49 protein-coding genes and 2 tRNA genes (1 of these 51 running past the window's edge) are annotated in these 53040 nt (G+C 59.7%); 31 read left to right on the forward strand and 20 right to left on the reverse strand.

The annotated features are described in order from the left end of the window. The 6 genes from mdoH to F3J08_RS09160 form a co-directional block, all read right to left on the reverse strand. A protein-coding gene (mdoH, locus tag F3J08_RS09135) for a glucans biosynthesis glucosyltransferase MdoH (RefSeq protein WP_166929431.1) crosses the window boundary here: on the reverse strand, positions 1-878 show its 5' end (the start). 1300 nt of this gene lie to the left of the window's left edge; the window shows 878 of its 2178 coding nt (coding positions 1-878); the start codon lies at positions 876-878; the stop codon falls past the left edge of the window. Further along, complete coding sequence (locus F3J08_RS09140; RefSeq protein WP_035444360.1) at positions 854-2377, reverse strand: glucan biosynthesis protein; 1524 nt, start codon at positions 2375-2377, stop codon at positions 854-856. Before F3J08_RS09140 ends, mdoH begins: the two co-directional genes overlap by 25 nt. A 135-nt stretch (positions 2378-2512) precedes the next feature. Beyond that, positions 2513-3976 (reverse strand): mannitol dehydrogenase family protein, encoded by a 1464-nt coding sequence (locus tag F3J08_RS09145; protein ID WP_166929432.1) that lies wholly within the window; start codon positions 3974-3976, stop codon positions 2513-2515. Between the two features lie 177 nt (positions 3977-4153). Beyond that, positions 4154-5209, reverse strand: coding sequence for an aromatic acid exporter family protein (locus F3J08_RS09150; RefSeq protein WP_166929434.1), 1056 nt, complete (start codon positions 5207-5209; stop codon positions 4154-4156). Positions 5210-5212: 3 nt separating this feature from the next. Beyond that, the gene (locus tag F3J08_RS09155) at positions 5213-6751 is read right to left on the reverse strand and encodes a Do family serine endopeptidase (protein WP_166929436.1); all 1539 of its coding nucleotides are present in this window, start codon (positions 6749-6751) and stop codon (positions 5213-5215) included. A gap of 19 nt (positions 6752-6770) precedes the next feature. Beyond that, a complete protein-coding gene (locus F3J08_RS09160) occupies positions 6771-7970 on the reverse strand; it encodes an OpgC family protein (RefSeq protein WP_240149234.1) in 1200 nt (399 codons plus the stop codon). 143 nt (positions 7971-8113) lie between these two features. Here F3J08_RS09160 and F3J08_RS09165 point away from each other — a divergent pair, with 143 nt between their 5' ends. Beyond that, complete coding sequence (locus F3J08_RS09165; protein WP_062165534.1) at positions 8114-9259, forward strand: Mrp/NBP35 family ATP-binding protein; 1146 nt, start codon at positions 8114-8116, stop codon at positions 9257-9259. Continuing rightward, positions 9256-9426, forward strand: a complete 171-nt coding sequence (locus tag F3J08_RS09170) for a hypothetical protein (RefSeq protein ID WP_166929440.1) — start codon at positions 9256-9258, stop codon at positions 9424-9426. Before F3J08_RS09165 ends, F3J08_RS09170 begins: the two co-directional genes overlap by 4 nt. 136 nt (positions 9427-9562) lie before the next feature. Here the strand turns inward: F3J08_RS09170 and F3J08_RS09175 are convergent, their stop codons facing one another. Continuing rightward, positions 9563-10201, reverse strand: coding sequence for a hypothetical protein (locus tag F3J08_RS09175; protein ID WP_035444365.1), 639 nt, complete (start codon positions 10199-10201; stop codon positions 9563-9565). A 340-nt stretch (positions 10202-10541) separates the two neighbouring features. Between F3J08_RS09175 and F3J08_RS09180 the strand changes: the two genes are divergently transcribed. Next, entirely contained in the window at positions 10542-12683 is a 2142-nt protein-coding gene (locus tag F3J08_RS09180; protein ID WP_240149235.1) for a TonB-dependent siderophore receptor, read from the forward strand. 924 nt (positions 12684-13607) lie between these two features. On the opposite strand, the gene F3J08_RS09185 is transcribed toward F3J08_RS09180, so the two are convergent. From F3J08_RS09185 to F3J08_RS09195, 3 genes are all read right to left on the reverse strand, one after another. Next, the gene (locus tag F3J08_RS09185) at positions 13608-15143 is read right to left on the reverse strand and encodes a hypothetical protein (RefSeq protein WP_166929442.1); all 1536 of its coding nucleotides are present in this window, start codon (positions 15141-15143) and stop codon (positions 13608-13610) included. Positions 15144-16384: 1241 nt separating this feature from the next. Beyond that, positions 16385-17746, reverse strand: a complete 1362-nt coding sequence (locus tag F3J08_RS09190) for a hypothetical protein (RefSeq protein ID WP_166929444.1) — start codon at positions 17744-17746, stop codon at positions 16385-16387. A gap of 1095 nt (positions 17747-18841) precedes the next feature. After that, on the reverse strand, positions 18842-19855 hold the full coding sequence (locus tag F3J08_RS09195) for a 1-acyl-sn-glycerol-3-phosphate acyltransferase (protein WP_166929446.1): 1014 nt from the start codon (positions 19853-19855) through the stop codon (positions 18842-18844). A 264-nt stretch (positions 19856-20119) separates the two neighbouring features. On the opposite strand from F3J08_RS09195, the gene F3J08_RS09200 reads away from it, so the two are divergent. Then, positions 20120-20794, forward strand: coding sequence for an HdeD family acid-resistance protein (locus F3J08_RS09200; protein ID WP_240149236.1), 675 nt, complete (start codon positions 20120-20122; stop codon positions 20792-20794). 91 nt (positions 20795-20885) lie between these two features. On the opposite strand, the gene trpA is transcribed toward F3J08_RS09200, so the two are convergent. After that, positions 20886-21701, reverse strand: coding sequence for a tryptophan synthase subunit alpha (trpA, locus tag F3J08_RS09205; RefSeq protein WP_122038324.1), 816 nt, complete (start codon positions 21699-21701; stop codon positions 20886-20888). Continuing rightward, positions 21698-22924, reverse strand: a complete 1227-nt coding sequence (trpB, locus tag F3J08_RS09210) for a tryptophan synthase subunit beta (protein ID WP_122048545.1) — start codon at positions 22922-22924, stop codon at positions 21698-21700. Before trpB ends, trpA begins: the two co-directional genes overlap by 4 nt. A 124-nt stretch (positions 22925-23048) precedes the next feature. Between trpB and F3J08_RS09215 the strand changes: the two genes are divergently transcribed. The 3 genes from F3J08_RS09215 to rho all read left to right on the forward strand — a co-directional run bounded on the left by F3J08_RS09215 (position 23049) and on the right by rho (position 26116). After that, complete coding sequence (locus tag F3J08_RS09215; protein WP_023978879.1) at positions 23049-24035, forward strand: magnesium transporter CorA family protein; 987 nt, start codon at positions 23049-23051, stop codon at positions 24033-24035. Continuing rightward, on the forward strand, positions 24032-24598 hold the full coding sequence (locus F3J08_RS09220; RefSeq protein ID WP_166929448.1) for a hypothetical protein: 567 nt from the start codon (positions 24032-24034) through the stop codon (positions 24596-24598). Before F3J08_RS09215 ends, F3J08_RS09220 begins: the two co-directional genes overlap by 4 nt. Before the next feature lie 222 nt (positions 24599-24820). Then, on the forward strand, positions 24821-26116 hold the full coding sequence (rho, locus tag F3J08_RS09225) for a transcription termination factor Rho (RefSeq protein WP_023978877.1): 1296 nt from the start codon (positions 24821-24823) through the stop codon (positions 26114-26116). A 260-nt stretch (positions 26117-26376) separates the two neighbouring features. Here the strand turns inward: rho and F3J08_RS09230 are convergent, their stop codons facing one another. After that, complete coding sequence (locus tag F3J08_RS09230) at positions 26377-26823, reverse strand: methylated-DNA--[protein]-cysteine S-methyltransferase (protein WP_122038321.1); 447 nt, start codon at positions 26821-26823, stop codon at positions 26377-26379. Positions 26824-26836: 13 nt separating this feature from the next. On the opposite strand from F3J08_RS09230, the gene mnmE reads away from it, so the two are divergent. The 7 genes from mnmE (at position 26837) to F3J08_RS09265 (ending at position 33885) form a co-directional block, all read left to right on the forward strand. Continuing rightward, positions 26837-28141, forward strand: coding sequence for a tRNA uridine-5-carboxymethylaminomethyl(34) synthesis GTPase MnmE (mnmE, locus tag F3J08_RS09235; RefSeq protein WP_166929450.1), 1305 nt, complete (start codon positions 26837-26839; stop codon positions 28139-28141). A gap of 7 nt (positions 28142-28148) precedes the next feature. Beyond that, on the forward strand, positions 28149-30005 hold the full coding sequence (gene mnmG, locus F3J08_RS09240; RefSeq protein ID WP_166929452.1) for a tRNA uridine-5-carboxymethylaminomethyl(34) synthesis enzyme MnmG: 1857 nt from the start codon (positions 28149-28151) through the stop codon (positions 30003-30005). Then, positions 30002-30583, forward strand: a complete 582-nt coding sequence (rsmG, locus tag F3J08_RS09245; protein WP_166929454.1) for a 16S rRNA (guanine(527)-N(7))-methyltransferase RsmG — start codon at positions 30002-30004, stop codon at positions 30581-30583. Before mnmG ends, rsmG begins: the two co-directional genes overlap by 4 nt. Positions 30584-30587: 4 nt before the next feature. Further along, the gene (locus F3J08_RS09250) at positions 30588-31385 is read left to right on the forward strand and encodes a ParA family protein (protein ID WP_122038317.1); all 798 of its coding nucleotides are present in this window, start codon (positions 30588-30590) and stop codon (positions 31383-31385) included. Next, a complete protein-coding gene (locus tag F3J08_RS09255) occupies positions 31382-32263 on the forward strand; it encodes a ParB/RepB/Spo0J family partition protein (protein WP_166929456.1) in 882 nt (293 codons plus the stop codon). Before F3J08_RS09250 ends, F3J08_RS09255 begins: the two co-directional genes overlap by 4 nt. Before the next feature lie 91 nt (positions 32264-32354). Continuing rightward, positions 32355-32430: transfer RNA gene (locus tag F3J08_RS09260), tRNA-Lys, on the forward strand. A gap of 321 nt (positions 32431-32751) precedes the next feature. Further along, complete coding sequence (locus F3J08_RS09265) at positions 32752-33885, forward strand: DUF563 domain-containing protein (RefSeq protein ID WP_166929458.1); 1134 nt, start codon at positions 32752-32754, stop codon at positions 33883-33885. A 41-nt stretch (positions 33886-33926) separates the two neighbouring features. On the opposite strand, the gene F3J08_RS09270 is transcribed toward F3J08_RS09265, so the two are convergent. From F3J08_RS09270 to F3J08_RS09290, 5 genes are all read right to left on the reverse strand, one after another. After that, positions 33927-34001, reverse strand: a tRNA-Gln gene (locus tag F3J08_RS09270). A gap of 46 nt (positions 34002-34047) precedes the next feature. After that, entirely contained in the window at positions 34048-34677 is a 630-nt protein-coding gene (locus F3J08_RS09275) for a TetR family transcriptional regulator (RefSeq protein ID WP_370458702.1), read from the reverse strand. Positions 34678-34818: 141 nt separating this feature from the next. Then, on the reverse strand, positions 34819-35613 hold the full coding sequence (proC, locus tag F3J08_RS09280) for a pyrroline-5-carboxylate reductase (protein WP_370458698.1): 795 nt from the start codon (positions 35611-35613) through the stop codon (positions 34819-34821). Then, complete coding sequence (locus F3J08_RS09285) at positions 35610-36116, reverse strand: YbjN domain-containing protein (protein ID WP_023978867.1); 507 nt, start codon at positions 36114-36116, stop codon at positions 35610-35612. Before F3J08_RS09285 ends, proC begins: the two co-directional genes overlap by 4 nt. Positions 36117-36275: 159 nt before the next feature. Further along, positions 36276-36560: an accessory factor UbiK family protein gene (locus tag F3J08_RS09290; RefSeq protein ID WP_122038313.1), complete on the reverse strand. Its 285-nt coding sequence runs from the start codon at positions 36558-36560 to the stop codon at positions 36276-36278. Between the two features lie 204 nt (positions 36561-36764). Between F3J08_RS09290 and rfaD the strand changes: the two genes are divergently transcribed. The 14 genes from rfaD (at position 36765) to F3J08_RS09360 (ending at position 49002) form a co-directional block, all read left to right on the forward strand. Then, positions 36765-37745 carry an ADP-glyceromanno-heptose 6-epimerase gene (rfaD, locus tag F3J08_RS09295; RefSeq protein ID WP_023978865.1) on the forward strand — a complete coding sequence of 327 codons (981 nt, stop codon included), beginning with the start codon at positions 36765-36767 and terminating at the stop codon, positions 37743-37745. An 8-nt stretch (positions 37746-37753) separates the two neighbouring features. Further along, complete coding sequence (gene lgt, locus F3J08_RS09300; protein ID WP_166929461.1) at positions 37754-38587, forward strand: prolipoprotein diacylglyceryl transferase; 834 nt, start codon at positions 37754-37756, stop codon at positions 38585-38587. Next, positions 38580-39386: a polyphenol oxidase family protein gene (locus tag F3J08_RS09305; RefSeq protein ID WP_166929463.1), complete on the forward strand. Its 807-nt coding sequence runs from the start codon at positions 38580-38582 to the stop codon at positions 39384-39386. The genes lgt and F3J08_RS09305 overlap by 8 nt, the downstream gene beginning before the upstream one ends. Next, positions 39383-40345 carry a hypothetical protein gene (locus tag F3J08_RS09310; RefSeq protein ID WP_240149237.1) on the forward strand — a complete coding sequence of 321 codons (963 nt, stop codon included), beginning with the start codon at positions 39383-39385 and terminating at the stop codon, positions 40343-40345. The genes F3J08_RS09305 and F3J08_RS09310 overlap by 4 nt, the downstream gene beginning before the upstream one ends. A 174-nt stretch (positions 40346-40519) precedes the next feature. Continuing rightward, positions 40520-41452, forward strand: a complete 933-nt coding sequence (locus tag F3J08_RS09315) for a ribose-phosphate pyrophosphokinase (RefSeq protein ID WP_023978857.1) — start codon at positions 40520-40522, stop codon at positions 41450-41452. Between the two features lie 12 nt (positions 41453-41464). Further along, positions 41465-42049, forward strand: a complete 585-nt coding sequence (locus F3J08_RS09320) for a histidine phosphatase family protein (RefSeq protein ID WP_166929464.1) — start codon at positions 41465-41467, stop codon at positions 42047-42049. Between the two features lie 382 nt (positions 42050-42431). Then, positions 42432-43070: a 50S ribosomal protein L25/general stress protein Ctc gene (locus tag F3J08_RS09325; protein ID WP_023978855.1), complete on the forward strand. Its 639-nt coding sequence runs from the start codon at positions 42432-42434 to the stop codon at positions 43068-43070. Between the two features lie 20 nt (positions 43071-43090). Next, the gene (gene pth / locus F3J08_RS09330; protein ID WP_023978854.1) at positions 43091-43669 is read left to right on the forward strand and encodes an aminoacyl-tRNA hydrolase; all 579 of its coding nucleotides are present in this window, start codon (positions 43091-43093) and stop codon (positions 43667-43669) included. Continuing rightward, positions 43669-44763, forward strand: a complete 1095-nt coding sequence (gene ychF, locus F3J08_RS09335; protein ID WP_166929465.1) for a redox-regulated ATPase YchF — start codon at positions 43669-43671, stop codon at positions 44761-44763. Before pth ends, ychF begins: the two co-directional genes overlap by 1 nt. Positions 44764-44842: 79 nt before the next feature. Then, positions 44843-45997: a glycerate kinase gene (locus F3J08_RS09340; protein ID WP_166929467.1), complete on the forward strand. Its 1155-nt coding sequence runs from the start codon at positions 44843-44845 to the stop codon at positions 45995-45997. 77 nt (positions 45998-46074) lie between these two features. Then, complete coding sequence (locus F3J08_RS09345; RefSeq protein WP_370458703.1) at positions 46075-47331, forward strand: glutamate-5-semialdehyde dehydrogenase; 1257 nt, start codon at positions 46075-46077, stop codon at positions 47329-47331. Next, on the forward strand, positions 47297-47953 hold the full coding sequence (locus F3J08_RS09350; protein ID WP_062165514.1) for a nicotinate-nucleotide adenylyltransferase: 657 nt from the start codon (positions 47297-47299) through the stop codon (positions 47951-47953). The genes F3J08_RS09345 and F3J08_RS09350 overlap by 35 nt, the downstream gene beginning before the upstream one ends. 128 nt (positions 47954-48081) lie before the next feature. Further along, positions 48082-48537, forward strand: a complete 456-nt coding sequence (gene rsfS, locus F3J08_RS09355; RefSeq protein ID WP_062165513.1) for a ribosome silencing factor — start codon at positions 48082-48084, stop codon at positions 48535-48537. A 9-nt stretch (positions 48538-48546) separates the two neighbouring features. Then, entirely contained in the window at positions 48547-49002 is a 456-nt protein-coding gene (locus F3J08_RS09360) for a 23S rRNA (pseudouridine(1915)-N(3))-methyltransferase RlmH (RefSeq protein ID WP_370458704.1), read from the forward strand. Positions 49003-49125: 123 nt separating this feature from the next. Here F3J08_RS09360 and F3J08_RS09365 read toward each other — a convergent pair whose 3' ends face one another. Then, entirely contained in the window at positions 49126-49902 is a 777-nt protein-coding gene (locus F3J08_RS09365; protein WP_370458705.1) for a CHAP domain-containing protein, read from the reverse strand. 149 nt (positions 49903-50051) lie between these two features. Beyond that, positions 50052-50402, reverse strand: coding sequence for a RidA family protein (locus F3J08_RS09370; RefSeq protein ID WP_122038303.1), 351 nt, complete (start codon positions 50400-50402; stop codon positions 50052-50054). Positions 50403-50510: 108 nt separating this feature from the next. On the opposite strand from F3J08_RS09370, the gene F3J08_RS09375 reads away from it, so the two are divergent. From F3J08_RS09375 to F3J08_RS09385, 3 genes are read left to right on the forward strand one after another with little or no spacing between them, the layout of a single operon-like run. Then, positions 50511-51296, forward strand: a complete 786-nt coding sequence (locus F3J08_RS09375; protein WP_240149239.1) for an MBL fold metallo-hydrolase — start codon at positions 50511-50513, stop codon at positions 51294-51296. Positions 51297-51314: 18 nt separating this feature from the next. Next, positions 51315-51842 (forward strand): DUF192 domain-containing protein, encoded by a 528-nt coding sequence (locus F3J08_RS09380; RefSeq protein WP_166929472.1) that lies wholly within the window; start codon positions 51315-51317, stop codon positions 51840-51842. A 5-nt stretch (positions 51843-51847) separates the two neighbouring features. Next, positions 51848-52825 carry an NAD-dependent epimerase/dehydratase family protein gene (locus F3J08_RS09385; RefSeq protein WP_166929474.1) on the forward strand — a complete coding sequence of 326 codons (978 nt, stop codon included), beginning with the start codon at positions 51848-51850 and terminating at the stop codon, positions 52823-52825. Positions 52826-53040 lie beyond the last annotated feature (215 nt).

The raw sequence follows: 53040 nt of genomic DNA on the forward strand, positions 1-53040 counted from the left end.
CCGTAAACACGCCCGGCAAATTGCTGCATGCGCGCAAAGAGTGTCTTGCCACCGATGATGACCGGCAGGGTCTGGATGAGGGCCACGTTCTCGTGGCGCTCCATGGCCGAAACCGTACGCACGATCAGGCCGCCATCCATTACTGAATCGGCATCAAGGGTGAGCATCTGCTGATAGGCACCGCCGAAGCGTTTGACCCATTCTTCCAGATTGCCGGATTTACGATCGATGTTCTTGGGGCGGCGGCGATAGAAAATGCGCCCCTGCCCGTTCACCGCCTGCACAAAGGCAAGATAGGCGCGCTCCTCGCGAACCCAGACATCAGGGTCTGTCGTGTCGGAGAGGATGAAGAAATCGAAGGCGTCGATACGGCCTGTCGCCACCAGGCTGTCATGGATCGCACGCAGGCCTACGAGGACACGGTCCGGGTCCTCGTTATAGGTGGGCATGAGCACTGCGGTACGGGTCATCAGCGCGGGCAGAGGGGTATCGCGCGAGATACCGAGGCCCAGACCCCCGTGTCGCAGCACCGAGACAAAGCCGGCCAGCGAGGAGGTGAAGGAAAGTGAGATCCAGGCGCCGAGCACCACGAACAGCGCCAGAACGATGATGCCCAGCGTCGAGACGCCCATGCTGTTGAGCACGCGGTTCATCTCGAACGCACCCCAGCCTGTCAGGGCAATGGCACCGCCAATGACCAGCAGGCGGCGCAACCACAGCAAGGAGGGTGTGGTGGGGGGATGACGGTCACGCCCGAAAGTCTCGGGACGCTGACGCAGGTTCTGCGTCGGCATCTCGAGGGGCGATTCCGCCGGAAGCACGTCGAAGGGGGTGAAAGAGGTGGGAAGGGTGCTCACGGCGTCCAACGATACATCCATTTTTCGGAAATCGGCCCCTGCTCATTGGCAAGCTGGCACGTCAGTTCGGCCAGCTTGGCGCTGCCCGGATAGAATTCGAACGTCGTACGCCATCCCTTGATATTCGGATTGGGCTCGACCACCACGTTCTTGATGGTCCCGGTCGAGGCCTGCGGTACGAGGTGGAAGGCTGCATTGGCAGGCAGGTTCTCGAACGGCTTGCCGGTGAAATCGATCACGAACATGCGGCCATCGGCATGATCGGTCACGGCGCCGACGCGTGTTGCGCCAATGCGGGCCAGATCGGTTGGCCAGGGCGTGTCCCAGCCCCAGTACATGCGATAGGTGTAGCCGTATTCGTGCCCGGCCTGCATGGGCTGCTTGGGGCGCCAGAACGACACGATATTGTCGTTCACCTCGTTGGGTGTCGGAATCTCGACCAGATCGACAGCGCCTTCGCCCCAGTCACCGATGGGTTCGATCCAGAGCGAGGGACGCTTTTCGTAGTTCAGCGCGAGATCTTCGAAATCATGGAACGCGCGGCGGCGCTGCATAAGGCCAAAGCCATGCGGGCTCGCATCCTGGAAGGCCGAGAACTGGAGATCGACGGGATTGTTCAGCGGGCGATAGAGCTGCCCACCCGTGCCGGTCCACATCTGGAGCGCTTCGCTGTCATGGGCGCCGGGGCGCCAGTCATCGACATGATTGCGGTTATTGGCATCGAAATAGAACATGCCGGTCAGGGCTGCCACGCCGCCTTCGGTGATGTCGGTGCGCGGATAGAAGCTCGACTGCACATCAAAGACCGTTGTGGCGCCCGGACGAATGGTGAAGCGGAAAGCACCAACAACGGAGGGGCTGTCCATCAGGGCATGAATAACGACCGAGTCGACGCCGGGCTTGGGCTTTTCGAGCCAGAATTCACGGAAGAGGGCGAATTCCTCGCCCTTCGGGTCGCCCGTGCCATTGGCAAAACCGCGGGCGGACAGGCCGTAATTCTGCCCCTTCGCCACAGCGCGGAAATAGGATGCGCCGAGAAACACGGCACATTCTTCCATCACATTGGGGGTGTTGATGGCATTGCGCAGACGCAGGCCGGAAAAGCCGAGATCATCGGTCACGCGCAGCATCGGGTCGGGATAGCTGAACATGTCAGGGTCATAGACGATCGGGCTCGACTGTCCGTCCACAACCTCATTCATGTTGATACGCGGGCGATACAGGAAGCCACGCGGGAAGAACTCGACGTCAAAGGCAAGGTTCTGGCCGTGCCAGAGCGCGCGCTCTTCCTTGTAGGTAATGCCGCGGAACTGATCGAAGTTCAGATTGTCGATGGCGCTGGGGAGAGTTTGCTGCGGCGCCTTGTAGGCGGATTTCGACAGGTTCTGCGCGATCTGCCGTACCGTGTTGTTGTCGAACGGGGTCGGCTTCGGAGCAGCAGCAGGCGCTGCCCGGGCAATTTTGCTGGCCCCCAGTATCGAGAGGCCAGCACCGATTTTAACAAGATCGCGACGCAGCACTATGACTATCTCCGGCAGACCCGGCTAAATGCCGGGGGATGTCTGATTTTCCTAACGCCCATAAGTTACTTTGGGACACAGGAAAACTCGCCTGCCTTAGAAATCTGTCACGAGTGCGGCTTTCGCGCATCCTTTTCAGACGGAGAGAGCGGCCTTTACGCCTTTTTCCCTGATAACCTTACGTAGTTCGGTCACTTTTTCGTCAAGCGCGGCGTGGTCAAGCTTGCGCCAGCCATCGAAGGCCGGGAGGGCAAACCCGGCTTCGTAATCGTCGCTCTTGGCGATTTTCCATGTGTCATCGGTGAAAGTCGGTTCGATCGGCTCGAATGTGCCGCCCTTCTCGTTCTTGCCGCGAAGCATTTCAAGATAGGCAGCCAGACCATAGGCAACACGATCGAGATCGCGCTTGTCCTTCAGGAGGTTCTGGATGGTGGCCGTCCAGAACACCTGCACCTTCGATGCGCCATCACTGCCGATACGCAGGTTCTGGTCTGCCATGGCCGGGTTGGAGAAGCGCGAGATGACCGATTCCTTATACTTCTCAAGGTCTTCACCCGGCGCGGCCTTCAGGGTCGGGATGACATCCGTGTCGAGGTAGGTCTCGACCAGCTTGCGCAGCTCGGGGTCATTGATCGACTCGTCGATATGATCATAGCCGAGGAGCAGACCGGAGAAGGCCAGGAAGATGTGCGATGCGTTGAGCATACGGATCTTCATGAACTCATAATCGGTCACGTCATCGACCATCTGCACGCCGACCTTTTCAAGGGCGGGACGTCCATCGGCAAATTCATCCTCGATCACCCACTGGGTGAAGTCTTCCGCCACCAGCGGCAGAAGATCATCCAGACCGCTCTCCTTGTTCAGGCGGGCAGCGATGTCTGCCGAGACGGTCGGTGTGATGCGATCAACCATGGCGTTGGGGAAGGTGGCGTTGGCCTCGATCCAGCTTGCGAACTCCGGGTCACGGGCGCGGGCATAACCAAGAAAGGCCTTGCGTGCCACGTTGCCGTTATGACGCAGGTTATCGCAGGACATGATGGTGAAGGCGCGATTGCCCGCATCGCGACGGCGGCGCAGACCCTCGACCACATAACCAAAGATCGTGGACGGCGTTTCCGGATTGGCCAGATCGCGCTGGACGGCCTCGTTGTCGAGCGCGAATTCACCCGAGTGCTCGTCGATGTTGTAGCCACCCTCGGTGATCGTCATCGACACGATCTTGATGGCCGGATCGGCGAGATATTCCAGAACGGCTTCCTGCTTTTCAGGAGCAAGGAGATAGTCGCGCAGGGCGCCAATAACGGTGCGCTTGCTCTCGCCCGAGGGGGCCGTTTCGGTCAGGGAGAACAGGCAGTCCTGCTGCTTGAAATCCTCGGCCTTCTTCTTGGAACGGTCGCCCGAGGTCAGGCCGACGCCGATAATGCCCCAGCCCTGCTGACCGGGCAGAGCGAGCGCCTTGTCGACATAATAGGCCTCATGGGCGCGGAAGAAATTGCCGACACCAAAATGCAGGATTCCGGGCTTGATGTCCTTGAGATCGTAAGACGGAGCGGCCACGCCTGCCGGCAGGTGCTTCAGGGTCTCGCGGGTGATCATAAGCTTAAATCCCTTTTTGTTGCTTCAGGAGCGCCATTTCTGAACGACACAAAAAGACCAGATTCAGCCCTGCACGTCAAAAAGCGCAGGGTACAACCCGGCCCAAATCACCCCAAGCAACGTTACAGGGGGAGCACAAGTTCAACGCGATCTGTGCAGGCGCTCCCTGTCTGGGGCTTACTTGCCGATCATGTCTCTCAGGTCTTTCGCCCGGCTTTCGGGCGTGCTCATCAGCACGTCTGTGGCACGGCGCATATCCTGGCGCAGCAGGGCGATGACGAAGTGCATTTCGGGCAGCGCATCCTGCCCCAGCGTCGGCAGCGCGCTCAGAACGTCTTCCCGTCCCGGGCGATAGGGTTTCTCATGGGCCTTGCCCGCAGCATGGATTTCGCAGCGCCGGGCGAGAGAGCGATAGGCATGGCTCAGACCGGTATGCAGCCCGGCCACGCCTGAAAAGCCGCCCCTGTCCTTGCCCGCATTGATGGCACGGGCCACCAGCATGGTATCACTGAGCATACGGCGCATCAGGGCGGGCAGAACGGTCAGGATCGGGTGGCGTTTTTCGAGCAGCCCCCAGTTTTCGCGATAGGCTTCTGCCACACATTCATTGATCACCAGCAGATTGCGAGCGCAATGGTCATTGCGGGCCTCGAGTTCGCTCCACATTTCCTGCCGTCGCAGGGCCGCCTGAAGCAGTTCGTCCATCTCGCGGAACATGCGCCCTGCGGTGAGGAAACCGCGCCGCCGCGCACTGGCATGAAGCACCACGAAACTCACAACCAGCGCGACGATCACACCAAGGAAAATGGCAGTCAGTCGCTCGGTCAGCGGCCAGTACGGGTTCGCGCCATGCGAGGGCAGAAGATAGACGATCATCAGCGTCACCCCGGCAAAGCGCAACGAGGGGCGAACCGCTGCCATATAGGCCAGCGGTAACAGGGCGATGCAGAAGATAGGCCAGTAGAAACCCAGAATAAGCCGCGCAGTGATGGCCAGCGTGCCAACAACGGCACCGACCAGCGTGCCGATAATCTGGTCGCGCGCCGTGGAAAACGTCTGGTCTATGCTCGACTGGGTGACGATCAGCGCCGTGATCAGGGCCCAGATCGTCTCGTCCAGCCCGGTGGCTTCACCGATGACCCAGCACAGGGCCACCGCAACGAGGGTTCTGACCATCTGCCGCCACGGGGCCTCACCATCCTCGCGCGCCCGGAGCAGTGAGGCAAAGGGCATAGATCAGTCTCCGGATAGCGGCAGCGGCACCCAGCGCAGCCCGTCCTGACCCTGAACGAGCAGGAGCACGGTATGTTTCTTCTGCTGGCGTGCGCGTGCCAGTTCCTTTGACAGGGCGTCCGGTGAATTCACCGCCACCTGCTGCACTTCCGTCACCACGTCACCCGGCTGAAGGCCACGCGTATCGGCAGCACCATCGCGTGTCACATCGGTTACCACCACGCCCCGCTGTGAATCCGAAAGGCTGTATTTGCCGCGTGTCTCGTCATCGATGGCAGAGAAGGTGACACCCAGATCGGCAAGGGCGAGCTTGCTGGGGCCTTTCACCTTGGCATCGCTTGGCGGCATGTCCGGCGCCTCGGGTGAGGGTTTGACCACCAGGGTGACATCCATCGTCTTGCCCTTGCGCCAGATGCCGAACACCGTCTTGGTGCCGGGCGCAATTTCGGCCACGAGGCGTGGCAGGGCGTGGCCATCAATGGGCTTGCCATTGAGCGCGGTAATCACATCGCCTGTCTGCAGCTTTGCCGCAGAAGCCGGGCCCTTGGGGTCGATACCGGCAATCATCGCGCCCTTTTCGGGCTTGAGGCCGATGCTGTCGGCAATTTCGTGCGTCACGTTCTGCACGCGTACGCCAATCCAGCCGCGCGACACATGGCCATCACGGCGCAACTGATCGATCACGCCACGGGCATCATTGGCCGGGATGGCAAAGCCGATACCGATGGAGCCGCCACTGGAGCTGTAGATGGCCGTGTTGATGCCGATCACCTGCCCATCGAGATTGAAGAGCGGACCGCCGGAATTGCCCCGGTTGATGGAGGCATCGGTCTGGATATAGTCGTCATACAGCCCGTGATTGATGTCTCGACCACGCGATGAAACGATGCCGCTGGTAACCGTGCCGGACAGGCCGAACGGATTGCCGATGGCCAGAACGCGGTCGCCGACGCGGGCCTTGTCGCTATCGCCGAAGGGTACTGTCGGGAAGGGCGTCTTGCTCTCGATCTTGATCACGGCCAGATCGGTCCGGCTGTCGCGCCCCACGATCTTTGCAGGAAGCACCGTGCCATCCTGAAGGGTGACGGAAACCTTGTCCGCATCCTTGATGACATGGTTGTTCGTGACGATGAATCCATCGGGCGAGATGATGAAGCCCGAGCCCAGCGCCTGCATCTTGCGTGGCGGATCGGAAGGCGAGGGGGAGCGATTCATGTAATCGTGAAAGAACTTCTCCATCGGCGAGCCGGGGGGAAATTGCGGCACCTGCGGCCCGTCATCGGGGCTGGCGTCCGGGCCGTCATCATCGTCATCATCCTCACCCGGCTTCAGCGTGGCTGAAATCGAGATGTTTACCACCGCTGGCAGCAGACTGGCTGCCAGATCGGCCAGGGAGTCCGGCGCCGCATGAACGCTGCGCGCAAGAGCCGCCGGCGCAGCTGCTGCGGGTGCGGCCGGTGCCGGCGCAGGGTCGGCAAAGGCGGAGGAGGCGGCGGAAACCCAGCCGCCCATCAGGGCGGCAAGAACGAGGCGATGTTTCATGGCGCTAGGCTAACGCAAATCAGGGGTTTGCGTCACCTATCTCCGCGCTGCGATCTTTCTTCTCTTCCGCCCGGGCTTCCTTGCGTGTTTCGCCCGCCATCAGAGCGGCCTGACGGCGATGGCGATCAAGCCAGACCGACAATCCATAGACCCCAAGGAAGCCAAGCACATTGACCAGAATCTGGATGACCCAGCCATCGCCAAAACTGTTCATCACCAATCGGGCAAACAGGTCGAGAATCGTGCCGAAGCTGAACACCTCAAGCGAATGACGCCCCAGCAGCGCGAGACCCTGCCCGATGCGTGTTTCCGAAAGGCGCGTGGCCGTTACGGAGGACTGGACAAGCAGCAGAATGGCCAGAGCGTCGGTCCAGCGCCAGATGGCCAGATCGGACTTGTCGGCCTGCGGCACGACGGCGAGCGGCCTCAGGCTGGGCAGGTTCCAGCTTTCATAGGGGAAGCATTCAAGCGCGCCGAACAGAAGATAGGCCCCGGCAAGGCATTTGGCCCAGAGGGGGCCCGGCAGATTACCCTCGCGCTTGCCCGCCATGATGGCGGCCAGCATGCCAAGAGTGAAAATGAACTGCCAGGCCAGCGGGTTGAAATACCAGCCATCGGGGTCAAGCCAGTTGGGCAGGTTGAGCGTGGGGTCACTATTGATCAGCCCCCAGAGCGCAAGGCTGACCCCGCCCAGCAGCCATGGCGAGATCTTCCACAGAAAGACCAGCAGCGGAAAGGCCAGAAGCAGCACGATATAGAGCGGCAGGATATTCAGATTGTTCGGCAGGGCCTGGAGGCTGAGGACGCTCCAGATCCATTCATGGCCATGGGCCAGTTCGGGCTCCAGAAAATCCACGGGCACAGGGTAATAATGCCGCCACTGGCGTATGGTGAAAACCGACACCAGCAACATGACCATCTGGAACAGATAGAGGCGCCAGCATCGGCGCACGATGCGCTCGATACCCATGACCCATCCACCTGTTGGCGGGCCGCGCAGGATCAGGCGGCCATAGGCCAGCCACGAGGCATAGCCCGCCAGCAGCACAAAGATCTCGGCTGCGTCGGCGAAGCCGAAATTGCGCAATGTGAAGCGGTTGAGCACATCCTGTGGCGCATGATCGGCCAGCATCATCAACAGCGCGATGCCGCGCAGGGCATCAATGCGATGGTCGCGCTTCTTGCGTTTAGGGGTGGCGTCGGTTGTGGCCTCGCTCATTCCTGTCATGCTCTCCTGCCCGGACGACCCGGGTGCATCTGCCCCGGTATTGACCTGCTCATACGCGCAGATGGTTGCGCGATCCACTTCCCGCCATGTTAAACGGGAGGGATAAGGCCCGGCCCCGTCGCCAGAGGACAACCATGACCGATTTTGAAAAACCCGCCAACGAGGAAGACCAGCGCAGGATTCTCGAGACCCTGCGCCTGGTTCAGGATGAGGCCGGCACATCCAATGTCCTGAGCTTTGCCTCGCTTGAAGGTGTGGCGGTGCGTGATGGACACGCCCATGTCTCTCTCGCCACGTCGCGCGAAGATGCGGCGCGTATCGAACCCCTGCGTCCCCGTGCTGAAGCCGCTCTTGCACGTCTCCCCGGTATCTCGCGCGCAACGATCATCCTGACGGCCCATCGTGCACCGGGCAAGGCTGCGCCCCAGCCTCAGGGGCACCGCCCCTTCCAGCTCGAGCAGCCCGCCAACAGCCCCGGCCATCCTCAGCCCATGCGTCCCGATGGCAAGGCCCTGCCCCAGGTGCGCGCCATTATCGCCGTTGCCTCCGGCAAGGGCGGCGTGGGTAAATCGACCACTGCCGTCAACCTTGCGGCCGGTCTGGCCAAGCTAGGGCTGCGTACCGGCATGCTGGATGCCGATATCTATGGTCCCTCCCTGCCACGCATGCTTGGTCATTCCGCCAAGCCTGCGCTGGAAAATGGCAAGATCATTCCTGTTGAAGCCTGGGGCATGCACGCCATGTCCATCGGGTTTCTGGTGGATGAACAGCAGGCCATGATCTGGCGCGGCCCGATGGTCATGGGGGCCATCGGCCAGTTTCTGGGCGACGTGGCGTGGCCCGCCCTCGATGTGCTCGTGATCGACATGCCGCCGGGTACAGGTGACGCCCAGCTGACCATCGCCCAGAAGCTCAGCCTGCGCGGTGCCGTGATCGTTTCCACCCCTCAGGACATTGCCTTGCTGGATGCCCGCCGCGGGCTGACCATGTTCGAGCGCATGAATGTGCCGCTGCTCGGTGTGGTCGAGAACATGTCCTATTTCTGCTGCCCCAACTGTAACCATCGCACCGAGCTGTTCGGTCATGGAGGTGCGCGGGCCGAAGCCGAAAAGGCCAATGTACCGTTCCTTGGCGAAATTCCGCTGCTGGCTGATATTCGCATGAGCGCCGATGCCGGCACGCCGATCATCCTCTCCTCGCCCGACAGCGAGGCCGCGCAGGCCTATACCCGATTGGCCCGTGCCGTGGCGGATAGTCTGCGTCTGGAGCCTGGCGCTTGAGGCGTCTGTCTCTCGCCCTGCTGGTCGGCAGTCTGGTGCTTGTGGGGTGCGGCCCCCGCAAGGTGGCCCATCATGGCTATGCCGCCGATGGCTATGGGGTGATTGATAATTCCCCTCATCTGCCGCCGCCAGATACGCTCTGGCAGCCGGCCAGGCCTGCACAGTAAGCGGATGTATGGGGCGCTGCCCCATGCCTCGCCAAAGGACGGTCGTCCTTTGGAAACCTGCCTGGTTTGAAACGGGGATTAGTGGGGCTTGCTCCTTTGCGTGTGCAGGGCAGAGCCCTGCACACTGCCCGGATAGTCAGTGAGCCGGTGTTACTGCCGGAGTCTGTTCGCCGGTTTTTTCGGTAACCGAGACATCGCCATTGACGGTCCGGTTGAGTACGGAAAATGACACGGCATCCATTGTCGTCACATCAACGTCATCGCCGGTCTTGAGGCTGTTCAGCAGGGGCTGAAGCGCCTTCTGACGCACAGTGATGGTGCGTGTGATGTCGGCATGATCGATGATCGTTACCTTATGGGCAGCCGCATCGACGGTCACCACCTTCACGCGCTGACGCTGGAACGAGACGAGCGTGCCATGCGGGTGACGACGGGCATAACCCTTGGCGGATGACACGGTCGATTCCGGCAGGGGCGTGCCGGGTGCGGCGATATCGGCTGCCATCGTCTGGAAGAAACGGACCGAAATCTGGTCTCCAGCCTCAAGATGGGGAAGGTTTTTCGCATCCTTGGGGATGGTGAGGTTGAGCAATCCGCCCTTCTTGTCACGCAGCAGAACGGTACGTGTTTCCGGATCGATCGTCTCGACCGTTGCGGTCATGCTTTGGTTGCCCGTGATCACGGCCTGTGCAGCCGCTCGGGAGATATGGAGCGTCGAAGCCGGTGCAGCGAAAAGAAGGGCAGTCAATGCGGGGCGCAGCAAACGACGGGTCATGCGCGTTGTCCTCGAAACCATGGGAGCGTTCTTGTCCTTCTTGGGTGTCAGTCAGAGCGAAATGGTCGACTGTTCCATCTCATCGGCAAGAGAGACGGACCGGCTCAGGCTGCCCCATGTTTCGCTTCATGAAAAGGGGGCGTGAGGCATGGGTGATCAGCCTTATGTGCAATTCACCGATAGGTTGAGCAATGCCGATCAGGTAGCTGCTTTCCCGGCCAGAAGCGGGCGCTTCTGACAATGATCGTCGGCATGTCGCTCAAGGATCGGGCGCAAAAACCTTCGAGGCAGTGCAAGGCAGTCTGGCAAGAGGGCGTTCGTTTCGGCATGAATACGGGTTATGTCCGATCACTCAACCCACTCTGCCCTGCGTTATGGCCTGTTGCTCCTGCTGGTTTGTGGGAGCGCCGCTATCGTCACAGGCTCGGGCAAGGCAGCATCGCTGCAAGGCACCGACAAACCCTCAACGCAGACCGGGCAACGAGACGAGCATGTGATTGTGCATGGTCGTCAGGCGTCCGGTATGGGGGCCGATTATGGCCGTCATGATGCGTCTCTTGGGCCGTTGGGCACGCGCTCGCTGCTGGACACGCCTTTTTCCATCATGGCGGTCCCACGGGATGTGATTGTGAACCAGCAGGCGCGCAATGCGAATGATCTGGTGCAATACCTGCCTTCGGTGCAGCTTGAAATACGGGGAGACCCAAATACCAGCCGTCCGCAATCGCGGGGCTTCGAAGCGGATGTGATCGCCAATTCCCGTATGGACGGGCTCAATATGGTGATCACGACGCCTTATGCTGCCGAAATGTTCGATTCCCTCCAGGTGCTCAACGGGTTGTCGGGCGCGTTGTATGGACCGCAGAATCCGGCGGGAACATTCGACTACACGCTGAACCGGCCGACAGATCACGCCCGCGAGCATCTGGTGTTCGGAGTGGACTCGGCGGGTGCGCCCCTGGAGTCACTCGATGCATCGGGGCGGGTGGGGCATGGGCGATGGTTTGGATACCGTGTGACGATGCTCAACCAGTCTGGCACGACCTATGCCCCCGGTACGCATCTGCGACGCGGGCTGATTGCCGGGGCGTTCGATTTCAGGCTCGACAACAGGACGACGATCCAGATTGACGCCAGTCAGTACAGCTATGCCCAGCGTGGTTATGCCGGAGGGTTCACCTTTGCCACGGGGCTTTCCCTGCCCAAGGCGCCCGATCTTGCGCAGCAGGGATATGGCCAGGATTTTGCGGGTTATAACGCGTCAACCAATACGGCGCTGGCCAAGGTCATTCACAGATTCAACGAGAACTGGTCGCTTACGCTGGGCGGCCTGTATCAGGATGCCTGGCGGAATGTCTTTGGTGTCACCAATGCCTTGCTTGACGATACGGGGCGATATCGCACCACCATCACGGCAGCAACGACCGCCAATGATTTCCGGGTCTGGTCGAACCTCGCCTATGTCAATGGCCGGTTTCACACCGGGCGTTTCGTGCATCAGCTGGTGCTCGGCTCGAACGGTTACAGCATGGGCAATTTCAATCCGACCGCGGGGGCGAGCACCATACTGGGAACGGCCCGTATCGGGGCCCCGACCGTGTTCGCAGGGACGCAGCCTTATTTCTCGGGGCGTTATCAATCCGCGTCGATCCTGACACAATCCCTCCTTCTGGGGGATACGATGGCGCTGAACCGCCATTTTTCCATCATGGCGACGCTTGGCTGGAGCTGGCTCGACACGACGAGCCGCAACCGCAATGGCGTCACGACCGCCGCCTATAACGCCTCTGGTGTTTTTACCCCCATGACGAGCCTGATCTATCGGCTCGACGAGCACACGAGCTTTTACGGCACCTGGGGGCGGTCTGTTCAGGCGGGGCCGGTTGCCCCGGCGTCGAGCCGGAATGCCAATGACGTGCTCGCACCGCTGCGCTCGGAAGAATATGAGGTGGGCGCAAAATACCGCCCTTCGTCGGGGGTGATGCTGAGTGCCGCAGCTTTTCGCATGACACGTGGTTTTGCCTTCACCGATCCGGTGAGCAGCCTGTATCGCGAGGCGGGAACACAACGCAATTACGGCGTCGAGGGGCAGGTTGCAGGGCGGGTCAGCGACGGACTGAGTGTCATAGGGGGTGTCACCTGGCTTGATGCGCAGGTTGGCAACACAGGCTCTGCACTGACATCGCACAAGCAGGTTGTGGGGGTGGCTCCGGTTCAGGCCAATATGCTGATCGATTATCACCCCGGCTGGGCGCGGGGTGGCGCGGTCAATGCGAGCGTGCACGTTGTTGGCAGACGCGCAGCCGATAACGAGAACCGCAGTTTCGTGGCTTCGTTCACGACCCTCGATCTGGGTGCGCGCTATGGCTTTCACGTATATCGCGTGCCGATGGTCATTCGCTTCGGGGTCAGTAATGTAACCAATGCGCGATACTGGGCTTCGGTCTATCCGAGCTCTGTGATGGCGGCACCAATGCCATGAATTCGGCAGTCGCCGGCTTGCCCCGGAGCTATCACGCGACGACAGAAATCGATTTCTGATCTTTGTGTTCCGATTGTCGCGAATGTTGGGGCCTGTGAGGCCTTGATGTGGGTTGTGGCGGTAGCGATGCGGATTACGGAAAAGGAAGCAGCGGTTTTCTCGCATCGGATTGCGGCTCCTCCTTATGCCTTGAGACGAGCCCACAGGTTCTCCACCAGATGTCAGCGCCTGCACGCCCATGTGGCAGATAAGCTGTGGCTCATCGCGGTTTGACGGAATAACAGGGTGTGAGCCTCTGCCCCTCAAGGCTTCACGAAATCGGGTCACGGCATAACCCTGATCGTGGACAACGTCGCGGTGCGCGTATGGCAAGCCCGTCAGGGAGGAGCATGGCTACCGGGAGTTTGTGGGCCAGCCTTGGCGTCAGAGTGAAAGACAGGGCCTTACCGCGCCCGTGAGCGGCGACGTTGGCTTCTCTGCCGAGGCATCCACGAGGCGGCCAAGCGCTTTACAACCGCCTCCGTGTCTTCGAAATCTCCCCTCTCGGGCAGTTCCTGCCGTCCTGTGAGGCAGGCGGACGTTCATGTGTTCGAGGCACTCCATGTCCGATGCGGGGACTGTTGCCTGTTCAGAGAGCGCTCGCCAAAGGTTAACCCTCCCAATGGATGAAGAGTTGGTCTGCGGTCGACTATGCACTGCGCCCAGAAGGGACAGCTTACGAGGTTGTCCCGTTCCGGTGCCGCCAGAAAATTGCCGACATGGGCCGCCGCAGATTGCGCGGCGTCTTGCCTTTCTGTCGGGCTCACCTTGAGCAGTGGCTCCCCAACCAACCATGCGGTATCGGCAAACACAGGCGGCATCACGCTCATCGCAAAGCGCTGCGCAGCCACATGCACGTTTCGAGCCCTGACAGGCTTCAGTTCATCACTGCCCCCGCTCGATTGTGGAGAGGCTCTGAGATTTCGCTTCGAGTACTACAGACGAATATTGACCGGGGAGTGTGTAGGTTCCCGTTTCGGGTTTCGTGTCGTACCACCCAAGGGTCAAGTTCGAGCCCGGCACGACCGTAACGATCCCTGTGCCCATATTGCTGATCGTGATACGGCAACCGGCCGGAAGGCCCCATGTGTTCGTGATGGCCGTGTCACCTGTTACTGAAATTGTCGTGCCACAATCAGTGATCAGCAACGAATATGCCGACGATTTGGCTGTAACAGGGTGCGCCATGATGCGCACAGAATTGGAACCATCCATGTGATATTCCATCATGGGAATATTGTGACTTGCGCCATCGGTTTTACGATCAAAAACGCCAATCTCATTCTGCAGTGCGACGGGCGTTGTCAGCGCTGTAAAATCCAGACTGTCATTTTTGACGGTGTGGATACGAAGTGCGGTTGCGTTTTTTTCACTATTTGCTGTGACGATCGCGTTGATTTGTGCTGTTACGCACCCGTTGGCGCGATCTGGATCATTGTCGGGCTCACTTTGATATCCCACGCAAACATGACCGTTCACGTCCAGGTCAGTAACAGGGTACTGGTTTTTAATTCCAACTTCGTTGTTCAGACGGTCAATGGAAAGCAATGGCCTGGTAGTGGGTTGCCCCCAGGACATGCCATTGAAGGGATAGAAGTCAATTCCACCCATCGGGGTCATGACCATGGAATCGTGCTGTGAGTATTCGGTCGGTCCAAAATAAACGAGATAAGTGCCCGTGTTATGCGCTGCACGACTGACCGTAATTCTGCTCGTGCCATCACCACCCGTAATGAGCGTGTTGGGATCCAACTGCCCATAAGCATTGGGGGCTTCAATAAGCTGGCCTGAAATGTCGTGGGGAAATTTTCCGCTCGGGAGTGTTATGGTCGTACTGCCCGCCGTCATGTGGACCCAGAGCTTGGTGTAGCTGATAAATTCCCCTCCGGTCTGCTGAAGCATGAATGGGCTAGGCTGTATCAAGTTTGACGATGCGAGTTCGAAACGGTCGAACTCTCCCCAGCACGCACCATATTGCGGAAGACCGAATGTCAAATCAGCACCGCACCCAAAACCACCATGTCCGATAGGTGTATCGGGAGAGATGAAACGGTCTTTCTGGAAAAATGATATCGCGGAATAACCATGCACATCATCATTCATGAGTCCAAGAACATCATTGCCGGGGTTCGATGTCTGGATCATCAACTCGCCGCTGGCCTGCGGTACACTGTAATTGAAAAGCGTTCCGGTTGTGGCTGTGTTTGCCCCTTTTGGAGTTTTGATGAACAGACCGTCTGTCGGGATATAGGCACCCGGCTTTACGAGGCTGGTTCCACCTTGAACTTGCAAAACCGATGTACTCAGGGCACCGATCTTTTTATCGTGACTCAGGTTTGCAGGCGGTAAGGATTGCGCATGAGCAAACCAAATACACCATGAAATAGTCAGTATATTGAGCAGAAAAAGCATCGTTTTCATTAGAATCTCCAGAATACTTGATCGATATGAAATCAATCATAAACGCATCTGGGATGAAAACCTATTTTCCCAGTCGAGCCATCATCATAAACCATTGATATCGTTGTGCCTTGGAACACCCATGAGAGAGTTTTCGAACCATTCAGGTTCACAGTAAAAAACTCGTATCCGACGCCTGCGCCCCAGCCTGCCCAGCGATCCAACACCGCAAGACCCGTGATCCGATCATGCGTTGAGCCTGTCTGTTTTGATCAAAAGTCGCAGACAGAGCAGTTCGTCCGGACTGACGGCATTACCTGGCTCACCATGATTATGGATCTGGCGAATACCCGTGGCGACATGCCCCGTCTCCGGTTTCTGGAGCGAATGATCGCAACAGCATGTTAGGCCGGAGCAGGGAGCATTCTGGCATTCGTGAACAAAAGCTGATCCGGAGGGAAGCTGGGGCGCTGGAGAGGGGGCCGAGATAGGGTCGTACGGTTTTGGGATATCGGATGGCGACCCGTCGCCATCTCTTGGGCATGTTGAACATACACTCGATGCGGTTGGCGATGCGGTTGCGCAGTCTGTAAGCGTGTCGGTTAAGACTGGTGGGGTTTGTCAGGCCGGGATTACAGGACGAGCGTTAGTGTATGAAATGTTGACCCGGATCTGCTGAGGGTCGTAGCCGCGACCGGTCGGAGGTTTGTCGAGACAACCACCTATGGCTCGACATGGCGGAGCAAATGCCTGCTGGGTGTAAGCTTGTTCCGGGGGCAGGGAGAAGGCGAAAGGGAAGCTGCGGGTCGCGACGGGCTGGAAGCTTGGTTGAGAAACCGTCGTGCGATCGGCCGAGCGCCTCGGTCGGGCCATCCCCTTTTATCCCGTGAGTACAGTGATGAACGCGAACCACGGTGCTGCCGATCAGGGCTACAGATCCGTCAGGGCCAATCAACCCTGTCAGGATCCCGAGTAAGGCAGCGAACGTGCTCTGCTCGCCTTACAGCTGGTAAAAGCAGAACACGCTACTCTACAGGCCATGGCAAGGCGGGAGATGAGACGATTGCGCACCTCCCGTGACATACACATCATGCTGTCGGGAAATGGCTATGATCGCCCGCCGGAGGGCGGCCACGCCCCGCCTCGGCAGGTAGCAACGGGCTGATCAGCATTCCCGAACCCGATTGTCTCGTTCGACGTAGCTCCCAGATGGCAGCGTTGAGTTCATCTCGTCCAGCCCCGTCCGGCTTAGTCCATGGACGCTAGAACTTTGAAAATCTCCGATAAGCGACGCTCAGGTCCCGGAAAACAAAGATGGGTTTACCATCGCCGGGATCTGTCCCATTTATCTTGATACTACCTATGGAAATAGAGTCATGATAATTCAGGAAGACAATACTGACAGCGCGAAAGCCATCTTCATCTTCTTCGAAGAATTTCAGATCAACGCAGTTAATACTTTTGAATATTTCCATAGAGCTTGACAATGTACATATATCGTATCCGCCCCACTGATTGACCAGAAACCGCGTTTCGTCTTCCAGAAACTTTATCTTTACGTTCAACATGACAACGGCATGATCCAGATTTCTGTTTCTATACCGAATGAGATGATGGCGCTGCTCGGTCCCATCGATAAAAATCAGGTCCCCGTTGGGTTCCAGCTCAGTAGACGCATCATCCTCATGTGAGGTCCAATCGTCAAATGTACAGTGCAGGAAATTCCAATCTTCGTGCGGCAGAGCGCTTGAAAACACACGCGAAAGAAGACGCTGTGCTTCTTGTATTTCCGGTTCGAATTGCTGCTCAAATGGTATCTCGGGCTTAACTATATCCCCCGCGGCATGGACATAACTATTATCTGCCACGCGGGGAGTCCCGTCACGCCCGCATGAAATACCAGGGAATTCAGGGGAAAGACGCCGCTCGAGAATATACCGAACAACAAGCATATTCAGAATTGATTGTTCCGGGCAGAACCATCTATAGGCAGGATGTAATTCATCGGGGGTTGTGGGCGGATGAATATAACGCTCCTGCATACAGAGAGCCAGCCAATTCAGGAAGAATTGCCGGCTCACATCATTGACGCGTGCAATGATATTATTAACAATCAACATTTGATGATGATTGGCGAGACTGGAATTTAGAGCGATATCATAAATTTGATTGTATTTTGCGTAGTCTATGCTGCGAATAAGATCGCCCTCGTGCTCGCGTCCAATATAAAAATCTCTATCCCCAAGACAAACACTGACCAATTCTTTGCAATTGATCACATAATTGATTAATGAGTGATATTTAAGGACGTTTCCGTCAACATATAAAATAACATCCCCTTCTTTCATAGACTGCATTGCATGAAGGATAATAAATGGCTTCCATGCTGCAAATCCAACTTTGTGCAGGAAAGGGTTGTTGTGTAGGCCTACTTCATCAGGATATTCACGGATGAGCTCGCCCACACCCAATTTTCTCAATATGGAAGGAGAATAGGCGCTGAAACTAGCACCGACGTTGCGGGCATGTTCTTGCAGAATACGAGCGGAAGCTGTTAGATCGTAACCTGCGTCATATGGGTGCCCCTCGGAAATAAATGTGATGATTTTAGTAGACGATACCATGAATTGCGTCACTTCCAAGCAAAAGGTACTGGTTTTTGTTTCGTACTGTCCATTGCCAGAAGTGTACACTAAACAAATCAGCTAAAAGATTTCAAAAAATTTTCAGCCAGTATCAAATCACCGGGTATTGATATTGTTGTGCCTCGATGGTGTTCGAGAAGGGTTTTTCTGCGCCTTCCATCTTATCGCGCCTCGAAATCGTTCATACACAAAACCTCGTTATAGACCCTGTGAGGTCTTGATATGAGTTGCAGCGGCAGTGATGCGGGTTACAGAGAAAGAACCAGCGTTCCCGTATTGGATGGCGGCTGCTCCCCCGTGTTAAAACGAGCCCGCAGGTTCTCTACCAAATGCCTATACGCCCATGTTGTGCAGGCAAACTGCGGATCGTCGCGTCTGGACGGAATGACGGAGCGTAAATGCGTGTTCCACGGGGGCTCGCGCAATCGGTTTCTGGCAATAGGTCTGGTTGCGGCGGGCGCCATGCGCAGCATCTTGCCGCACGTCAACCAGGGTCAGGGTTGAGAGGGGTTCGCAGGCCTGACCAGACGTCCGGGTGAAAGGCGGGGCATTACCCCACCCTGCAGCGGTGACGCTGGCTTTTCTGCCAAAGTCTCTACATCAACGGTTGGGTGCTTCTCGAGGGCTTCTGTGTTCCTGAAATCCTCTCTCTTGCGGCTTCCACCGCCTGGCAGTGAGCCCGAATGGTCGTACCCTGGAAGGATGCCATGCTTAAAGCAGGGTGTCCCTCTACCCGCGCAAAGAGGAGTTTCTGGGGGCTGACATTCGCGCGGTAGATAAAAAACTGGACTGCGTTCCACCATGCGCTTTGCTCAGGAGGGACGGCTTACCAAGTCATCCCATTCTGGTACCGCTGGAAAATTGCCGACATCGTCAGCCGTGATTGTGCGTCGGCGTCTCGTCTTTCGGCAGGGTCGTCTTGATCGGTAATTTCCAGATCAAGCATGCCGCAACGTCAAACACAGGCTGCCCAACGCCCAACGCCCAACGCCCAACGCCCATCGCAAAGCGCTGCGAAGCCGCGTTCACGGTTCAAGCCCCGACAGGCCCTCGAGCGACGGATGTGTCTGGCTCCTAACCCGGCATGGTATCCCGGTTCTGGCGCAATTCTGCCGCACCGCGCGCAACGGCAGACCATGCGGCATTGGCCAGTGCCTTGCGGCTGGGGAAGTCTTCTGGTGCCAGAGGCGCGTGAAGCAGGATAGTCGCCCGCTTGTTGCGTGTTTTCAGAAATTGCCAGACGTGAGGCCCCAGATCCATATCGCCATACCAGGCAAAAATGGCGCGTCGGGTGCGTGTGACGGGTAAACCCTCCAGCCGGTCATAAACCAGAGAGATAGGTTGTATGAGTGGCGTCAGCCCGGGCGGGTAGGAGGGCATATCTACGGGCGGCGCATTTTTGGGCGGGCGTGGCAGCTTCGCGATCGCGAAGAAAGTGGACATGAAGGGCAGCACGCGTGACCCGTCCGAGGATGTGCCTTCAGGGAACAGGATCAGATTATCTCCGGTCGCAAGACGCGTGATCATTTCGTCTCGCTCACGCCCGGTTGTGCTCCGGTTGCGGCTCACGAAAATGGTGCGCCCGATTTTGGAGACCAGCCCCATGATGGGCCAGCGTTCGATGTCGCCTTTGGCGACGAACACGGAATAGATCTTGGTTCCTAATACCGGGATGTCGAGCCAGGAGGAATGGTTGGCGACATAGATAACGGGGCGCTCACCCCGATCGCGTCCCTTTTGTCCGCCGACTGTGCCGACAGGGCTGCCAACGATCTGGATATCCAGATCAAGTAACTTGCACAGAACGCCCCAGATGACCCGCGTCCAGCGTATCTTCAAGACGCCGGGGATGGGGAGCAGCAGTGCCTCGAAACCCACCGATAGCGGTACCCATACGATGACCCCGGCCAGACGGATGCCAGCACGAAGGGCTTCAGCACGGCGGCTCAGGACGCTGGGCGCACGGGCGGGTGCAGGCTCTGTCAGAGTCGGGCGGGGCTGATGACGTGCGTGATGCCCGTTCGGTGCTTTGCTGCCCCGTTCTGATAGCAGTTTGGCGAGCCGGGCTCGGAAGTCTTTCGCACTCATGCAGTGTTCAATACTGTCAGGAGGCAAATGTGACAATCTCCTGACCTGCGATCCTGGGTGCGATGACTGGTCAATATGTACTGATGGCGGCAGCATGCGCCGATCACATTTTGTGCAGCGAAGCCGTCGGCAATGTTCCACGTGAAACATCGCCCGGTTCCAGGGGTGACAGGCGCCGCTGATGGGTCACGTATTCTTTAAGGCTCTGGCTTGCTGCCTGCGGCCTGCCTCACGCGTAGTGATAATAAAGAAAGGTAAAAAGTGATGTCTGGTTTTGGCAATACCCCGGAAAACAAACCCTCCGGCGACAATGATCCGGGCGGCATCTCGCGCAGCGATGAATTGCCTGGCGGGATCTTCACAGGCGGGAGCTTTCCCGGAGGCGGTATCCCGGGTCTGCCCCCCTTTATGCCAAAGCTGAAACCAAACTGGTTTATTGGTATCGGGGCCGCCCTCATATTGCTTGGTGTGTTTGCGTTTCTCGATACCATTGTGACCACGCTGGCGAGCATCGTCGTTATTGGCATGTTGCTCATTTTCTCGGGGGTCGCCTATCTGGCGCAGAGTTTTGCCCATCGTGACGTGCCGGGATCACGCTTCTGGATCACTGCGTTGATGGGGTTTCTCTACATTCTGGGTGGTATCCTTCTCATTCAGGAGCCTGAAACGGGATCGCTGTTTCTGACAGCATTTCTGGCCGGGTGCTTTATGGCCTCAGGCGTAATGAGGGGGCTCTGGGCGCTGGGCCATCGCCACGTGGCCAACTGGTGGACGATGATTCTGAGCGCGGCGGTTGCCTTGTTCACCGGGGTGTTCATCTTCGTTACCCTGCCATGGTCCGGGCTCTGGCTTATCGGCACATTCATCGCCATCGAGCTGATCTTCGGCGGTATCTCCGCAATGGCGTTCGGCATGTCGCTCAAGCGCGACGGCCGCTGAGGTCCCGTCCTCGCGTCGCATGAAAAAGGCCGCCCCGACACTGTGTCGGGGCGGCCTTTTTTTATCTCAGTTTACCCGTGCCGAGCGCTGCTCAGTTCTGGCGAACGGCCTTGGCGATGTCTGCCAGCTGACCCAGAACGGACGGAACGCTCTCTGCGGTTGCCTTCCCATCCTCCAGCGTGCCGGCAAGTGTCGCGATCAGGGCTGAGGCCACGACTGCGGCATCACCCACCGAAGCCGCCTGCGCGGCCTGTTCCGGAGTGCGAATGCCAAAGCCAATGGCAACCGGCAGCGGGCTGACGGCACGCAGGCGCGGGAGCGCTGCAGCGAGCTCATCGGTGCTCGCAGTGCGCGTGCCTGTAATACCGGTGATGCTCACGTAATAGATGAAGCCCGATGCGGTATCGAGCAGATAGGGCAAGCGGCTGTCGGGCGTGTTTGGGGCAACCAGCTGGATGATATCCAGCCCGCAGCGCTGCGCGTCCCCTGACAGCAGATCGCTCTCTTCCTTGGGAAGGTCGACGATGATCAGACCATCGACACCCGCCTTGGCAGCATCGGTGCAGAAGCGTGCCGGGCCGTAACTGTCGATGGGGTTGAGATAGCCCATCAGGATGATCGGCGTCTCGTTATCCGTCTCGCGGAAGGCGCGCACCATATCGAGCACCCCGGCCAGCGTGGCGCCTGCCTTGAGGCCACGTAGCGCGGCCGCCTGAATGGTCGGGCCATCGGCGGATGGATCGGAGAAGGGCACCCCGATCTCGATCAGATCGGCCCCCGCCGCAGGCATGCCCTTGAGCAGGGCGAGAGAGGTTTCCAGGTCCGGGTCATAGGCCTGAAGGTAGGGAATGAGCGCGCCTCGCCCTGCGGCCTTGAGCGATTCAAAACGGGCCTTGATACGACTCACAGCGCAACTCCCAGATGCTCGGCGACGGTAAAGATATCCTTGTCGCCACGGCCCGACAGGTTGAGGACGATAATCTGGTCCGGCGACATGGAGGGGGCGATTTTCATGACATGAGCCAGACCATGCGCACATTCGAGCGCCGGGATAATACCTTCGGTACGCGTCAGAAGCTGAAAGGCCTCCAGCGCCTCCTTGTCGGTCACGCCCACATATTCGGCACGCCCGATATCATTTAGCCAGGAGTGCTCCGGCCCGATACCGGGATAGTCCAGTCCGGCGCTGATCGAATGGGCCTCGGCAATCTGGCCGAATTCGTCCTGCAGCAGATAGGTGCGATTGCCATGCAGCACGCCCGAGCGACCGCGCGAGATGGACGCTGCGGTAAAGCCGCTATCCAGCCCATGACCTGCGGCCTCGACCCCAATCAGGCGCACGGATTCATCGTCGAGGAAGGGATGGAACAGGCCCATGGCGTTGGAACCACCACCAATGGCGGCCACCAGCACATCGGGCAGGCGTCCCTCGACGGCCATCATCTGCTCGCGCGTTTCGATGCCGATGATTGACTGGAAGTCGCGCACCATCTCCGGATAGGGATGCGGCCCGGCCACCGTGCCGACAAGGAAGTATGTGTCATGCACATTGGCGACCCAGTCGCGCATGGCCTCGTTCATGGCATCCTTGAGCGTGCCCGACCCTGCCGTTACCGGATGCACCTCGGCACCGAGCAGATGCATGCGGAATACGTTGGGTTTTTGCCGCTCGACATCGACGGCGCCCATATAGACCGTGCATTTCAGGCCAAACAACGCGCAGACCGTGGCGGTGGCCACGCCATGCTGTCCTGCACCCGTCTCGGCCACGATGCGCGTCTTGCCCATGCGGCGTGCCAGAAGGATCTGGCCCATCACATTGTTGAGCTTGTGCGAGCCGGTATGGTTGAGCTCTTCACGCTTGAGATAGATTTTCGCGCCGCCGAGTTCGTCGCTCAGGCGCTTGGCATGCCAGAGCGGACTGGGGCGGCCGACGTAATCGCGGAAATAGTAATCCAGCTCACGTCGGAATTCCGGGTCTGCCTTGGCTGCCTGGTAGGCATCCGACAGATCCTGCACCAGAGGCATGAGTGTTTCTGCAACGAACTGGCCACCAAAACTTCCGAAGCGACCGCGTTGATCGGGGCCGTTGCGCAGACTGTTGGGGCGGGGCGGGACTTCAGAGCTCATGAAAATTATCCTGTCCGGGGCATGGATCGACATGGCGAGCGGGTTTCTGCGATACCAGAGGGGCGGCGTTGCGTCCATTCCCGACCCGCTGGGTGAAAGCGCCTGAACCAGAGAGGAAAACCAGATGTTTCTAGCGCACCCGGTCGGGCAGCCGGTCCACGAAATTCTGGCAGCCGATGATGCGAAAGGCGTGTCCTGGCTCGATCTGGTGGAGCCCAATGAGGATGAGATACGCCTTGCGGAAGCCGTGACCGGGCTGACCCTGCCGCGCAGGGCCGCACTGGAAGAGATCGAAAGTTCGTCACGCCACTACCGGCGCGGGGATGTGATCTATCTTTCCATGCCCCTGGTGCGGGTGATCGATGGGCGGCTGACGGCATGGCCCGTGGGTATGATCGTCTCGCCGGACCGACTGATCACCCTGCGCTATTCCAGCTACACCGCCTTCGAGACCATGAGCCGTGACCTCGCGTCCAACGACGCTGATTTTGCGCTCTCCGATGTGCCGGAACTGACCATTCATCTACTTGAGACGATCGTGAACCGTCTGGCCGATATTCTGGAAAATGACGGCCATACGCTCGATACGATCTCACGGACGGTCTTTGCGCCCAAACGTCCGAACCGCCATGTCCGCAACGCCAATATATTGCGACAGACCCTGCGTGAGCTTGGCGAAAGCGGTGACCTTACCTCTTCCATCAGGGAGAGCCTGCTGGGGGTGGACCGCATTGGCATGTATCTGGGGGATGCACGGTATTTCGAGTTTCGCGAGGCCCTTCAGACCCGGCTGCGTATTCTCGGGCGCGACGTGGCCTCACTGAACGATTACGTGGCGCAGATGACCGTCAAGGTGCAGTTTCTGCTGGATGCAACGCTCGGCTTCATCAGTATCGACCAGAATGACGGGATGAAGCTGCTTACGGTTGTCAGCTTTGTGGGCATCACCCCAACCCTGCTGGCGGGTATTTACGGGATGAATTTCAAGGTCATGCCGGAACTTGAATGGCATTACGGCTATTATTATGCGTTATGCCTTATGCTTGCCTCGGTGCTGCTGCCTCTCTTCATTTTCTGGCGCCGTGGATGGTTTGGAGATCGCTCAACGTGAAGCGCCTTGCCCTTTCCCTTCCGATCATGTGCATCACCCTCGCTGCTCAGCCTGTCATGGCGCGTGAGGCGGGGCGGGCCTTGCAGCCCACCGGCGAGCAGGCGCAACAGATGCTTGATCGTCTTGCCCGGGAGCCTCTTAAGTATGAGGGCGACAGCGCCACGGCACCCGGCTTTCGTCAGGCCCCTGGCTATACCGGCCGTCAGCCGACACGGATTCTGGTTGGGTATCACATCGAGGGTAATCGTCTGCAGGGTGAATTCGTCGCGCTCGATGCAGATAATCACGCCTTGCAGGCAGCGCCTCTCACTGGCGCATTGACCGCGCAGGACGTCACGCAATCGCGCTACCAGCCTGCTGCCAGCTTCAGCGGGCCGGTACCCTGTACAATCGATATTGCTCTGCCCAAGCCCCTGCATCTTGACGGCCAATGCGCGCCAGCCATGATTTCTGGTGCCTATGCCGAGAAGGTGAAACCCTCTCCTCTGGTTTTCATTCTTCCGGGGTTGGCCGCATCGGAGGCAAGGTCGGGTCAATACATGGTGCGGCCATGGCGCGGTTGATCGGAACTATTGACAGAAAGCGTTATTTCTCACTAGATTGAGACGCAAGAGCCGCCTGTCTTGATTCATGCGGCCTTTTTCAAGACCCTTTCGTCTTCGCTCATCGTCGGGCCCGGTTCTGCGGCCCATCTGACGGGGCATTCTTTCACGATCGATCATCTGTCACGGTCACGATGCCAAATCGTCCGGGCAGTGGACTATAGCCCATCTAAGGCGCTTTTCATGCATCTAGCTGAACTCAAGAAAAAAACACCTGCCGATCTGCTGGCCTATGCTGAAGAGCTGCAAATCGAGAATGCTTCCTCGATGCGCAAGCAGGACATCATGTTCGCCATTCTCAAGACCCTGGCGGATAATGATCAGGCCATCTACGGCGAAGGCACACTGGAAATTCTGCCCGATGGGTTCGGCTTCCTGCGCTCGCCTGAAGCCAATTACCTGCCCGGCCCTGACGACATCTATATCTCGCCTGCCCAGGTCCGTCGCTTCAGCCTGCGTCCCGGTGATACGGTTGAGGGGCAGATCCGCGCCCCGCGTGATGGCGAGCGTTACTTCTCGCTGCTCAAGGTCAACACCATCAATTTCGAAGAGCCTGACGCGGTTCGTCAGCGCATCAACTTCGACAATCTGACGCCGCTCTATCCCGAGCGTCGCCTGCGTATGGAAGTCGAGCAGGCCGGTGCACCCGAGCCTCAGCCCACCGGAAAGGGCAAGAAAGACCAGCGCGACTATACGCCGCGCGTGATCGACCTTGTCGCCCCGATCGGTATGGGCCAGCGCGCCCTGATTGTGGCCCCGCCTCGCACCGGCAAGACCGTAATGCTGCAGAGCATCGCCTCGTCGATTTCCGCCAACCACCCCGATGTGTTCCTGATCGTTCTGCTGATCGATGAGCGGCCTGAGGAAGTGACCGACATGGCCCGCTCGGTGCGCGGCGAAGTCGTGTCCTCAACCTTCGACGAGCCCGCGACCCGCCACGTGCAGGTGACTGAAATGGTGCTTGAAAAGGCCAAGCGCCTAGTCGAGCACAAGCGCGATGTCGTGATTCTTCTCGACTCGATCACCCGCCTGGCGCGCGCCTACAACACCGTTGTTCCCTCATCGGGCAAGGTGCTGACCGGTGGTGTGGATGCCAACGCCCTGCAGCGCCCCAAGCGTTTCTTTGGCGCAGCGCGTAACATCGAAGAGGGCGGTTCGCTCACCATCATCGCCACCGCGCTGATCGATACGGGCAGCCGTATGGACGAGGTGATCTTCGAAGAGTTCAAGGGTACGGGTAACTCCGAACTCATCCTCGATCGCAAGCTTGCCGACAAGCGCACCTTCCCGGCAATCGACATCACCAAGTCGGGCACGCGTAAGGAAGAACTCCTTGTCGATCGTGCGTCGCTCTCGAAGATGTGGGTCCTGCGTCGTATCCTGTCGCCCATGGGCACGATGGATGCCATGGACTTCCTGCTCGACAAGCTGAAATACAGCAAGACGAACCAGGATTTCTTCGACGCCATGAACAACTGATCTGGTCTGCAGGTCATGAAAAACCGCCGGAGGCTCATGCTTCCGGCGGTTTTTTTATGGGCGGTATCATGGGGCGTTTCGCCGTGGACGCCATCCGGCTTGGTCGCGTTTTCCTTGCTTCATGCAGAGGAATGATCGTGCCGTAAAACGCGGCCTGCATGAAGCATGTCGGGGCAAGACCCTCCACCGACGGCGCCATATGCTTTATCCCGCAGGGAAGGATTTGCCCTTCAGGGGACTATTTTAAAGGGGCTGGCGGGTCAGACCGGGACGCCTTCCAGGCGCAGCAGATAGCGCTTGTCGTCCAAACCATTTTCGCCAGAATAACCGCCCAGATGGCTGCGCCCCAGAACACGGTGGCAGGGGATCAGGATAGGGATGGGGTTATGCGCCATAGCGCCGCCGATCGACCGGGCCGAGCCTCCTGCCTTGAGGGCAAGTTCAGCATAACTGATGGTCTCACCATAAGGCACGTCGCGCAAAGCCTGCCAGACGGCTTTGCGATAGGCGGTACCCCAGGGGGCAAGAGGCAGATCGAAACTTTCGGGCTCGCCGTCGAAATAGCGTTCCAGCATGGTCTGGGCGCGGGTAAGAAGAGGCGTCTTTTCCTGATCGCGCCCCCAACCCCAGTCGAGGGCAACGATTGCGCCATCATCCTCGCTGAGGGTGAGGGGGCCAATGGGGGAATGAAGCGAGAGCTGGGGCATAGAAGGGATTCACATGGTTGACGCGATGGAACGCCCGGCAGCGCGCAAGAGCGAGGTCATCTTCGCTCTGGCGACAGGAACCGGGCGGGCAGCAATCGCTATCATGCGCGCAAGTGGTGCCGGGGCTCAAGAGGTGCTTGCGTCGCTATGTGGCGGAAGGCTGCCCAAGCCACGTCATGCAAGCCTGCGGGCGCTGCATCATGAGGGCGACCATCTGGACGATGCGATGGTGCTCTGGCTGCCGGGGCCGCGCTCCTATACGGGCGAGGACGGCTTTGAGCTGCACCTCCATGCCGGTCCGGCCGTCATCGATCGCGTGGCAATGGCCCTGACAACACTTGGTGCCCGACCGGCCGAACCGGGCGAATTTACCCGGCGCGCCGTACAGGCAGGCAGGCTCGATCTGCTTCAGGCTGAGGCGATAGCCGACCTGGTGGAGGCCGAAAGCCAGAGCCAGCGTCAGCAGGCGCTTGCGCAGGCGGACGGCGCTTTGAGTCGCCTCTATGAAGGCTGGAGCGAGCGCCTGAAAACATTGCTGGCGCATCAGGAAGCGTTGATTGATTTCCCTGATGAGGATCTGCCCGAGGCAGTCGAGCTAGCCCTGTCGCACACCCTCAACGACCTTCGCTCTGCCCTGAAGGCGCATCTCTCTGACAAGCGCGGTGAGATCGTTCGTCGTGGCCTGACCGTGGTGATTGCAGGGGCTCCTAATGTCGGTAAGTCGAGCCTGCTGAACCATCTTGCCGGATATGATGCAGCGATTGTCACGCATCGCGCAGGGACGACGCGTGATGTGATCGCGATTGACTGGCTGTTTCAGGGGGTGCGACTTCGTCTTGTCGATACGGCGGGGCTACGCGAGACCGAGGATGAGATCGAGGCGGAAGGCATACGCCGGGCAATGTTTCACGTGGAACATGCCGATCTGGTGCTACACGTCGTGGCAGGTACGGCCGAAATGCCGTTGCGTCCCGATGCCATGATGATCAGCAACAAGGTGGATCTGTATCCGGCGCTGGATAACACGCTGGGTCTGAGTGTGCAGACGGGTGAGGGGATGGAGGGCTTCGAGCAGGCCCTCGGGGCGCGTATCAAGGCCCTGACCGCTGGCGTGGGCGCCCCGCTGACACGGGCGCGTCACAGGGCGGGAATCGAGGAAGCTCTGCTCTATCTCGATCAGGCTCATGAGGCGCTTTGGCCTGAAGTGAGGGGTGAGGCGCTGCGTCTGGCCATGCGCGCCCTGGGGCGACTGACGGGACAAGTTGATGTCGACTCCCTTCTGGATGTGATATTTGGACAATTCTGCATTGGTAAATGAGGCGTGTGTGAGCGAGTTTGATGTTGTCGTCATAGGCGGGGGTCATGCGGGAAGTGAGGCCGCAGCGGCTTCAGCGCGTTTCGGTGCGCGGACGCTTTTGCTGACCCAGAAGCCCGAGATGATTGGCGCCATGTCGTGCAACCCGGCCATTGGGGGTATCGGCAAGGGGCATCTCGTGCGTGAAATTGACGCGCTTGATGGTCTCATGGGACGGGCAGCCGATCAGGCAGGCATCCATTTCAAGCTGCTCAATCGCTCCAAGGGACCAGCCGTGCATGGACCGCGTGCGCAGGCCGATCGTTTTCTGTATCGCAATGCCATTCAGGCGCTGCTGAATGCCACGCCTAATCTGACCATCATGCAGGGTGAGGCAGCCGATCTCGAGGTGCGTGACGGGCGCGTCACAGGTGTCATTTGCGAGGACGGGCGCGTGGTCCGTTGCGGCGCTGTTGTGGTGACCAGTGGCACGTTTCTGCGCGGGGTCATTCATATCGGGCATACGCAGGAGCAGGCAGGGCGCATCGGCGAGCGTCCGGCGGCGCGTCTTGGCGAAAGGCTTGAAGCCCTTGGGTTGCGTATGGGGCGGCTCAAGACCGGCACTCCTGCACGGCTTGCGCGCGACAGTATCGACTGGGACTCTCTGGCTGAGGACAAGGGTGATGACGTACCCGAACCGTTCAGCAGGCTGACCGAGCGTATCACCACAGACCAGCTTTCGTGCCGTATCACCAGCACGACGCCACAGACCCACCAGATCATTCGTGATAATCTGGCGAAATCCGCGCTCTATGGCGGGGCGATTGCAGGCAAGGGGCCGCGCTATTGCCCGTCAATCGAGGACAAGATCGTCCGGTTTGGCGAAAAGGATGGGCACCAGATCTTTCTCGAGCCCGAGGGGCTCCCCGGCAATCCGGGTGGCGATCTGGTTTACCCCAATGGTATATCGACGAGCCTGCCTGCCGATATTCAGGCTCTGATGATGGCCTCCATTCCGGGGCTTGAAAAGGCGCGTATCGTCACCCCCGGCTACGCCGTTGAATATGATTATGTCGACCCGCGTGAGCTCGTCCCCAGTCTCGCCCTCAGGGCCATGACCGGCCTTTATCTGGCGGGGCAGATCAATGGAACGACGGGCTACGAGGAAGCAGGCGCTCAGGGCCTGCTCGCGGGGCTTAATGCTGCACGCTTTGTGGCCGGCAATGACCCGCTCGTGCTGGGGCGTGATCAGGCCTATCTGGGTGTGATGCTGGACGATCTCACCTTGCAGGGCGTTTCAGAGCCCTATCGCATGTTCACCTCACGCGCCGAGTATCGCCTCAGTCTGCGCGCAGACAACGCCGATCTCCGCCTGACTGCAATTGGGGAGGAAATGGGCTGCGTCGGTGCAGAGCGTACCGCGCGGTTGAAGCGGGATCGCGAGGCGATCGACGGGGCAATGGAGCAGGCCAGGGCACCGATCCATGCCCCGCAGGATCTGGCCGCACAGGGTATTGCTGTTTCGCAGGACGGACGCAGGCGGTCCCTGCTCGATGTGCTGTCAGGGCAGGCTGACGAGGAGGCGGCGACCCGTCTGGCCCCGTGGTTTGGTGCGTTGCCTCTGCGCATTCGGCGCCACGTTGAGACCGAAGCGCGCTATGGTGGGTACCTGCAAAGACAGGAGCGCGAGATACGTCAGTTGGCCAATGAGGCCCAGATCGCGCTGCCGGATGATCTCGATTATGGACGTATCGGCGGGCTGAGCAGTGAGATGAAGGAACGCCTTTCCATCGCGCGCCCGGCCAATTTCGCCGCTGCCCAGCGTGTGCCGGGTGTCACACCTGCTGCCATGATCGCGCTCCTCGCCCATGTGAGGGCCGTGGCATGATCGAGGTTTCACGTGAAACACGCGAACGCCTCGAGGTGTTCGCGGCACTTCTCGAGAAGTGGAATGCGCGGATCAATCTGGTGAGCCCGCGTGACATGCCTCATTTGTGGGAGCGCCATATCGCAGACTCGCTCAGACTGGTGCCCTTCATTACCAGAGGCGCGCGCGTGGTCGATCTGGGCTCGGGGGGTGGGTTTCCGGCATTGATGGTCGGTATCGCCTGCGACGCCGAGATGGTGATGGTGGAGTCTGACCAGCGTAAATGCGCTTTCCTGCGCGAGGCGGCGCGTGCCTGTGGCGTCAAGGCTCAGGTCGTGTCCAAACGCATCGAACAGGCCGAACTCTCCCCGGCCCCCTATGTGACGGCACGCGCATTGGCTTCTTTGACCCAGCTTCTTGAATGGAGCGCGCCGTTTCTCCTGCCGGGAGGGAAAGCTCTGTTTTTGAAGGGTAAAAATCTTCCAGACGAGTTGACCGAAGCCGAGCGGTGCTGGCACATGCAACACAGAATTCTGGACAATCGCGCCGCCTCAGGTGGCGCCATCATCGAGATAAGCGATATCAAACGTGTCGAATAACGACATGGGCAGCAAGGCCCGTATTCTCGCCGTCACCAACCAGAAGGGTGGTGTGGGCAAGACCACAACAGCAATCAATCTGGCCGCGGCGCTTGCGAGCACGCAACGCGTGCTGCTGGTCGATATCGATCCGCAGGGCAATGCCTCAACTGGCCTCGGCGTCGACTACAATGCACGCCAGATCGGCAGCTATGCGGCACTCATGCAGGAAGCGCCGCCCGAAAAGCTGCCGCGCCCGACAGAGACGCCCAATCTCGACATCATCGTCGCCAATACTGATCTGGCAGGGGCAGAGCTTGAACTGATCGGTAGTGATCGCCGTGAGTTCCGCATACGAGAGGCTCTCGAGGCCCTGTCAGGGCGTTACGATGTGATCCTGATCGATTGTCCGCCTAGTCTTGGTCTGCTGACATTGAACGCGCTCGTTGCGTCCGATGCCGTGCTGATCCCCCTTCAATGTGAGTTCTTTGCTCTGGAAGGTATCAGTCAGATCGTGCGGACAGTCGATCGTGTGCGCCGCGCCTTCAATGCAGACCTGCATGTGGCGGGCATCATTCTCACGATGTATGACCGGCGCAATAACCTGTCGGAGCTTGTGGCAGCAGATGCGCGCAACTTCTTCGGCGAGCAGGTGCTGGAAACCCTGATCCCGCGCAACATCAAGATTTCCGAAGCCCAGAGCCACGGTTGTTCGGTACTCGAATATGACCGCCGGAGCAGTGGGGCCCAGGCTTATCTCGCCCTTGCACAGGAAATCAGTCAGCGTCTGGGCCTTACCCAAAAGCAAGGGGCTTCTTCATGAGCAAGAAACCGGCTCCCCGTCTTGGTCGCGGCCTTGCCGCCCTGCTGGGCGACCAGGCTGTCGAGCTGCCCCGTACGCAAGGGGCCGCGCATGAGGCTGCGCCGACGCCTTCCATGCTGGGGGTGGATCTTCTTGCGCCTGGTCCTTTTCAGCCCCGCGTCGATATGGATGAGGGCAGGCTGAACGAACTTGCAGATTCCATACGCAGCCGGGGTGTGCTGCAACCTATCCTCGTACGGCCCGACCCGGATCAGAAGGGGCATTACCAGATCATCGCCGGTGAGCGCCGCTGGCGGGCCTCGCAGCGCGCTGGGTTGCATGAGGTGCCAGTGCATGTGCGCCTGCTCGACGATGCCGATGCCATGGCTGCCGCACTGGTCGAGAATCTGCAACGTGCCGATCTTAACGCGATTGAAGAGGCGGAAGGCCTGCAGCGCCTGCTGACAGATTACGCCCTGACGCAGGAGGAACTGGCCGGAGCGGTGGGCAAATCCCGCCCGCATATTGGCAATATCCTGCGCCTGCTGAATCTGCCCGAAGCCGTACGCCAGAAGGTGCGTGATGGCTTGCTGAGCGCAGGGCATGCCCGTGCCCTGCTGGCGCATCCTGACCCCTGTGCAGCGGCTGATATCGTGATCACCCGCGGGCTGAACGTGCGTCAGACCGAGGCCCTGGCACGGCTGACTCCCAAAGTGGAGCAGGAAGCTGCCAAGGCACCGCGTGATAACGAGCTGGTCCGTCTGGAGCGCGATCTTGCGACACGCCTTGGCCTCAAGGTGAAGATTGAATTCAACGGCAAGGGTGGCTCGCTTCGTCTGGACTATCGTAGCCTCGATCAGTTCGACACGCTTATGCGTTTGCTTTCACCGGAGAAATAGGGGCTTTAGTTTCGTATGCGGAATAGTGCATTTTTTCTCTTGATGCCTGTTTCGCCCTTTGTTAAAAGCCCTCTCACCGGAGCGGGGCTATGGGCACATAGCTCAGTTGGTAGAGCAGCTGACTCTTAATCAGCGGGTCCAAGGTTCGAGCCCTTGTGTGCCCACCATTGCCCCGCCGGTACCTTCCTAAAATGCACAATCAGTTCCTCTGATATCAAGACGGATCAACATAGGTCCGTTGGCGATGACATCTGTCTATCGTCTGCGCCGCTTGCGTCCCGACTGACGTCAGAGCCCCCTCCGAGGCAGGCCGGTTTCCAGAACGGGAGGGAGCTTCCATCAGTCCCATGGCACGAGGTTCAGGCTCATGGAGTGCTGTCTGGTCGGCACGCGGTGCGACGGGCTCTCACGCCTTTTGAGCGTTGTGGCATCCGGCTGATAGCGCTATCGCTGGCGCTACGCCGTCCGGTGTGTCGTAGGGGGTATTCATGCTTAATCTTTTCAGACGTCACCGTGTAACCCCGACATCGCCTGACCAGACCGTGACCAGCCCCATCGTCAAGCTTGAGGGCTTGTCCCTTTGGCGTGCCCAGGCCGATGGATATCACGAAGTTATCGGGCCAGATTCGTATCAGCGCCCGGCGCCCGACATGTTCAACTTCGTCTCTGACGATACTGAGCTCAAGAATTACATTCTTCGCGAGTTATCATACGAGCATATGCAGACCCCGCCTGAGGATGTGTATATCCTGCGAGATGCTTATGTGTCGGATTTCCCAGCGGTCTTCATGGGGGACAGGACTCTTTTTGATCCCTCCATGATCAATATCTCGATCATGCCAGAGTTCGGCAGCCTGTGCCCCAACAGCGATAATGTTCCTTTTATCGATGATGTCGCAGTATTCATCTTCCATGGTGGAAAAGACAATCACGGGCACAGGCTCGTGGAGATGCTGGCGAAACTTGAGAATATCGTCTGCGTGCTCGACGGTCAGGCACGACTGTTATTGCCGCCGCTCGGTGAGCGCTTCGAACGCGAACTGGCGGAGCTTCTGACGCTGGTCTATCCGGGAAAATTCATAATCTGTCCGATGACAGCGCCAATGTATCGTGTAAGGCAGCTTTTGTACGCTGGGCCAATCGCACAGCATTCGACGCGAAAGTCCCGCACTCTCTCACGGTTTTGCAACCGCCTCCGCGCTGCGGTGGAGCAGGGCAGGCAACGACGCCTCTATGTCTCCCGTGAGCGCTCGTCCACACGCGTCACCCTCAATGAAAGCGATGTGAGGCAGGCATTCGAGGGTTACGGTTTTGAGACGATCTTCCCTGAAGATATGACGATCGTGCAGCAATGCGCGGTTTTCTCAGGGGCGACCCATGTTGCTGGTCCGCTCGGGGCGGGGCTGACCAATGTTGCCTTTTGTGGGGAGGGATCCAGTCTCTTCATGATCGACCCCGGCATCTATGATTTCTTCTTTTGGGATCTATGTGGCCTACGCCAGATAAAATTCTCCTGGCATTTTGCACAGGCAATAAGGCGTATGACGGTTGAGCGCTCTCACGAAGCGTATTCAGTCCCCATTGGTAGTCTGCGCCAGAGCTTGGAGATAAGTTACAGCTGACGGGAGCGGGGGCAGAAATCACCGTTATAGGTGAGTGACGCTGGCTGGGATGGGAGGGATCGAACCTCCGAATGGCGGAATCAAAATCCGCTGCCTTACCGCTTGGCTACATCCCATCGCGTTGAAGGGCTTTTAATCTGCCTCATGGCAGACGTAAAGCCATTATGTTTCGAGTTCGAGCGGATGATCGGCAATGCCTGTGCGCTGACTGGCCTGATCCATCAGGCGGTCCGGTGAAGGCTTGAGCACCCCAAAACGTTCTGCCTTGTCGAGCCCCTGATCGAGCGCCGCCATGGTCTGCGAGAGGTCAGCGGTCTCATCTTTCTCCCAGGCACGCAGGGCAAAGCCCCAGACACCAGCAAGCCCGTTGAGACGCATGAGCCCGCCCAGTCCGCTGCACTCGACACCAGCGACCTCAGCCATCCAGCGCATCGTGTCGAGGGTGGCAGCACCAAGCAGGAGTGTCAGACCGGGTTCCGTCGGCAGGGCCTGCAGAACAGCCCGGATACCTTCGCGATATTGCTGGAAGACGTCGAAGCGTCGCATGAAGAGATCAAAGACGCGCTCACGGACGGATCCGCTCAGACCGTCATCGCGAAAGGCCGACTCGTCAGCCAGACGGCCCAGACGGAACAGCAGGCTGTGCCGGAAAGGAAAGCGGGCGCGTACTTCATCGATCGGCAATCCGGCACGCTGCGCAGCCTCGACCAGCGTGAAGCGTGGCCAGCCTTTTTCGGCAGCAATGGTGAAGCCCGCCTCCAGAAGCGCCAGATCAAATTCTTCGCGATCGATTTCCGTCATGAACCCGTCCCTGTCATTCAGCACCAATAATACAAGATGGTCAGGCTGTGACAATCGAATGACAGGGAAATGCGCGGTTTTGCTCGTGCGCCTTCCTGAGACGAAATCAGGAGGCGTTCTGCGACGGTTCGCTCACGAGGCCATTTCGCGCGCTCGAGCCATGGCCGCATCAATTGCCCTGGTCATGGTGGCCGGCCAGGCTTCCGGTGCCATCATCGCTTCGAGCGCCTTGGCTGTTACACCGTTGGGGCTGGTGACATTCTTGCGCAATGTCTCGCTTTCCTCCGGAGAGGCTTCGAGCAGCGCCCCAGCGCCTGAAACCGTCCCTCGTGCAATCAACCGTGCCGTGTCAGGTGGCAGGCCCACGCGCAGAGCCTCCTTTTCCAGCAGTTCCGCCAGCAGGAATACATAGGCCGGACCGCAACCCGATATGGGGGTGAGTGCCTCCAACAGGGCTTCGCTCTCTACCCAGGCGACGTCACCCACGGCAGAGAGGAGGGTCGTGCAGAGCTTGCGCTCTTCCTCGTTCAGATCAGTGCTGCAAACGCCCGTTACGCCCTTGCCGATCGAGGCGGGTGTATTGGGCATGGCGCGCACGATTTTAGTGCGGGCGCCATCGGAGGCCGCGCGCAGGCTCTCGATGGTTCGGGCGGCCAGCATCGAGATGACGATGGTATCGTCCAGAACAGGCATGAGCGATGCCATGGTTTCTTCCATGCCAGCCGGTTTGACGGCCAGAATGATGATGTCGGGTTTGAAGTTCTCAGGAATTTCCGATGGGCTGCGCACGACATGATGGGGAGCAGGAGGCGCCTCACAGCGCCGGTCCAGAATGACGGAGGGTGCCAGACCCTCCTCAAGCCAGCCCTGCCAGAGCGCCCCACCCATCTTGCCGCAACCGACCAGAAGCAGTGACGGCAGGCTCACGCTTCACCTGCGCAATCGAGCATGGCTGCCTCGAGGGCTTCGGCAGGAGATTTCCCGCTCCAGAGTGTGAACTGGAAGGCGGGGTAAAAGCGCTCGCATTCCGTGATGGCGATATCGATCATGTCTTCCATGCTTTCTGCGGCAAGGCTCGTGGCACCGCGCAGCAGAACCGAATGGCGGAAAACCGGCGTGCCGGTTTCAAGGTCGAGGCTGAAATGCCCGATCCAGAGGCGCTCATTGGCCAGTGCAATCAGTTCGTAAAGCGCCTTGCGGCGGTTGGCGGGAGCCCGCAGGTCGAACGTGCAGGTAAAGTTCATGGCTGCGATCTCGCGTGACCATGAGAAATACAGCCCGTAATCGCACCATTTTCCCGGTGCTTCGGCGGCCATCTCGCAATCTGTGCGGCGGTCGAACGCCCAGTCATGGCCACAGACGATCTGTTCCATGACGTCGAGGGGATTCGTATCCTGATGCGAGGAGGAGGAGAAGGAAAGAGCAGGCATTCGGGACTCCCTGGGCCGGTGATGCGCATGGCATGGCGATGCGCATCAGGATGTCTGCAACGATATGAAGATCCGGGGCTGTGCAAGCTGCGAATCGTCATACCAGGCCACGTTACGTATGCCTGCGTCCTGTTGCAAGATCGCAGGTACGCAGGGCCTTCAGTCGTGTGACGGTGGGGCGGTTACGGCCTTTTCCAGATCAGACAGCCGCTCTTCCAGCTTGGCGATGCGGGTATCGGCATCTTCCTGCGCCATGCGCGCCCGTGTGGCCAGTTCGCGGGCCACATCCAGCTCGTCGCGTCGCACGAGATCGAGCGAGGACAGAACCTCGTCAATCCGTGCGCGCGCCATGGCGTGAATTTCTTCCCTCAGCCCGGTCAGGGCCGAAAAGGCGCCTCCGGCAACACCTGCGAGATCATCGAAAAAACGGGGCCGGTCTGCCATGGCGGTATCCTTGCTGTCGTGTCGCCCGGCTTTGTCACCGGGCGGTGAAAATGCCCCCGTGTAGCCAACAGGGCGTCATGCCGCCCAGACTGACCCCCACATCGTTCGGCTGCAACGCGGCATGGAGGATCAGGATGCCAGGGCCGCGCTTTTCTCCGGCTGGTGTGGCTTGGAGGTTGCGTTGCGGCGTCTTATACAGGTTCCATGATGATCGTCACCGGCGGCGCCGGATTTATTGGCTCGTGCCTGGTCGCAGCGCTCAAGGCGCGGGGTGAGGCTGTCGCGGTCGTGGACCGCCTTCGCGATCAGGGGAAGTGGCGCAATCTTGCCAAACATGCCCCGGACCTGCTGATCAGCCCGGAGGAGCTCGATGCCTTCCTGATCAACACAACCGGCATCAAGGCTGTGTTTCACATGGGCGCCATCAGCAGCACCACGGCACGCGATGGCGATCTGGTCTGGCAGACCAACATCACCCTGTCCGAAACGCTGCTCGACTGGTGCGCCTCGCGCGATGTGCCGTTCTTCTATGCGTCCTCTGCTGCCACCTATGGCGCAGCCGACCGGCCGGAACTCTTTTCCGATGCGCCCGAATCGCTCGGGACGCTGCGGCCCATGAATCTATATGGCTGGTCCAAGCATGTGTTTGACCAGCATCTTCTGGCCCGGCAGGCCTCGGGTGGCGTGATGCCGCGCCAGTGGGCCGGTCTGAAATTCTTCAACGTCTATGGACCCAATGAATATCACAAGGGATCCATGATCTCGGTGGTGAAGGTGAAGTATGACGAGGTGATGCGCGGTGCGCCGGCCCGGCTGTTCCGCTCCGACCGTCCCGATCTGGCTGACGGCGCGCAATCGCGCGACTTCATCTGGGTGGGCGATCTGATCGATGTGATGCTGTGGCTGTATGATCACCCCGATGTCAGCGGCCTGTTCAACTGTGGCACCGGCACGGCGCGCAGCTATGTCGACCTTGCCAATGCCGTGTGCGATGCGGCTGGTGTGCCGCGGCGCATCGAGTTCATTGATATGCCCGAGGCCCTGCAGGGGCAGTATCAATCCTATACCTGTGCCGACATGTCGCGCCTGCGTGCTGCCGGGTATGACCGCCCGTTCACCACGCTTGAGGCGGGAATTACCCGTTATGTGCGCGACTATCTCGCGACGCCCGACCCCTATCTGTAAAGAACCCCATGTCCGCCCATCCGATCATCCTGCCGCAATTCGACCCGATCGCCTTCCGTCTTGGGCCGCTGGCCGTGCACTGGTATGCGCTGGCCTATATCCTGTCGATCCTGATTGGCTGGAAGATCGCTATCCGGCTCTGCGGGCTGGCGCCACGCGCTGCCACCCGTGAGCAGGTAGATGATTTTGCCTTCTGGGCCATGCTTGGCGTCGTGCTGGGCGGGCGTCTGGGTTACATCCTGTTCTACAAACCCGGCTTCTATCTGACGCATCCCCTGTCGATCCTTCAGGTCTGGCAGGGCGGCATGTCGTTTCATGGGGGTGCGCTGGGAGTCATTCTGGCACTGGCGTGGTTCACGTGGCGCAACGGGCTGAGTTTCCTGTCCTTTTCCGACCGTATTACGGTCATCGTACCGCTCGGGCTCGGGCTGGGGCGCTGCGCCAATTTCGTCAATGGTGAACTCTGGGGCCGTGCGGCGCCGGACTGGCTGCCCTGGGCGATGGTATTCCCGACAGGTGGCCCCATCGCACGGCATCCTTCGCAGCTTTACGAAGCCCTTATGGAAGGTCTTGTCCTGCTTTGCGTCATGCTTGTAGCGGTAAGCCGTTCCTGGACGCGTGTGCGCTATGGTTTCCTGTCGGGTCTGTTCCTGTTTGGCTATGCGCTGGCCCGCAGCTTCTGCGAACTGTTTCGCGAACCCGATTCCTTCATCGGGTTTCTGCCTTTTGGCGTGACCATGGGGCAGGTGCTCTGCATTCCCATGGCGCTCGCCGGGCTCTGGCTCATGGCATTTGGCATTCGCCATCCCCATACCCTTGAGGGAGAGAAGGCTTATGGCTGATCAGGCACCGCGCGGCTGGGTCTTGCCAGCGCCATCGCTGTCGCATGTCCGCCACGGCTTTTTCACGCGCCGTGGGGGTGTGTCACCGGCGCCCTATGACACACTCAACTGTTCGCTCGCCTCCGCCGATCTTGCGGCCAATGTCGCACTCAATCGCGGGCGTGTGGCAGGATATCTGGGGGTTGAGGCGTCGTCCCTGCTGGGTCTGACCCAGACCCATTCCCCCGATGTCGTGGTTCTCACGCACGATACGCCGGTCTGGCCCACAGGAAAGGGCCCCAGGGCCGATGCCCTGGTGAGCAATCGTGACGATCTCGCATTGGGTGTCATTACGGCCGATTGCGGACCGGTACTGTTTGCCAGTGCCGATGGCAGCGTTGTGGGGGCCGCCCATGCAGGCTGGCGCGGTGCCGTGGGTGGCGTGCTGGAGGCCACGTTGGGCGCAATGCAAGCTCTTGGCGCAGGGGATGTCACCGCCTGTGTCGGGCCCTGTATCCGTCAGGCGGGATACGAGGTTGGGGCCGACATGCGTGCGGAGGTGCTGGATGGCTCTGCGCTTGTCGCGCCCTGTGCAGAGCGCTTTTTCATCGAGGCACCCCGTGCAGGGCACTACCTGTTCGACCTGCCGGGATACTGTCTGTATCGCCTCAGGCGAGCGGGGCTGCGCCATGTTTCCATGATCGGGCTCGACACCCGGTATGATGCGCTACGCTTTTTCAGCCATCGTCGGCGCACGCTGGCGGGGGGCGGTGCAATCGGACATCAGATTTCGGCCATCAGGGCAGGGGCAGTCGCATGACGGGCCGGATTATACGTTTCTCCGGGCTGTGTGGAGCACTGGCCCTGCTTGCCGGGTGCGTCGATATGCCGCATCCTTTCGGTGATCCGGGACCGGAAGGGCGCCGTCTGGCCCTGACGACGCCACCGCCGAGACTGGCTGTACCCACCCCTGCCGCGTCACTGCTGGACAATAATGCCTCGACCCTCTGGGCGAAGGACGTCGCGGCGCAGCTGGTTGACCAATCGCTTCCAGCTGTGGCGCAGCCTGCCAAGCCGGGTGACTGGTGGCTCAGGCTGTCGGCAACCATGCAGGGTGATCAGGTTACGCCGCACTATGAGGTCATGACGCCCAATGGCGAAGCCCGGGGGCATTGGGACGCGGCTCCGGTCGCAGCCTCGGTCTGGGCCCAGGGTCAGGCTGACCAGCTTTCAGCCCTTGCCGCCGGTTCTGCGCCGCAGATTGCCAATGTGTTGACAGGCATTCAGGCCTCGATGATGCAGGCCGATCCGCATAGCCTCAAGCGCCGCCCGGCGAAGGTATTCTTCAAGGGTGTGCATGGTGCTCCGGGCGATGGCAATGTGGCACTCGCCCGCGCTTTCGTCTCCATCTTTCCCGACCAGCATGACAAGCTGGAGCGCGATGCCAAGGCTGCTGATTACAGCGTGGAGTGCATCGTGACCCTGAGCGACGGCCCTGCCGGTAATACAGGCCACCCGCTCCAGCATATCGAGATCGTCTGGCGCACCGTGGCGGCAGATGGCAAGGAAGCCGGCGCAGCCACGCAGCTTCACGATATCGACGCCCATTCCCTTGATGGCGCATGGGGTGATGTGGCGATGGTCGTAGCCGCAGAGGCGTCAGGTGCCGTGCATCAGATCATCACCAATTATTCAGGCCGCAATCACCAGCCGCTCTCGCCTGACCAGAGCGGGGCTGACAAGGCGAAGGGTGCCAATGCTGCCACGGGTAAGTCCTGAACCACGGTAAAAACCCGTATAGCGGGCCAATACCCAGAACATGAGTGGCGTCGGTCACAGCTCTGTAAAAAACGCTCTATCGACCGGGGCGGGCGGCCATGAGTTAATGACAGCATGGCCCGGCGTTGTTAGAAGGCCGCGTTTGCTGCCGCCCCGGACCGGAGTCGTTTCCCGATGAAGATCGTCGCCTGTAACAGTAACCTGCCACTGGCGCGTGCCGTTGCTCAGGAATTGCGTCTCCCGCTGTGCAAGGTGTCTGTACGACGCTTCGCCGATGCCGAGGTCTTTGTTGAAATCCAGGAAAACGTGCGCGGCGAAGACGTGTTCGTGATCCAGAGCACCTGCTCACCCACCAACGACAATCTGATGGAATTGCTGATCATGCTCGACGCCCTGCGTCGCGGGTCGGCCCGTCGTGTCACGGCTGTCATGCCCTATTTCGGCTATGCAAGGCAGGATCGCAAATCGGGTCCGCGCACCCCTATCAGCGCCAAACTGGTCGCCAATCTGCTGGTCGAAGCCGGTGCCAACCGTATCCTGACCATGGATCTGCACGCCATGCAGATACAGGGCTTCTTCGATATCCCGGTCGACAACCTCTATGCGGCCCCGCTCTTCAAGCGCGACATCAATGCGCGCCATCCCAATGAAGACCTGATGATTGTCTCCCCCGATGTGGGCGGTGTGGTGCGTGCGCGTCAGCTGGCGCAGCGTCTGAACACCGATCTAGCCATTATCGACAAGCGGCGTGAGCGCGCTGGCGTTTCGGAAGTCATGAACGTGATCGGTGATGTCAGCGGGCGTTACTGTATTCTGGTTGATGACATCGTCGATAGCGGCGGTTCGCTGTGCAATGCGGCCCAGGCCCTCATCAATCATGGTGCCGCCGGGGTAGAGGCCTATGTCACCCACGGCGTCCTGACCGGTCAGGCTGTTGAGCGCATCACGGCATCACCCATCCGGATGCTCACCCTGACCGACAGCATTCCCGCGACCGAGGCGATGGAAGCCTCACCCAATATCAGGCAGATCAGCACCGCCAATCTGCTGGCGCGTGCCATGAGTGCTGTGGCAGATGAAAGCTCTGTCTCCTCGCTCTTCGATTAAGGACTGGTTTTCATGCTGCTTCGTCGCCCCTTCTGGTATCTGCGCCACGGTCAGACCGACTGGAACGCCCAAAACCTCTCCCAGGGCCGCACGGACATTCCACTGAATGCCACGGGTCGCGAACAGGCCGTCAAGGCTGGCGCGTCTCTCTCGCAGCATTGGCGCGATGGCGCAGCACCTATCAGCCAGATCGTGTCTTCTCCGCTCACGCGCGCCCATGACACGGCGATGGCTGCCCAGCAGGCCATTGCAGCATCAAGTGGCGTCACCCTGCCGCTCAGCACGGATCGCGACCTTGAAGAGGTCTGCTTCGGTGTGATGGAAGGTGAGCCTATGGGCGACTGGTACGATCCATGGATCGCCGGCGAGTTTACGCCCGATGGCTGCGAGACGTTCGAGGGTCTCAAGACCCGTGCTGCGGGGGCAGTCAATCATGCGCTCGAACAGGGCGGCATCCCCCTGATTGTCGCGCATGGGGCCCTGTTCCGCGCCCTGCGCGCCGCCATGAGCCTGCCCATCAATGTCCGCCTCGCCAATGCCGTGCCGCTTTACTGCGACCCTACAGATAATGGCTGGGTGCTCACCGCCTACGAGTGAGCGATGCGGGGCGCTGCCCCGCAGCCCGGAAAGGGGCAAGTCCCTTTCATCCCGGCTTTGAATGCTTGGGATCGCAGGGGCTGTGCTCCTTCGCGGGTTTCAGAGCGGAGGCCTGAGGCGGCGCAACCAGTATGGGAAGCGGGGCGCTGCTCCGTGCCCCGGCAAGGGACAAGACCCTTTCATCCCCGCCTTTTTGCATCGGGATCAAAGGGGCTGCGCTCCTTTGCGGGTTTCAGGGCAGAGCCCTGAGAAGCCCCCATCATCCGGGTAAATCGCCCGCCGAATCCCGAAGAACATTGCTTTACCCCCCCAATTCCGGTAAGGCGCCCCATCACTCAGGCACCCCTGGAGGCCATGAGTGCAATGAATTTGGGAGAATACCGTGACAAATATGACGTCCCTCGAAGTCTCTACGCGCGCGAAGGCTGGTAAGGGGGCAGCGCGCGCAACGAGACGTGCCGGTCTGGTGCCGGGTGTTGTGTATGGTGGCAAGCAGGAAGCCTCGCTGATCCAGATCGATCCGCGCATCATCCACAAGGAAATGGTCCGTGGTGGCTGGCGCTCGCGCCTGTATGAACTGCCGCTCGAAGGTGGCACCGTGCGCGCCCTTCTGCGTGAAGTGCAGCTGCACCCCGTGACCGATGCGCCGATCCATGTCGATTTCCAGCGTCTGGCTGCTGGCGAGAAGGTCCACGTGACCGTCGCCATCCACGTGACCGGTGAAGACAAGGCTCCTGGCATCAAGCGCGGTGGCGTGCTGAACCTGGTCCGTCACACGGTGGACGTCATGGCTGATGTGGACAACATCCCGTCCAGCTTCACGGTTGATCTGAGCGCGCTCGACATCCACGACAACGTGCGTTGGGACGACCTGACCGGTACCGAGAACGTGACGCCGGTTCTGCAGCTGCCGAACTTCGTCATCGCCACCATCGCGCCGCCGACGGTCGATGCCGAGATGGAAGCTGAAGCCGCTGCGAAGGCCGCTGCTGAAGCCGCCGCTCCTGCGAAGAAGAAGTAAGACCGCTCAGGGTGGCCGCAATGCTACTCTGGACCGGGCTCGGTAACCCCGAGCCCGGCATGCGCAGACAGCGCCATAATATTGGCTTCATGGCTGTCGAGCGTATTGCCGAATATTACCGGTTCTCTCCCTGGCGCTCGCGCTTCAAGGGAGAGACGGCCGAGGGCAGCATCGAGGGACAGAAGGTTCTTCTGCTCAAGCCCATGACCTATATGAATCTGTCCGGCGAGAGCGTGCAGCAGGCTGCGCGGTTCTTCAAGATTCCGGTTTCCGATATCACGGCGTTTCATGACGAGCTCGATCTTGCGTTCTGCAAGGTGAGGGTCAAGCGCGGTGGCGGTGCGGCAGGCCATAATGGCCTGCGTTCCATGGACCGTATGCTGGGTGACCAGAATTATCAGCGCGTACGTCTCGGCATCGGGCATCCCGGTCACAAGGACCGTGTGACAGGCCATGTGCTGGGCGATTTCGCCAAGGCCGAACAGACAGAACTCGAAACGCTTCTCGATGCCGTGGCTGCGGCGTCGCCCCTGCTGGCCAAGGGGGAACCGGAAGCGACAATGACAAAAATCGCCATGCTGTGCGGGGAGAAACGCTGATGGGCTTCAATTGTGGCATCGTGGGGCTTCCCAATGTGGGCAAATCCACCCTGTTCAACGCGCTGACCGAAACGGCGGCAGCTCAGGCAGCAAATTATCCCTTCTGCACCATTGAGCCGAATGTGGGCCGCGTCGCCGTGCCTGATTCGCGCCTCGACAACCTTGCGCGTATCGGCAAGTCGCAGAAGATCCTGCCGACCAGCCTCGAATTCGTCGATATCGCCGGTCTCGTGCGCGGCGCGTCTCGTGGTGAGGGCCTGGGCAACCAGTTCCTTGCCAATATCCGTGAGGTGGATGCCATCATCCACGTGCTGCGCTGCTTCGAGGATGACGACATCACCCATGTCGAAGGTGGCGTTGACCCGGTGCGCGATGCCGAGATCATCGAGACCGAGCTGATGCTGGCCGATCTGGACTCGCTCGAAAAGCGTCAGACGGCCTTGCAGAAGCGCGCCCGCGGCAATGACCGTGAGGCGCAGCAGCAGCTCGCCATCATGGATCCCATCATGGCCGCTCTGCGCGAGGGCAAGCCCGCCCGTACTGCCGTACCCAAGGGTGAGGAAGAAACCGCCCGCCGCCTGCAGCTCATGACCACCAAGCCGGTGCTCTATGTCTGCAACGTGGAGGAAGGCTCTGCTTCGACCGGCAACAGCCACTCCGAAGCCGTGCGCAAGCGCGCAGAGGCCGAAGGCGCTGCCGTGGTGGTGGTGTCTGCGGCGATCGAAGCGGAAGTCAGCCAGCTGCCGCAGGAAGAGCGCGCCGAGTTCCTCGAAGGGCTGGGGCTGAGCAATTCCGGTCTGGATCGTGTGATTGCTGCCGGCTACGGCCTGCTGGGTCTGAGCACCTATTTTACGGTCGGCCCGAAAGAGACGCGCGCCTGGACCATCACCAAGGGCACAAAGGCCCCTCAGGCGGCTGCGGTCATTCATAACGACTTCAAGCGCGGCTTCATTGCCTGCGAGACAGTGGCTTATGACGATTACATTGCCTGTGGCGGCGAGTCCGGTGCCAAGGAAGCGGGCAAGCTGCGTATCGAAGGCAAGGAATATGTCGTGCAGGATGGTGACGTCCTGCTGTTCCGCTTCAACGTCTGACACTATCCGGGTTTGACAGGATCAGGACTTGACCGGCCTGATCCTGAGGCAATGATAGGGCGTCTTACCGGAGGCGCTGATGGACATTCTCGTTGCCTGTGACTCCTTCAAGGAGAGCCTGACGGCAGAGGCCGTGGTTCAGGCGATTATCGGCGGTTTCAGGGAAATCTACCCGGATGCCCGCTATCACGCCTTTCCTATGGCGGATGGCGGCGAGGGAACTGCCGCCATCATGGCCCGCACACTGGGCGGCCGACTTGAAACCCGCGATGTATGCGGCCCGCTCGGTGTGCCTGTATCGGCGCATTTCGCTGTTCTTGATCATGGCCGGACAGCACTGATCGAACTGGCCGAGGCCGCCGGCCTGGCCCAAACCCCACTCGAATCGCGCTCACCCCTTTTCACCACCACCTATGGCGTGGGGGAACTCATGAGCGCAGCCCTTGATATGGGGTGCAGGCATCTGGTTCTCGCGCTTGGCGGCAGTGCAACCTGCGACGGTGGGGCGGGTCTTTTGCAGGCGCTTGGTGTTTCGCTGCACGATCTGCACGGCCAGGAAATTCCTCACGGAGGAGGGCCGCTTGGGGCGGTGTTCTCTCTTGATGACGACCGGCTCGATCCCCGGCTGGCAGAGTGTCGTATCGAGATTTTGTGCGATGTGACGGCTCCTTTGTTGGGAGAGACCGGCGCGGTTGCCGTATTCGGGCCTCAGAAGGGGGCAACACCTGCCATGATTCCGCTTCTGGAGGCCTCGCTGGCGCGCCTTGCGAGTCTGGTGGAACTGCGCTGCGGGCGTGATCTGACGGCGGTGGAAGGTATGGGCGCCGCGGGTGGTGCGGCTCTGGGGCTGGTCGGGCTGTGCGGGGCGACCCTCGTTCCGGGTGCTGAGTCGGTGGCGGGGCTTCTGGGTCTGGAGGCGCTCGTGAGCCAGATGGATCTGGTCATCACCGGTGAGGGGCGGCTGGATCGCCAGACCGCGCAGGGCAAGGCACCGCAGGCAATCGCCACGCTGGCGAAAAAGGCAGGCAGACCGGTGATAGCCTTTGCGGGTACACTGGGTGCCGGGCATGAAGATCTGCTTGCAACAGGCTTCGACGCCGTTTTCAGCTGTCTTGAGCGCCCCTGCACGCTGGAAGAGGCATTCGGCGAGGCGGAGCAAGCCCTGAGGCGCTGCGCACGCAACGTTGCCGCAACCCTTGCCCTGGGCCGATCTTTTCAAGCTGCGCAGGCATGATACATAGCTGATCGCCCTTTGGGCCGTTTTCGGGTTCGGCCGGGCCAGATGCCGCATGGCAGACAGGAGAATGAATGATGGAAGCTGCTACGACCGTGTCCGATTTCAAGGCCCTGACCGGACCAGCGCGCGCAGCGGCCCGTCTTCTCGCCATAGCCCCGGAAAGCCAGCGCAACGAGGCCTTGCGTGCCGCCGCAGCGTCACTGCGTGAACATGCACCTGATATTCTTGTGGCCAATGCACGCGATGTCGCCTCCTCCAAGGCGAGTGCTGCCTTCATCGACCGGCTGACGCTGACGCCTGCACGGATCGAGTCCATGGCAAAGGGCCTCGAATCGATTGCGCTTTTGCCGGATCCGGTGGGCAGGGTGCTGTGTGACTGGATACGTCCCAATGGCCTGAACATCCGCCGTGTGGCGACTCCGCTTGGTGTCATTGGCATGATCTATGAAAGCCGCCCCAATGTGGGGGCAGACGCTGCGGGCCTGTGCATCAAATCCGGCAATGCCGTCATCTTGCGTGGCGGCTCCGAGAGCCTTCAATCAGCACGGTGCATCCAGTCCTGCATCCAGGAAGGACTGGAGAAGGCGTGTCTGCCGCGTGACTGCGTGCAGATCGTCCCCGATGCTGATCGGGCACATGTCGCCGCCATGCTGACAGCTGCCGGTGAAATCGACATGATCATCCCACGCGGTGGCAAATCGCTTGTCGAGCGGGTGCAGCGCGAGGCCCGCGTACCGGTTCTCGCTCATGCCGATGGGCTATGTCATACCTATATCCACAAGGATGCCGACTTCGCGATGGCGCGTGAGATTCTCGCCAATGCCAAGATGCGGCGTACCGGTATTTGCGGCGCGACCGAAACCCTGCTGATCGACCACGCGATTGCCGAGGCCCTGTTGCCTGCGCTGGTGCAGGATCTGCATGCGCTGGGCTGCGCCATTCTGGGTGACGAGACAGCGCGTCATATCGTGCATGATCTTGAACCTGCCACGTCGGATGACTTTGCGACAGAATGGCTCGATGCGCGTCTCTCCGTGGCTGTTGTCGAGGATATCGATTCGGCACTTGCCCATATCGCGCGTTATGGCAGCGGTCATACGGAAGCGATCATCACTGAAAATGCAGAGGTCGCCGAACGCTTCCTGAATGGGACGGATAGCGCCGTGGTGATGTGGAACGCCTCGACCCAGTTCTGCGATGGCGGAGAATTCGGATTCGGGGCCGAGATCGGTATTGCCACAGGCAAGATCCATGCCCGTGGCCCCGTCGGCCTCGAACAGCTTACGACCTTCCGTTATGAGGTCCGAGGCACCGGGCAGACCCGCCCCTGACGTGGTGGAAATTCCAAAATATGGCGATAATCGTGCGGTGTCGATCGGGCTGCTGGGTGGGTCGTTCAATCCAGCCCATGCGGGTCATCTGCAACTCGCACGCTATGCCCTGACGCATCTGCGGCTCGATCAGGTCTGGCTCATGGTTTCGCCGGGCAATCCGCTCAAGCCAAGGCGGGGCATGGCGCCGTTCGAAAATCGCCTCGATTCGGCCCGTGCCCTGGCTGACGGGCGGCATATCATCGCCACCGATATCGAGGCGCGTCTGAACAAGCGTTATACCGTCGAGACGATCGCGCTGCTGCGGCTGCGTTTTCCAAGGGCGCGCTTCGTCTGGCTGATGGGGGCGGACAGTCTGGCGACGCTCACACGATGGCGTCGCTGGCGCGATCTTGCCCTGCATGTTCCCATGGCAGTTGTGCCAAGACCGGGCAGCAATCGCACAGCGCTGTCAGGCCAGGCCACCCATGCGTTAAGCCATATGCGCGTGCCTCCGCGGCGCGGGCCGATCATGTCGCGCTCTAAAGGTGGTGTCTGGGCTTTTCTTCCGGCGCCGCAAAACGGTATATCAGCGACAGCGTTGAGGGATTCCGGCAATTATCCCGCCTCGCTCTCTCTCTAATGTATTGACCGGAGTGTCGAGCCATCGCCAGAAAACCGTCCGACGAGACGCCCACCCCAGCCCGTCGCACCCGCGCGTCCGCTGGTGAGACCAAGACCCAGCCCGCCACGGGCGAGGCCACTGCCACCATGAAGACCGCCGGCACGCCGCGCAAAAAGGCCGCCGCTGCAGGCCCGCGCAAGACCCGCGGTGCCGCACCGCGCACCGGTGCTGAGCCGGAACTGGTTGAAAAGGCGCTGGCACTCATCACGGCAAGCCTTGACGAAGACAAGGCCGAGGATATCGTGACGCTCGACCTGCGGGGGCGTGCCAGCTTTGCTGACCATATGGTGGTCGCCACAGGTATTGCCGACAGGCAGATTGCCGCCATGGCCACGCATATTGAAGACAAGCTGAACGAAATCGGCATCAAGCGCATCACCATCGAAGGTGCGAATGGAACCGATTGGGTTCTGCTCGATACCGGTGACATCGTTGTGCATCTGTTCAAGCCCGAGAGCCGCGCCCTCTATGCGCTTGAGCGGATGTGGGGCAAGGATCTGGACGATACTGCCAGCGATGAAGCCGACACGACGGATCTCTGATTACGCATGATCAGGATTGTGGCGGTCGGTCGCCTCAAGAGAGGGCCGGAGCGGGAGCTGTTCGACCGTTACGTCGAGCGTACCCGCCCCAGAGTCGATCTGATCGAGATTGGCGAATCGCGGGGCAGTGCCCTGGAGATCCGTCGCAAGGACGCGGCGGCGATTCTGGCTGCCTGTCCCGAGGGTACGATCGTGATTGCGCTGGATGAGGGGGGGAATTCACCCGATTCCCAGCAATTCTCCACCATGCTCGATTCGTGGCTTGCAACCGGCAAGCAGGTTTCTTTCGTCATTGGCGGGGCTGAAGGACTTGAGGCCAGCGTCATTGAGCGGGCCGATGCCCGTATCTCCTTCGGGCGTATGACCTGGCCCCACATGATTGTGCGATTGCTTCTGGCAGAGCAGATCTACCGCGCGCGCGCGATCAGCGCGGGCCATCCCTACCATCGTTCAGCACGCCCCTGAATCCCGTATGCCAACAGGCTCGGGCGCTTTGGCCCGACTGAGGATTATGAGGCGGGGTACAGGTCACAAAAAAGGCGACCCGTTTCCGGGCCGCCTTGGCGGAAGTCAGCTGAGCAGGTCTGATCAGCGCAGATTGCGGCTGGGGCCTTCTACGCTGAATGCGTCTTCCGGGGCCTCTGCCACTTCGGTCGAGTTCATAGGATGTTGCAGGGCCGCGAAGCTTGCCGTTGTCACATTATGCGAACGCGTGGAACGATGGGCGGGCGCAGGCGTATTGTTAGCCATCATCACCCCGTCATCAGGGCGACCATAGATGAACCCATATGTCGGATAGATGCTGCCGTAGGTACCAGACCTGCTGTTGAGCGCCACGCGTACAGCAGACCAGTCATTGTTGGGAGAAACGTCAATCACGCGCACGTTCTTGGCAACGCCATTCTGCGCCCAGTGGGACTGATCGATCACGATGGTACGATTGTCTTCAACGGCACGGACGACCGCAACGTGGCCATAGGGCATGCGGCGAATGGCGCGGAAATTCAGCACCGAGCCGGGCTCGGGAGCAGAACCACGGGCATAAACACCGCGGGAGTTATCCCACCAGTCACGGGCATTACCGCTCAACACAACATCAGAGGCGGCCTTGGCGTACGCAACACACTGGATAACATGGCCGCCAGAACGGTGGCGACGTACTGTAAAGCGCGTCTGATGAAGGGCCGCATGACGGGTAGAAGCATGACGGACGTTATGCGCTGAGTGCATAACAGCCTTGTGACCAGCCTTCTGGCGCGCTTCAGCTTTTGGGGCCAGAACCGCCGACCCTACCAGAAGGGATAAAGCGGTCAGGGACGAAAAAAACGGCCTGCGGAGAAATCTGAGGCAACTTTTCTGTCCCACGTTCATTGATTCAATATCCGCCCGTTGTGTGTTGCATCTAGGTAACTGTGTTCACCTTGGATTGGCAACCCATGTAAGGGAGAGTCGTGGCGATTTTATGAATTTTCCCCGAGATAAAATGTGTTGGCTCAGGGAAAATTCAATCACCTCTACTTCGTTGTGATCAGCATAATTTCCACAAGCATACGCGGATCAGCCAGAATCGCCTGAACACAGGCTCGTGCCGGGGCTGCGTCCTTGGGCAGCCAGGCTGTCCACTGCTTGTTAAGTGCATCGCGGTCGCTGATGTCCTTCAGCCAGATCTGTGCCTGCAAAATACGGGTGTTGTCCGTACCATGCTGCTCAAGCAAAACATCCAGCTGCTCGAGCACATCGGCGGTCTGGGCATCGAAATCAGCATCGAGATTACGGGCCACGACGCCCTGCGTGAAAACGAAGCCGTGATATTCGACGGCTTTGGACATGACGGGATTAGGCTCTGTGCGAATGATTCGGCTCATGATCGTCTCCTGATAACGTCGTAATTCCGGGCAGATTACGCCGCGCCGGATGGGCCAGACTCTGATGCGGCCAGAAGGTCCGGTCAATCCTGCCCGTCATATGATTGCTTGAATGAACGGCCCCTGCGCGGTATCGCGGCCATGAAGCCTTTGCGCATCATGGTCTGCACAGCAACGCTTCCGGAATTGCCGCCTTTCAGGCTGCCTCATTCTTCCGGGGTGCGTCACGATCAAGAAGAGGATGAGCCGGATTTGCGTGCCCGCACCGTCAAGGTAACGCCACTGCGTCAGAATTGTACCGTGCTCGAAGATCCCGATACGGGCCGGGCGGTTGTCGTTGATCCGGGAGGGGACGCGCCTGAACTCCTGCAGCTGCTTGAGGGCATGACCGTGGATGCCATTCTGCTGACTCACGGGCATTTTGATCATGTTGGTGGGGCGGATGCCCTGCGTGCAGGTCTCGAGAAACGTCAATCGGCCCCGGTTGCGATGATCGGTCCTGACCGGCGCGATGCCTTTCTGCTCGAAACGGTGGAGGATCAGGCTCAGGCTTTTGGGCTGTATGACCTGCGAAACGCTCATCCCGACCGGTTTGTGGTGGAGGGCGAGGTGATTGACCTCCCGGCTGGCAGGTTTGAGGTCGCGCACTGTCCAGGCCATACGCCTGGTCATGTCATCTATATAAGTCGGGCCGATAAACTGGCCATTGTGGGCGATACGTTGTTCCGTGGTGTTGTTGGACGGTCGGATTTCGCTTATGGCGACCATGAGAGCCTGATTGCAGGGATCAAGCGCACATTGCTTTCCCTGCCTGACGATTTCGTTGTTCTGCCGGGGCACGGTTTGCCAACCATGATTGGCGAAGAGCGGCAGAATAATCCTTTCCTCGCCTGAATAACCGGGAGCGCAGACATGAATAGGAATTTGCGGAGCCGTGCGCTTCTGACCGGTCTGGTCCTTGCTGTCACTGCACTGGATGGCGCACCGGTTCTGTCCAGCGCAGTCGCGGCGGACAGTCAGCGCGAAGCTCAGGCTGGTGCTGAAAAGCCTCTCGATAAAGCTCCCCTGACAATCACCGACCGTCATAACGGTCGCCATGATTTCACTGTTGAGGTCGCCCGGACAGAAAAGCAGAAGGAAGCCGGGGAGTCATCGCGCCAGAGCATCGCGGAAAATACGGGGATGCTCTTCCTGTTCAGCCCCCCCGAGGCGGCTGCCATGTGGATGCGTGATACGGCACCGTCGCTCGATATCGTCTTTATCGGGACGGATGGCCGCATACAGGCCATAGCTGAAAAGACTGTACCGTTTAGCGAACGTCGTCTGGTCGGGCAGGGTGATTCAGCCGCCGTTCTGGAAGTCGCTGCGGGTACGATGGAAAAGAACAATATTGTCGTGGGCGATCTCGTATCGTCCAAGGCACTCCCAGTGGCGCACTGAACGCCATGAAGGTTTTCCTGACCGGGGCTGCAGGCTTTGTCGGCTATCACGTGGCCGCGCAGCTCTTGAGCCAGGGACACGAGGTGATCGGGTTCGACTCACTGAACGCTTATTATAGTGTGCAGCTCAAACAGGATCGTCTGGCGCAGCTCGTAAGCCAGGATGGTTTTGTTTTTCATAAGGGTGATCTCAGCCGCCGTGAGGATGTGGAGGCTGCCCTCGCAGCGCATCCGGGCATCACTCATATTGTGCATCTGGCCGCTCAGGCAGGGGTCCGCTATTCACTGGCCGACCCATGCGCCTACGTGACCTCCAATATGATGGGACATGTCGTGCTGCTTGAGGCGGCGCGTCACCTGCCGGATCTGCGCCACATCGTGTATGCATCCTCATCGTCCGTCTACGGTCTCAACGAGACGATGCCTTTTCGCGAGAGCGATGCCGTCGATCGTCCCGGGTCATTCTACGCGGTGACCAAGCGTGCCGGTGAGTTGACGGCCCATGCCTACGCTCATCTTTATGGCCTGAAACAGACCGGGCTGCGTTTCTTCACCGCATACGGTCCGTGGGGCCGTCCGGACATGGCCTACTACAAATTTGCCCGTGCCATCACGGCAGGTGAAGCACTCACCCTTTATGAGGGCGAGGGACTGGCACGTGATTTCACCTATATCGATGATATTGTCTCCGGCGTGCTTGCTGCGCTGGATAATGAGCCAGAAAAAGGGGTCTCGCGCCTTTTCAATCTCGGGAGTGACTCACCGACGGCTGTAAGTCGCCTCGTTGCGCTGCTTGAGCAGGAACTGGGGCAAAAGGCGGTTATCGAGGCCAAACGTCGCCCACGTTCAGATGTCGAGGCAACGTGGTCCTCTCATGAAGAGATGACAAGGCTGACAGGCTGGCGGCCAGTGGTCACATTGGAGGAGGGCGTGAAGCGCTTCGTGGCGTGGTTCACGTCTTATGAAACGACCAGTCATTTCTGATCGAACGTTCTTTTGGCGTTACCATAAGACAGGACAGACGGGGGGCTTCGGCCTCCTGTTTTGCGTAAGGGGCGAGAAACGTGGCCACTTTTTTCTCGCCTGCTGTCATTTTTCTGAAATTATGTGTTGACGGGTGTGGGTGTGGGGTCTAAAAGCCCGTTCACCGCAGCGGAACACGCCGCGGTGACTGCCTGAAAGACTGAGTAAGATCAGTA

This window comes from Asaia sp. As-1742, from assembly GCF_011753235.1.
In the GTDB taxonomy this organism is placed as follows: Bacteria; Pseudomonadota; Alphaproteobacteria; order Acetobacterales; family Acetobacteraceae; genus Asaia; species Asaia bogorensis_B.

Coding starts and splice junctions, on each gene's coding strand:
- ychF (WP_166929465.1), top strand. CDS start 43,669: ATGGGCTTCAATTGTGGCATCGTGGGGCTTCCCAATGTGGGCAAATCC.
- F3J08_RS09180 (WP_240149235.1), top strand. CDS start 10,542: ATGTCCGATCACTCAACCCACTCTGCCCTGCGTTATGGCCTGTTGCTC.
- F3J08_RS09155 (WP_166929436.1), bottom strand. CDS start 6,751: ATGAAACATCGCCTCGTTCTTGCCGCCCTGATGGGCGGCTGGGTTTCC.
- mnmE (WP_166929450.1), top strand. CDS start 26,837: ATGGTTGACGCGATGGAACGCCCGGCAGCGCGCAAGAGCGAGGTCATC.
- F3J08_RS09150 (WP_166929434.1), bottom strand. CDS start 5,209: ATGCCCTTTGCCTCACTGCTCCGGGCGCGCGAGGATGGTGAGGCCCCG.
- rsfS (WP_062165513.1), top strand. CDS start 48,082: ATGAAGACCGCCGGCACGCCGCGCAAAAAGGCCGCCGCTGCAGGCCCG.
- F3J08_RS09265 (WP_166929458.1), top strand. CDS start 32,752: ATGCTTAATCTTTTCAGACGTCACCGTGTAACCCCGACATCGCCTGAC.
- F3J08_RS09175 (WP_035444365.1), bottom strand. CDS start 10,201: ATGACCCGTCGTTTGCTGCGCCCCGCATTGACTGCCCTTCTTTTCGCT.
- F3J08_RS09185 (WP_166929442.1), bottom strand. CDS start 15,143: ATGAAAACGATGCTTTTTCTGCTCAATATACTGACTATTTCATGGTGT.
- pth (WP_023978854.1), top strand. CDS start 43,091: ATGCTACTCTGGACCGGGCTCGGTAACCCCGAGCCCGGCATGCGCAGA.
- trpB (WP_122048545.1), bottom strand. CDS start 22,924: ATGAGCTCTGAAGTCCCGCCCCGCCCCAACAGTCTGCGCAACGGCCCC.
- F3J08_RS09200 (WP_240149236.1), top strand. CDS start 20,120: ATGTCTGGTTTTGGCAATACCCCGGAAAACAAACCCTCCGGCGACAAT.
- F3J08_RS09350 (WP_062165514.1), top strand. CDS start 47,297: ATGAGGTCCGAGGCACCGGGCAGACCCGCCCCTGACGTGGTGGAAATT.
- F3J08_RS09250 (WP_122038317.1), top strand. CDS start 30,588: ATGGGCAGCAAGGCCCGTATTCTCGCCGTCACCAACCAGAAGGGTGGT.
- F3J08_RS09190 (WP_166929444.1), bottom strand. CDS start 17,746: ATGGTATCGTCTACTAAAATCATCACATTTATTTCCGAGGGGCACCCA.
- F3J08_RS09160 (WP_240149234.1), bottom strand. CDS start 7,970: ATGAGCGAGGCCACAACCGACGCCACCCCTAAACGCAAGAAGCGCGAC.
- F3J08_RS09290 (WP_122038313.1), bottom strand. CDS start 36,560: ATGGCAGACCGGCCCCGTTTTTTCGATGATCTCGCAGGTGTTGCCGGA.
- F3J08_RS09145 (WP_166929432.1), bottom strand. CDS start 3,976: ATGATCACCCGCGAGACCCTGAAGCACCTGCCGGCAGGCGTGGCCGCT.
- F3J08_RS09340 (WP_166929467.1), top strand. CDS start 44,843: ATGGACATTCTCGTTGCCTGTGACTCCTTCAAGGAGAGCCTGACGGCA.
- F3J08_RS09385 (WP_166929474.1), top strand. CDS start 51,848: ATGAAGGTTTTCCTGACCGGGGCTGCAGGCTTTGTCGGCTATCACGTG.
- F3J08_RS09285 (WP_023978867.1), bottom strand. CDS start 36,116: ATGCCTGCTCTTTCCTTCTCCTCCTCCTCGCATCAGGATACGAATCCC.
- rfaD (WP_023978865.1), top strand. CDS start 36,765: ATGATGATCGTCACCGGCGGCGCCGGATTTATTGGCTCGTGCCTGGTC.
- F3J08_RS09315 (WP_023978857.1), top strand. CDS start 40,520: ATGAAGATCGTCGCCTGTAACAGTAACCTGCCACTGGCGCGTGCCGTT.
- F3J08_RS09195 (WP_166929446.1), bottom strand. CDS start 19,855: ATGAGTGCGAAAGACTTCCGAGCCCGGCTCGCCAAACTGCTATCAGAA.
- lgt (WP_166929461.1), top strand. CDS start 37,754: ATGTCCGCCCATCCGATCATCCTGCCGCAATTCGACCCGATCGCCTTC.
- F3J08_RS09165 (WP_062165534.1), top strand. CDS start 8,114: ATGACCGATTTTGAAAAACCCGCCAACGAGGAAGACCAGCGCAGGATT.
- F3J08_RS09370 (WP_122038303.1), bottom strand. CDS start 50,402: ATGAGCCGAATCATTCGCACAGAGCCTAATCCCGTCATGTCCAAAGCC.
- F3J08_RS09320 (WP_166929464.1), top strand. CDS start 41,465: ATGCTGCTTCGTCGCCCCTTCTGGTATCTGCGCCACGGTCAGACCGAC.
- F3J08_RS09230 (WP_122038321.1), bottom strand. CDS start 26,823: ATGCCCCAGCTCTCGCTTCATTCCCCCATTGGCCCCCTCACCCTCAGC.
- F3J08_RS09255 (WP_166929456.1), top strand. CDS start 31,382: ATGAGCAAGAAACCGGCTCCCCGTCTTGGTCGCGGCCTTGCCGCCCTG.
- F3J08_RS09305 (WP_166929463.1), top strand. CDS start 38,580: ATGGCTGATCAGGCACCGCGCGGCTGGGTCTTGCCAGCGCCATCGCTG.
- F3J08_RS09380 (WP_166929472.1), top strand. CDS start 51,315: ATGAATAGGAATTTGCGGAGCCGTGCGCTTCTGACCGGTCTGGTCCTT.
- F3J08_RS09215 (WP_023978879.1), top strand. CDS start 23,049: ATGTTTCTAGCGCACCCGGTCGGGCAGCCGGTCCACGAAATTCTGGCA.
- F3J08_RS09310 (WP_240149237.1), top strand. CDS start 39,383: ATGACGGGCCGGATTATACGTTTCTCCGGGCTGTGTGGAGCACTGGCC.
- rsmG (WP_166929454.1), top strand. CDS start 30,002: ATGATCGAGGTTTCACGTGAAACACGCGAACGCCTCGAGGTGTTCGCG.
- rho (WP_023978877.1), top strand. CDS start 24,821: ATGCATCTAGCTGAACTCAAGAAAAAAACACCTGCCGATCTGCTGGCC.
- F3J08_RS09345 (WP_370458703.1), top strand. CDS start 46,075: ATGGAAGCTGCTACGACCGTGTCCGATTTCAAGGCCCTGACCGGACCA.